Source organism: Arthrobacter sp. P1_B9 (assembly GCF_056406495.1).
In genome coordinates, this window is the sequence record NZ_JBFUAA010000003.1 from 342748 (window position 1) to 399556 (window position 56809).

At 66.9% G+C, this 56809-nt stretch carries 50 protein-coding genes and 1 pseudogene (2 of these 51 running past the window's edge); 16 read left to right on the top strand and 35 right to left on the bottom strand.

Going from position 1 to position 56809, the window contains the following annotated elements:
- Positions 1 to 69, top strand: the end of a protein-coding gene (locus tag AC1D1A_RS06525) for a heavy metal translocating P-type ATPase (RefSeq protein ID WP_476947420.1). It extends 2232 nt beyond the left edge of the window; 69 of the gene's 2301 nt are visible here — the last part of the coding sequence; its start codon lies beyond the left edge, outside the window; its stop codon occupies positions 67 to 69.
- A gap of 26 nt (positions 70 to 95) precedes the next feature.
- On the opposite strand, the gene AC1D1A_RS06530 is transcribed toward AC1D1A_RS06525, so the two are convergent.
- Positions 96 to 368, bottom strand: coding sequence for a DUF2277 domain-containing protein (locus AC1D1A_RS06530; RefSeq protein ID WP_028277626.1), 273 nt, complete (start codon positions 366 to 368; stop codon positions 96 to 98).
- Between the two features lie 118 nt (positions 369 to 486).
- Entirely contained in the window at positions 487 to 1440 is a 954-nt protein-coding gene (locus AC1D1A_RS06535) for an EamA family transporter (protein WP_476947421.1), read from the bottom strand.
- Positions 1441 to 1680: 240 nt separating this feature from the next.
- Between AC1D1A_RS06535 and AC1D1A_RS06540 the strand changes: the two genes are divergently transcribed.
- A complete protein-coding gene (locus tag AC1D1A_RS06540) occupies positions 1681 to 2223 on the top strand; it encodes a CGNR zinc finger domain-containing protein (RefSeq protein WP_230007185.1) in 543 nt (180 codons plus the stop codon).
- Between the two features lie 98 nt (positions 2224 to 2321).
- Here AC1D1A_RS06540 and AC1D1A_RS06545 read toward each other — a convergent pair whose 3' ends face one another.
- The 3 genes from AC1D1A_RS06545 to AC1D1A_RS06555 form a co-directional block, all read right to left on the bottom strand.
- Entirely contained in the window at positions 2322 to 2684 is a 363-nt protein-coding gene (locus tag AC1D1A_RS06545) for a hypothetical protein (protein ID WP_476870326.1), read from the bottom strand.
- 83 nt (positions 2685 to 2767) lie between these two features.
- Entirely contained in the window at positions 2768 to 3361 is a 594-nt protein-coding gene (locus AC1D1A_RS06550) for a hypothetical protein (protein ID WP_028277630.1), read from the bottom strand.
- Positions 3362 to 3399: 38 nt separating this feature from the next.
- Positions 3400 to 4755, bottom strand: a complete 1356-nt coding sequence (locus tag AC1D1A_RS06555) for an MATE family efflux transporter (RefSeq protein WP_476947366.1) — start codon at positions 4753 to 4755, stop codon at positions 3400 to 3402.
- Between the two features lie 149 nt (positions 4756 to 4904).
- Here AC1D1A_RS06555 and AC1D1A_RS06560 point away from each other — a divergent pair, with 149 nt between their 5' ends.
- On the top strand, positions 4905 to 5339 hold the full coding sequence (locus AC1D1A_RS06560; RefSeq protein ID WP_028277632.1) for a DoxX family protein: 435 nt from the start codon (positions 4905 to 4907) through the stop codon (positions 5337 to 5339).
- Between the two features lie 177 nt (positions 5340 to 5516).
- Positions 5517 to 6491 (top strand): acyl-CoA thioesterase, encoded by a 975-nt coding sequence (locus tag AC1D1A_RS06565; protein WP_476947367.1) that lies wholly within the window; start codon positions 5517 to 5519, stop codon positions 6489 to 6491.
- A gap of 10 nt (positions 6492 to 6501) precedes the next feature.
- Here the strand turns inward: AC1D1A_RS06565 and dnaB are convergent, their stop codons facing one another.
- Entirely contained in the window at positions 6502 to 7887 is a 1386-nt protein-coding gene (dnaB, locus tag AC1D1A_RS06570) for a replicative DNA helicase (protein WP_018775337.1), read from the bottom strand.
- 813 nt (positions 7888 to 8700) lie between these two features.
- Between dnaB and AC1D1A_RS06575 the strand changes: the two genes are divergently transcribed.
- Together AC1D1A_RS06575 and AC1D1A_RS06580 are read left to right on the top strand one after the other, a co-directional pair.
- The gene (locus AC1D1A_RS06575) at positions 8701 to 9147 is read left to right on the top strand and encodes a hypothetical protein (protein WP_476850679.1); all 447 of its coding nucleotides are present in this window, start codon (positions 8701 to 8703) and stop codon (positions 9145 to 9147) included.
- Positions 9148 to 9150: 3 nt separating this feature from the next.
- Complete coding sequence (locus tag AC1D1A_RS06580; RefSeq protein WP_476859629.1) at positions 9151 to 9723, top strand: hypothetical protein; 573 nt, start codon at positions 9151 to 9153, stop codon at positions 9721 to 9723.
- A 56-nt stretch (positions 9724 to 9779) separates the two neighbouring features.
- Here the strand turns inward: AC1D1A_RS06580 and AC1D1A_RS06585 are convergent, their stop codons facing one another.
- Positions 9780 to 10232, bottom strand: coding sequence for a TFIIB-type zinc ribbon-containing protein (locus tag AC1D1A_RS06585; protein ID WP_476947368.1), 453 nt, complete (start codon positions 10230 to 10232; stop codon positions 9780 to 9782).
- A gap of 74 nt (positions 10233 to 10306) precedes the next feature.
- The gene (locus tag AC1D1A_RS06590; RefSeq protein ID WP_476947369.1) at positions 10307 to 10933 is read right to left on the bottom strand and encodes an FMN reductase; all 627 of its coding nucleotides are present in this window, start codon (positions 10931 to 10933) and stop codon (positions 10307 to 10309) included.
- Positions 10934 to 11073: 140 nt separating this feature from the next.
- Here AC1D1A_RS06590 and AC1D1A_RS06595 point away from each other — a divergent pair, with 140 nt between their 5' ends.
- Positions 11074 to 11496, top strand: a complete 423-nt coding sequence (locus AC1D1A_RS06595) for a DUF1801 domain-containing protein (RefSeq protein WP_230009171.1) — start codon at positions 11074 to 11076, stop codon at positions 11494 to 11496.
- A 171-nt stretch (positions 11497 to 11667) separates the two neighbouring features.
- On the opposite strand, the gene rplI is transcribed toward AC1D1A_RS06595, so the two are convergent.
- The 4 genes from rplI to rpsF all read right to left on the bottom strand — a co-directional run bounded on the left by rplI (position 11668) and on the right by rpsF (position 13439).
- Positions 11668 to 12120, bottom strand: a complete 453-nt coding sequence (gene rplI / locus AC1D1A_RS06600) for a 50S ribosomal protein L9 (protein WP_018775331.1) — start codon at positions 12118 to 12120, stop codon at positions 11668 to 11670.
- A gap of 17 nt (positions 12121 to 12137) precedes the next feature.
- The gene (rpsR, locus tag AC1D1A_RS06605) at positions 12138 to 12377 is read right to left on the bottom strand and encodes a 30S ribosomal protein S18 (RefSeq protein WP_003800144.1); all 240 of its coding nucleotides are present in this window, start codon (positions 12375 to 12377) and stop codon (positions 12138 to 12140) included.
- 125 nt (positions 12378 to 12502) lie between these two features.
- The gene (locus tag AC1D1A_RS06610) at positions 12503 to 13078 is read right to left on the bottom strand and encodes a single-stranded DNA-binding protein (RefSeq protein WP_018775330.1); all 576 of its coding nucleotides are present in this window, start codon (positions 13076 to 13078) and stop codon (positions 12503 to 12505) included.
- 55 nt (positions 13079 to 13133) lie between these two features.
- Positions 13134 to 13439 (bottom strand): 30S ribosomal protein S6, encoded by a 306-nt coding sequence (gene rpsF / locus AC1D1A_RS06615; protein WP_026266755.1) that lies wholly within the window; start codon positions 13437 to 13439, stop codon positions 13134 to 13136.
- A gap of 271 nt (positions 13440 to 13710) precedes the next feature.
- Here rpsF and AC1D1A_RS06620 point away from each other — a divergent pair, with 271 nt between their 5' ends.
- Positions 13711 to 14394, top strand: a complete 684-nt coding sequence (locus tag AC1D1A_RS06620; protein ID WP_223914898.1) for a DUF1345 domain-containing protein — start codon at positions 13711 to 13713, stop codon at positions 14392 to 14394.
- 11 nt (positions 14395 to 14405) lie between these two features.
- Here the strand turns inward: AC1D1A_RS06620 and AC1D1A_RS06625 are convergent, their stop codons facing one another.
- From AC1D1A_RS06625 to AC1D1A_RS06690, 14 genes are all read right to left on the bottom strand, one after another.
- A complete protein-coding gene (locus tag AC1D1A_RS06625; RefSeq protein ID WP_223914897.1) occupies positions 14406 to 15719 on the bottom strand; it encodes a M18 family aminopeptidase in 1314 nt (437 codons plus the stop codon).
- A gap of 62 nt (positions 15720 to 15781) precedes the next feature.
- Positions 15782 to 16678 carry an intradiol ring-cleavage dioxygenase gene (locus AC1D1A_RS06630; RefSeq protein ID WP_476859686.1) on the bottom strand — a complete coding sequence of 299 codons (897 nt, stop codon included), beginning with the start codon at positions 16676 to 16678 and terminating at the stop codon, positions 15782 to 15784.
- A gap of 244 nt (positions 16679 to 16922) precedes the next feature.
- Entirely contained in the window at positions 16923 to 18386 is a 1464-nt protein-coding gene (locus tag AC1D1A_RS06635; RefSeq protein WP_476947370.1) for an amino acid permease, read from the bottom strand.
- Positions 18387 to 18671: 285 nt separating this feature from the next.
- A complete protein-coding gene (locus tag AC1D1A_RS06640; protein ID WP_476947371.1) occupies positions 18672 to 19406 on the bottom strand; it encodes a response regulator in 735 nt (244 codons plus the stop codon).
- Positions 19366 to 20745 (bottom strand): sensor histidine kinase, encoded by a 1380-nt coding sequence (locus AC1D1A_RS06645; protein WP_476947372.1) that lies wholly within the window; start codon positions 20743 to 20745, stop codon positions 19366 to 19368. Before AC1D1A_RS06645 ends, AC1D1A_RS06640 begins: the two co-directional genes overlap by 41 nt.
- Before the next feature lie 49 nt (positions 20746 to 20794).
- The gene (locus AC1D1A_RS06650; RefSeq protein ID WP_476947373.1) at positions 20795 to 21679 is read right to left on the bottom strand and encodes an ABC transporter permease; all 885 of its coding nucleotides are present in this window, start codon (positions 21677 to 21679) and stop codon (positions 20795 to 20797) included.
- 3 nt (positions 21680 to 21682) lie between these two features.
- Positions 21683 to 22624, bottom strand: a complete 942-nt coding sequence (locus tag AC1D1A_RS06655) for an ABC transporter ATP-binding protein (RefSeq protein ID WP_476947374.1) — start codon at positions 22622 to 22624, stop codon at positions 21683 to 21685.
- 177 nt (positions 22625 to 22801) lie between these two features.
- Complete coding sequence (locus AC1D1A_RS06660) at positions 22802 to 24298, bottom strand: phosphatase PAP2 family protein (protein WP_476947375.1); 1497 nt, start codon at positions 24296 to 24298, stop codon at positions 22802 to 22804.
- A 15-nt stretch (positions 24299 to 24313) separates the two neighbouring features.
- A complete protein-coding gene (locus tag AC1D1A_RS06665) occupies positions 24314 to 25501 on the bottom strand; it encodes an MFS transporter (RefSeq protein WP_476947376.1) in 1188 nt (395 codons plus the stop codon).
- Positions 25498 to 26271, bottom strand: a complete 774-nt coding sequence (locus AC1D1A_RS06670) for a DeoR/GlpR family DNA-binding transcription regulator (RefSeq protein ID WP_476947377.1) — start codon at positions 26269 to 26271, stop codon at positions 25498 to 25500. The genes AC1D1A_RS06665 and AC1D1A_RS06670 overlap by 4 nt, the downstream gene beginning before the upstream one ends.
- 140 nt (positions 26272 to 26411) lie before the next feature.
- Positions 26412 to 28094, bottom strand: coding sequence for an ABC-F family ATP-binding cassette domain-containing protein (locus AC1D1A_RS06675; RefSeq protein WP_476850693.1), 1683 nt, complete (start codon positions 28092 to 28094; stop codon positions 26412 to 26414).
- Between the two features lie 35 nt (positions 28095 to 28129).
- Positions 28130 to 30148, bottom strand: coding sequence for a penicillin-binding transpeptidase domain-containing protein (locus AC1D1A_RS06680; RefSeq protein WP_476947378.1), 2019 nt, complete (start codon positions 30146 to 30148; stop codon positions 28130 to 28132).
- A 72-nt stretch (positions 30149 to 30220) separates the two neighbouring features.
- Complete coding sequence (locus AC1D1A_RS06685; RefSeq protein WP_476947379.1) at positions 30221 to 30877, bottom strand: response regulator; 657 nt, start codon at positions 30875 to 30877, stop codon at positions 30221 to 30223.
- Complete coding sequence (locus AC1D1A_RS06690) at positions 30874 to 32271, bottom strand: sensor histidine kinase (protein WP_476947380.1); 1398 nt, start codon at positions 32269 to 32271, stop codon at positions 30874 to 30876. Before AC1D1A_RS06690 ends, AC1D1A_RS06685 begins: the two co-directional genes overlap by 4 nt.
- A gap of 196 nt (positions 32272 to 32467) precedes the next feature.
- Here AC1D1A_RS06690 and AC1D1A_RS06695 point away from each other — a divergent pair, with 196 nt between their 5' ends.
- On the top strand, positions 32468 to 33568 hold the full coding sequence (locus AC1D1A_RS06695; protein WP_476947381.1) for an FtsX-like permease family protein: 1101 nt from the start codon (positions 32468 to 32470) through the stop codon (positions 33566 to 33568).
- Positions 33569 to 33611: 43 nt separating this feature from the next.
- Positions 33612 to 34340: an ABC transporter ATP-binding protein gene (locus AC1D1A_RS06700; protein ID WP_476947382.1), complete on the top strand. Its 729-nt coding sequence runs from the start codon at positions 33612 to 33614 to the stop codon at positions 34338 to 34340.
- A gap of 3 nt (positions 34341 to 34343) precedes the next feature.
- Here AC1D1A_RS06700 and AC1D1A_RS06705 read toward each other — a convergent pair whose 3' ends face one another.
- From AC1D1A_RS06705 to AC1D1A_RS06725, 5 genes are all read right to left on the bottom strand, one after another.
- Positions 34344 to 35792, bottom strand: coding sequence for a phytoene desaturase family protein (locus AC1D1A_RS06705; protein ID WP_476947383.1), 1449 nt, complete (start codon positions 35790 to 35792; stop codon positions 34344 to 34346).
- The gene (locus AC1D1A_RS06710; protein ID WP_476850699.1) at positions 35789 to 37267 is read right to left on the bottom strand and encodes a glycosyltransferase family 87 protein; all 1479 of its coding nucleotides are present in this window, start codon (positions 37265 to 37267) and stop codon (positions 35789 to 35791) included. Before AC1D1A_RS06710 ends, AC1D1A_RS06705 begins: the two co-directional genes overlap by 4 nt.
- A 270-nt stretch (positions 37268 to 37537) precedes the next feature.
- A complete protein-coding gene (locus AC1D1A_RS06715; RefSeq protein ID WP_263407439.1) occupies positions 37538 to 37672 on the bottom strand; it encodes a hypothetical protein in 135 nt (44 codons plus the stop codon).
- 753 nt (positions 37673 to 38425) lie between these two features.
- Positions 38426 to 39010 (bottom strand): histidine phosphatase family protein, encoded by a 585-nt coding sequence (locus AC1D1A_RS06720; protein ID WP_028277661.1) that lies wholly within the window; start codon positions 39008 to 39010, stop codon positions 38426 to 38428.
- Positions 39011 to 40489 carry a CCA tRNA nucleotidyltransferase gene (locus AC1D1A_RS06725; protein WP_223914879.1) on the bottom strand — a complete coding sequence of 493 codons (1479 nt, stop codon included), beginning with the start codon at positions 40487 to 40489 and terminating at the stop codon, positions 39011 to 39013. It lies immediately after the preceding gene.
- 171 nt (positions 40490 to 40660) lie between these two features.
- Here AC1D1A_RS06725 and AC1D1A_RS06730 point away from each other — a divergent pair, with 171 nt between their 5' ends.
- The 5 genes from AC1D1A_RS06730 to trxA all read left to right on the top strand — a co-directional run bounded on the left by AC1D1A_RS06730 (position 40661) and on the right by trxA (position 46660).
- On the top strand, positions 40661 to 41209 hold the full coding sequence (locus AC1D1A_RS06730) for an NUDIX hydrolase (RefSeq protein WP_223914878.1): 549 nt from the start codon (positions 40661 to 40663) through the stop codon (positions 41207 to 41209).
- A 62-nt stretch (positions 41210 to 41271) separates the two neighbouring features.
- Positions 41272 to 43335 (top strand): murein biosynthesis integral membrane protein MurJ, encoded by a 2064-nt coding sequence (gene murJ / locus AC1D1A_RS06735; protein WP_476947384.1) that lies wholly within the window; start codon positions 41272 to 41274, stop codon positions 43333 to 43335.
- Between the two features lie 171 nt (positions 43336 to 43506).
- Positions 43507 to 45042: an ABC transporter substrate-binding protein gene (locus tag AC1D1A_RS06740; RefSeq protein WP_476850702.1), complete on the top strand. Its 1536-nt coding sequence runs from the start codon at positions 43507 to 43509 to the stop codon at positions 45040 to 45042.
- Between the two features lie 297 nt (positions 45043 to 45339).
- On the top strand, positions 45340 to 46296 hold the full coding sequence (trxB, locus tag AC1D1A_RS06745; RefSeq protein WP_028277980.1) for a thioredoxin-disulfide reductase: 957 nt from the start codon (positions 45340 to 45342) through the stop codon (positions 46294 to 46296).
- A gap of 37 nt (positions 46297 to 46333) precedes the next feature.
- Positions 46334 to 46660, top strand: a complete 327-nt coding sequence (gene trxA / locus AC1D1A_RS06750) for a thioredoxin (RefSeq protein ID WP_223914875.1) — start codon at positions 46334 to 46336, stop codon at positions 46658 to 46660.
- 4725 nt (positions 46661 to 51385) lie between these two features.
- Here trxA and AC1D1A_RS06755 read toward each other — a convergent pair.
- Positions 51386 to 51628 (bottom strand): hypothetical protein, encoded by a 243-nt coding sequence (locus AC1D1A_RS06755; protein WP_230008313.1) that lies wholly within the window; start codon positions 51626 to 51628, stop codon positions 51386 to 51388.
- A gap of 1461 nt (positions 51629 to 53089) precedes the next feature.
- Here AC1D1A_RS06755 and AC1D1A_RS06760 point away from each other — a divergent pair.
- Positions 53090 to 53997: pseudogene (locus tag AC1D1A_RS06760) on the top strand (IS110 family transposase); the annotation flags it as partial.
- A gap of 219 nt (positions 53998 to 54216) precedes the next feature.
- Here AC1D1A_RS06760 and AC1D1A_RS06765 read toward each other — a convergent pair.
- From AC1D1A_RS06765 to rsmG, 3 genes are all read right to left on the bottom strand, one after another.
- Positions 54217 to 55491, bottom strand: coding sequence for a ParB/RepB/Spo0J family partition protein (locus AC1D1A_RS06765; protein ID WP_476947385.1), 1275 nt, complete (start codon positions 55489 to 55491; stop codon positions 54217 to 54219).
- Between the two features lie 67 nt (positions 55492 to 55558).
- Positions 55559 to 56626 carry a ParA family protein gene (locus AC1D1A_RS06770; protein WP_275450894.1) on the bottom strand — a complete coding sequence of 356 codons (1068 nt, stop codon included), beginning with the start codon at positions 56624 to 56626 and terminating at the stop codon, positions 55559 to 55561.
- An 87-nt stretch (positions 56627 to 56713) separates the two neighbouring features.
- Positions 56714 to 56809: the 3' portion of a 16S rRNA (guanine(527)-N(7))-methyltransferase RsmG gene (rsmG, locus tag AC1D1A_RS06775; protein ID WP_476947386.1), read on the bottom strand. Its footprint extends 555 nt past the window's final position; the window shows 96 of its 651 coding nt (coding positions 556–651); its start codon lies off the right edge, out of view — the gene reads right to left on this strand; the stop codon is at positions 56714 to 56716.

Sequence of the window (56809 nt, forward strand, 5' to 3'; positions counted from 1 at the left end):
GCCGCCATGGCCGCCAGCTCCGTGCTGGTGGTGGCCAACTCGCTGCGGCTGCGCAGCTTCGGAAAGTAGTCAGGCCTTAGGCCGGGCGCCCCGCCTCAGGCCGCGCCATAGCGGATGGCAGCCCTGGCTTTGGCTTTGGCCGCTTCCTCCCCGCGGTCCTTTGCCGGGGCGTGGGTCACCAGGGAGTCGAGGAGGTGTTGCGTCGCATGGGCAATCTCATGCACAGCCCGGTTGAAGGCCTCCTCGTTGGCCTTGGACGGCTTGGTGCTGCCGCTGATCTTGCGCACGTATTGCAACGCGGCGGCCTCCACCTCCGCGGTGGTGGCGTGGGGTTCAAAATTGTGGAGGGTCCGGATATTTCGGCACATATCTCCATGCTAAGGGCCTTGTGGTGATTGAGGCACGGTTAGGCGCGTTGTAGGCTGTCGCCCGATTGAGATTCCTTCGGGCCCGGGAACGAGGTGCCCGGGCCGAACGGACAACCGACTACGGCACGGGCTCGCAGTCGTTCGCGTGGTCCAGCGCTGCCGCGCCGGTGCCGGACGGGGCCCGGAGCTCGTCCAGCCGGACCAGCACCACCCCGCCGACGATCAGCAGGCCGCCCAGGAGCTGGATGGGTCCGGGCAGTTCGCCGAGCAGCAGCCACGCCCAGATGACGGCGAACAGCACCTCGGTGAGCGAGACAAAGGACGCGACTTTCGAGCCGAGTGCCCGGGCGGCGACAATTCCGGACACGTACGCCACCACCGTGGCCAGGACCACGAGGCCGCCCAGCGCCACCCACCACGGGGTGACCCAGGCCCCCAGGCGGGTGTCGGCCGTGCTGAAGGCCATCGGCAGCAGCCCGGTTGCCGCGGCAAGCCACATGACGATGGCGCCCACCATGAGCCCGCCGGAAGCCAGCAGGATGGGCGGCAGGGTGTCGTTTTCCTTGGCCGTGATGAAGAAATAGATGGCCAGGCACACCGCGGCCGCGATCCCCCACAGCACCCCGATGAGGTCGACTTTGACGGCCCCGGTGAGGTCCAGGACCAGGATCAGCCCGCCGAGGGACAGGAGAGTGCCGGCAATGGTCAGTGGCCGCGGCCGTTTCCGGCTGGCGGCCCACAGCCAGAGGACGATCAGCACCGGCGCCAGGTACTCCAGCAGCAGGGCGACGCCGACCGAGAGCCGGGATACGGCGTTGAAATAGAACAGCTGGCAGGCGGCGACGCCGATGAATCCGAACAGCAGCACGGTCAGCCAGTTGTCCCGGAGCTGGTGCCAACGCCCGCGCAAGGAGGGAATGGCGAAGACGGCCAGAATCAGGGCCGCACCGGTAAGCCGGGCCGTGACGGCCGCCCCGGGAGTCCAGCCCGTTTCCAGGAGCGCCTTGGCGAATGATCCGGAGAGCCCGAATACCGCGGACGAAAACAGGGCGACGCCCAGGCCCGATGCCATGAACCCGGATGGTGCGGCGGCCCGCGTGGTGCTCTGCCTGGCGGCCTGCTTGCCTCCCCGTTTGCCTTCGAGTTTGCTTCCCTGCGGGGTGCCGCCCGGTTCGGAGGCAGACCGCTGGGCGGCTAGGTCTCGGACCGGTGTGGCGACGGGGCGCTGGGGGGCAGACACGGGCATTCTCCTGTCAGGAGTAAAGTAGGGTTATGCTCATGACATTACGCCCCGGCAAGGTAAGGAGTCAAGATGGTTTTTGCCCCTGACACGGAAGTTGCCCTGCGTTCTGTGGTCAACCTCATCAACACCGCGGCCAACGGTGAGGAACATTTGGCCACAGTCAGGGATCTGGATGCCTTCCTGGAGGCCGAGGGCTTCACCGGTTCCCGCACCCGGGACGGGGCCGAGCTGGCCAGCGTGCGGCGGCTCCGCGGCGAGCTCGCCGAGCTCTGGCAGGCCGAGGAGTCGGCAGCCGCGGGAACTGTGAACCGGCTGCTCCGGGAGGCCCGGGCGCTGCCCCAGCTGGTCAAGCACGAACCCTGGGACTGGCACCTGCACGCCACCACCCCGGAGGCGCCGCTGGCCGACCGGATGAGCACGGAGGCGGCCATGGCGATCGTGGACGTGATCCGCAGCAAGGAAATGGACCGCCTGCTGGTGTGCGCCGCGGACGACTGCGACGCCGTCGTGCTGGACCTGAGCCGCAACCGTTCGAAGCGCTACTGCGACACGGGAAACTGTGCCAACCGCGCGCACGTGGCCGCGTACCGGGCCCGGAAAGCCGCGTCCTGACGCCGAAGGTGCCGGCGGGAGGGGCCCGCGGTGTCGGGCCCCGCTGTCAGGCCGGCCTGTCGGGCCTCACCGTGGGGCCACGCTGCCAGGCCTCGTTGCTAGGCCTGCGGGCCGCTGTCACGGGAATCGCCGGGGCCGGCCTCGGGCCGGGGCTGCGCTGACGGGCCGCCATGGCCGGAGGGCGTGCGTTTGGAACTGAGGTTGACGCCGGAACCCTTCCCCAGGTCAGCGGGATTCTCCTTGTGGCTCATGGCCAGCATGGCGGCCACCACCAGGATCACAATAAAGGCGATGCCGGCGCCGATGAGCGCCAGATCGAACCGGGGCGAGCGGGCGCTGCCGCCCGAAGCGAAGATCAGGACGCCGAAGAAAACCACCACGGCCCAGAACGCGGAGAACATGAGCGGTCCCTTGACCGAGGTCCGCAGGCTGCGGGGCGCTCCGGGTTTCTGCTGTGCCAAGGTGTTTTCCTCCTGCAGCCCGCGCAAATAGCGTGGCTGTCTTGTTACCGCGATTGTTCTACGCCGGGTAGAACCTGTCGGTACTAGTTTACGGCCTCCGCGGAATCGCCCGGAGCATCATGGCGCAGGGTCAGTCCGGACAACATCCACAGGACGCCGCTGATGATGGCCCCGCCGCCGGCAACCCCGAGGAGGGCATGCGGGCCGAGGCCGATGAAGAACGGCAGCGCGATCGCAGTGCCCAGTCCGATCACGCCGGAGGCGATCCAGTCACGGGCCAGCACGGACCGGCCGCGGCCACGAATGCCCGCGAACAGCTCCGCGGCGCCGGCCACGCCCAGGCCCAGGGCCGCGATGGTTCCGAAGACGAGCGGGGCGGGGATCAGGGCCACGGCCGCGCCGGCTCCGGCCAGGGCTGCCCCGCCGGCGGAAAGGACTCTGCCAGCGCCTTCCCGCGGGGGGAATCCGGTCTTGGGTACGGTCCAGATCATCACCACACCGGTGGCCAGCAGGTAGAGGCCGCCGGCCCAGCCCATGCCCGATTCTGGCGGCGCCGCCCAGAACACGGTGACCGCGCCAAACACGAGCGCGACGGCCGCCCTGACAAGCACGGGCTTGAAGAGGTCGGCCGCGGCGCGGATGGCAGGGGTCGCGTCAGGCGCTGCGGGAAGAGTCACCCGTCCAGTTTAGTGCTTGGCACGTACCCAGCCCGAACTCACCGCGCGCCGAGCACCATCCACCGGTCCGTCCTGGCCCGGAGGCCCAGCGTCAGCGCCCGCGCCGCCATGTAGCCGAGTGAGAACGCGGCCCACAGCCAGAGCAATCCCGCGCCGGCACCGGCGCCGGAATACAGCACGGCCAGCAGCAGCGGCAGGTAGGCAGCGAGGTTGACGACGCCGGCGATCGCCAGGTAGCGGGCGTCGCCCGCGCCGATGAGGACGCCGTCAAGGACGAAGACGTACCCGGCCAGCGGCTGCCCGGCGGCGAGCACCCAGAGGGCGAGGGTGAGTGCCGCCCGGACTTCGGCGTCGGGTGTGAAGAGGGCGCCCGCCCACGGTGCCGCGGCTGCCAGAAGGATTCCGGTCAGGACGCCGAAGCCGACCCCCCACCGGGTCATGGTGCGCGTCAGCGCTCGTGCCGCCACCGGCCGGGCCGCGCCGAGTTCCTTGCCGATCAAGGCCTGGGCCGCGATCGCGAGGGCGTCGAGGGCGAAAGCGAAGAACGTGAAGACGGTCATGGCCAGCTGATGCGCGGCGAGATTGACCGGCCCCTGGGCGGTGACCACCACCACCGTGGCGAGAATCGCGATCCGCAGGCTGAGTGTGCGCAGCATCAGCCAGGAACCCACCCCGGTCAGGGCCCGGATGCCACGCCAGTCCGGCCGCAGGGACACCCCGTGGTTGCGGGCGTTGCGCCGGACGATCAGCACATAGACGGCCGCCATGGCCCACTGCGCGATGCTCGTGCCCACGGCCGAGCCGGTCACGGACCAGCCCAACCCGTAGACGAGGACCAGGTTCAGCGCGATGTTCAGCGTGAAACCCGCAGCGGCGACGATCAGCGGGGTCCGGGTGTCCTGGAGTCCGCGCAGCACCCCGGTGCCCGCGAAGATGAGCAGCATCGCCACGAGGCCGGGCATGGACCCGCGCACATAGTCCACGGCAAAGGCATGCACCTCGCCGTCGGCGCCCATCAGGTCCAGGAGCGGGCCCGCGGCCAGGAACCCGGCGACCGCAAGGACGAGTCCGAGCAGCAAAGCCAACCAGATGCCGTCGCGCCCGGCGGCGAGGGCTTTGGCCAGCTGGCCGTTGCCGATGGCCCGCGCCACTGCCGGGGTGGTGGAGTACGCGAGGAACACCATCAGTCCGACTGCCGTGTGCAGGACCGCCGATGCCAGCCCGACGCCGGCCAGTTCGGCCACGCCGAGATGGCCCACAATGGCCGAATCCGCGAGCAGGAACAGCGGCTCGGCGATCAGGGCGCCGAAAGCCGGCACTGCCAGGCGCAGGATTTCCCGGCGCTGCCCGGTAGTCGGCGGCGGGGCGGTGGACAGCTGCGGGGAAGGTTGCACGCGTTAACCCTAGCCGGGCCGTTGAATCGACCCAGCGCGTCATTTAGTTGACATTTCAACTAAATATCCGGAAGACTGGATCTTGAACGCAACCGAAGCCGCGGCGGCTGAGAGCCGCGCCGCCCCCTACTTACGAAACGGTATTTCCCATGAACCAGCCCGCCCTGACCACCTCCGCCCGAACCATCCTGCGCGTCATCGCCGGCTTCCTTTTCGCCGCCCACGGCTGGCAGAAGTTCAACGAATTCACGATCGCAGGCACCCAGGCCGCCTTCACCCAGATGGGTGTTCCGGCAGCCCAGGCGGTGGCTCCCGTCGTCGCGACCCTCGAGCTCGTCGGCGGTGTCGCGCTGATCCTGGGCGTGCTCACCCGCGTGTTTGCGGTCCTCCTCGCACTGGACATGCTCGGCGCCCTGTTCATGGTCCACGCCTCCGCCGGCGTCTTCGTCGCAACCGGCGGCTATGAACTCGTCCTGATCCTGGCGGCCGCCGCCGCAGCCGTGGCCCTCGTCGGTGCCGGCAAGTTCTCCGCCGACCGCGCCCTCTTCGGCCGCGCCGACTCGAAGCTCCGCGTCCTGGCCTAAGGCATCCACGGCATGGCTCACGGCCTGGAGCGCGACGGCGGGCGGTCACCTTTTGGTGGCCGCCCGCCGTCGTGTGTCTCCGGGTTATGGCGTGGTTATGGCGTGGTTGTGGCCTGCAGGAGAGCGATTGTGTCGCTGGCCGGCCGCGCCTGCCGGGCCAATCAGTAAACTCGCATTATGAGCGAGAACGCGCCCAATTCCGTGACCCTGCGCTTCCTGGCGGCCCCCACCGATGTCGGCCACAGCGGCTCGGTCGACGCCGGCACCGTGCTCGAGTGGGTGGACAAGGCGGCCTATGCCGCCGCCGTCGGCTGGGCAAAGTCCTACTGCGTGACGGCCTACGTGGGGAACATCCACTTCGCGGACCCGGTCAACAGTGGCGACATGGTGGAGGTCGAGGCCACGATCGTGTACACCGGGCGGTCCTCGATGCATATCCGCACCGTGGTGTCCTCGGGCGATCCGAAGGGCGGCCCCGCCACCATGCGCAGCCAGTGCATCGTGATCTTCGTTGCCGTGGGCGCGGACGGCAAGCCCATACCGGTGCCGCAGTTCGTCCCTGAGACGCCGGACGAAATCGAACAGCGGGACCACGCGCTGGCCCGAATCAAGGTCCGCGAGGACATCGTGGAGGCCATGAGCGGACAGGAATATACCGACGCCGGCACGGCCGAGCGCGTGGTGCTGCGGTTCATGGCCGCGCCCACGGACGTGAACTGGGGCGGCAAGGTGCACGGCGGCATCGTCATGAAGTGGATCGACGAGGCTGCCTATGTCTGCGCCTCCCGCTACTGCGGCAAGGACACCGTGGCCGTATTCTCCGGCGGTGTGCGGTTCTACCGGCCGCTGCTGATCGGCCACGTCGTAGAGGTGGAGGCCCGTCTGGTCTACACCGGCACCAAGGGCATGCACATCGCCGTCCACGTCCGCTCCGGAGACCCCAAGGGGCGCGAGCTGAACCTGACCACGTACTGCCTGACGGTCATGGTCGCCCGCGACGAGACCGGCACCTCGGTCCCGATTCCGCAGTGGGTGCCGGTGTCAGCGGAAGATATCCGGCTGCACGCCCACGCCCGCGAACTGCTGGAAATCCGCGGCCGGGCCCCGGGGAACCGGCTGCCCAACCACCTGCTCGCGGCCCGCGACCACTAGCGGGGCGGGGCTAGAAGCCGCCGCCACCGCCGGCGTCGGCGGCCATGTTGGCAAACCGCGAGTAGTGGCCCTGAAAAGCCACCACAATGTCTTTTGTGGGGCCGTTACGGTGCTTGGCGATCAGGATGTCCGCCTCGCCCGCGCGCGGGGACTCCTTGTCATAGACGTCTTCGCGGTGCAGCAGGATCACCATGTCGGCATCCTGCTCGATGGAGCCGGATTCGCGCAGGTCCGAGACCATGGGGCGCTTGTCCTGGCGCTGCTCGGAGCCACGGTTCAGCTGCGACAGCGCGATCACCGGCACCTGGAGTTCCTTGGCCAGGAGCTTCAGGGCACGGGAGAACTCGGAGACTTCCTGCTGGCGGGATTCCACTTTCTTGCCCGAGCTCATGAGCTGCAGGTAGTCCAGGATCACCAGCTTGAGGTCATGCTGCTGCTTCAGGCGCCGGCACTTGGCCCGGATCTCCATCAGCGACATGTTGGGGCTGTCATCGATGAACAGCGGCGCATCGTTCATCCGGCCCATGGTGGTGGCAATCTTGGACCACTGTTCGTCCTTGATGGTGCCCTTGCGGAGGTCCTGGAGACCGATCGTGGCCTCGGCGGACAGCAGGCGCATGGCGATCTCGTTGCGGCCCATTTCGAGGGAAAACATGACGGTCGCAAGGTTGTTCTTGATGGCGGCCGAGCGGGCGAAGTCCAGCGCGAACGTGGACTTGCCGACGGCCGGGCGGGCGGCGATGACGATCATCTGGCCGGGATGCAGGCCGTGGGTGAGTTCATCGAGCTCGTAGAAGCCGGTGGGTACACCCACCATGCCCTCGCCGCGGTGGCCGGAGGCCTCGATCTCGTCCACGGTGGATTCCATGACGTCCTTGAGGACCACATAGTCCTCGGCGGTCCGGCGTTCGGCGACGGCGTAGACCTCGGCCTGGGCCTGGTTGACCAGGTCTTCGACCTCGCCGTCCTGTCCGTAGCCGAGCTGGACGATCTTGGTGCCGGCGTTGACCAGGCGGCGCAGCACCGCGCGTTCGCCCACGATTTCAGCGTAGTAACCGGCGTTGGCCGCCGTGGGGACGGTCTGGATGAGTTCGTGCAGGTAGGCGGGTCCGCCGATCCTGTTGATTTCGCCGCGCTTGGTCAGCTCGTCCGAGACGGTCACGGCGTCCGCGGGCTCGCCGCGGCCATAGAGGTCGATGATGGCCTCGTAGATGGTTTCGTGCGCCGGACGGTAGAAGTCCTGGCCACGCAGGATCTCGACGACGTCGGCGATGGCGTCCTTGGACAGCATCATGCCGCCCAGGACTGACTGCTCCGCGGGGATGTCCTGCGGAGGCTTGCGGCTGCCCTCGGCTCCCCGCGTACCCTCGACTGAGTCCAGATGCGTAACTGACAAAACTGCCGTCCTTCATTGTGTGCCGTGGCGGATGTCCGTTCGCCGCGGCGCGTAAGCACTGCGCCTTATGCCCAATGCCCTCGTACCCAGTGCTTTACAGCCAAGCGCCGTATCCCGGCGGGTCAACGCCCAGCCGCTGCGGTGCTCAACGGCCGTGATGCCGAACTGTTGTCATTGCGGAGCTGTGATGCGTACCTGCTGTGTTGCCGAACTGCTGTGATTCCGAACTGCTGTGATGCGGGCGGCAAAACCCGGCACATGCCGGCCGCTCTATTCTTACCAGTCAGCTCCGACAGTTCGCGCCGGAGCAGCAACCGCCGTTATCCACAGTGCTGGTGCGGCCGCAGGGCGCCGGATCCCGGAGCCGGTGTCCTGGTGGGCACCATCCGGCGACCGCAGGTTTTTCCGCTTCCCACGCCCGATATCCTGCTACGTTATCCGCCGCCGGGGCAGGCACCAACCCGGCCGCTCCGCTGCCCTGTGGATAACCTGTGCACTAGTGCCTGATGCTTGTGCACAGTCTGTGGGTAGAGCTGTGGATAGAAAAAAAGTTAAGCCTGTAATCAGCGCTTGACCTGCGGAAATGTTGCATTCATCTTGTGGACACAAAACAATTTCCGCCAAGCTTCATCCACAGCCTGCACCTTGGAGCTGGGGATACGATGCGGCACAGGAGGCCACATTTGCCGCCCGATACGCACATTTTGTGACCGGATTCATTCCCGCCGAGCCGAATTGACGCCAGCAGCGGCGCACTGTAAGCGAGGTGCGGAACATGCTGTGGATAACCGCAATCTGGCATAAGCTCTAATCATGGGCGATGTACTGATAGTCATGTTGCCTGCCCTCATCCTCGCGGCGGTGCTCTGGGCGGCGGTCACGGCGTTGAAGCCGCGGAACCACGGCATCTCAGATGCCGAGCGTTACCAGCAGGAACTGGCGCTCAAGTCCCAGGCCCACTACGCGGCACAGGTCCGGGCTGCCGAGGCCTCCCGCGCCCGGATTGAAGCTACCACGCGCCCCAGCCAGAACTCCCAGCAGCAATCGCAGCAGGCCGACCACGCCCGCTCCGCCCTTTTGGGCCGGGACAGCTCCGGCCACCAGGATGCGTTGTCCGCCATTGGACACCTGAGCCCACAGCTCCTCTTGCAGCTACAGTCGCTGGCCCACGACGGCCACAAGACGAAGGCCGTCCGGCTGCTGCGGCAATCGACGCGCTCGGACCTGAAGACCGCAAAGAATTACGTAGATCGGCTCTAGCACATGGACTCCCTGCTCATTCCCGTACTGATCCTGGTGCTCGTGGCCGCCGCCGTACTGCTGGCGATACGGGCGTGGAGCCGCCGCGGCGAACGCACCATGCCGGCACCAGCGCCGCAGCCGGACCCCAACTCCGCGGAGCTGGCCCGGACGGCGGCCGCCAGGCTCACCGAGGACCAGCACCGGCAGCTCTACGCGCTGATCGCGCAGGGGCAGGCCATGACCGCCATCAAGGTCTACCTCGAGGCCACAGGCGAGGGCCTCCGGGCCTCCCGCGATGCCGTCGCGGCGCTGGCAGCTCACCCCCAGCCCTTCCGCGCCCCTGAGCCGGCGCCGGCGGCCGTTCCGGACGACGACGACGTGCCCCAGCGGTTCTCGTACCGCTACCGCGCGATCGCCAGCAAGGGCGATGTCACCCGCGAGGTGAGCAGCAACATGCTCAATGATGAGATCTACGGGAGGATCCGCACCCTGGCCAAGAGCGGCGACACCGAGGCCGCAGCGACCGCCCTGACCCGCCACTCGGATATTTCCATGAAACAGGCCCGGGAATTCATCGCACTGCTTGGCGACTGAGCCCCGCGGGGCCCGCGCCGGCTCCGGGCCACCGGCACGGCCGGGGCCCGGCAGGGCTAGAAGTCGAACAAGTCCCCCAGCCAGCCTTCCTTCTTCTTCGGACGACGGCGGTCATCGTAACGCGGCTGCTCATACCTGGACTGGTCGGGACGCGGACGGTCGCGGCGGTCATCGTACCGGCGCTCGTCATAGCTGCCGTCATCCGGACGCCGGTCGTCCCGGCGCGGGTCGAGGTTGTACAGCGGCGGCGGAATGTGGCCGCCCGCCGCAGGTGAAAACGACGCAGGTGAAAACTCAGCAGGTGAAAACGCCGCAGGTGGCATCGCTGCCGGCGGCAGTGGTTTAGCGGGGACGCCGGCTGCCGGGCCCAACGACTCCGCCGCACGGTCAATGATCTTGTCCAGCTCTCCCCGGTCCAGCCACACTCCGCGGCATTGGGGGCAATAGTCAATCTCCACGCCGCTGCGTTCACTCATGATCAGGTCAATAGAATCCACGGGACACTTCATGTCCCGGACAACGAGCGGGCGGCCGAAAAGGTTCGGACGGCGCTGCAGGCCCGGAAGCCCTGCGCCGGGCAGACCTACCGCTGGGCAGCGATCCCGGCCAGCAGCTGCTCAAACGGCAGGGACTCCAGCGCGACCGGCTTCTGCTGCGGCCCTGAGTCCTGCAGCAGGGCGACAAACTCCCCCGCCGCCCGGTCCACGCGCACCGACAGTGGCGAGCCGCCGTCGTCGTTGTTTCCCCAGTCCTGCGGCCCGGCGAAAACCGCGGTGGCGGCGATCCGGGTGCGCAGGTAGGTGAACAGCGGCCGCATCGCGAAGTCCAGCACCATCTGGTGCCGGTCCGTGCCGGCGGTGGCCCCGATCAGCACAGCCTTGCCTTCGAACGCCTTAGGATCGAGCACGTCGATGAAGGACTTGAAAAGCCCGCTGTAGGACGCGCTGAACACGGGGCTGACGGCGATCAGGCCATCAGAGGCCTCGACGCCGGCAATCACTTCGGCGAGCCGCGGAGCCGCATACCCGGTTACAAAGTTGTTGGCGATGTCCACGGCGAGGTCCCGCAACTCCAGGACCTCGATGTCCACGGCGTAGCCGGCCGCGGCAAGCTGCCGCTCGGCCGAGGCCGCCAGCTGGTCCGCGAGCAGGCGGCTTGAGGAGGGGACGCCGAGTCCGGCGGAGATAACGGTGATACGGCGGGTTTCCACGGAGTGCTCCTAAGTTGAATCCTGGTCAGCAACGCGACTACATGCGTTTGCATCTACCTTTAGAAGCGGCGGGATAGGGGATTTATTCCCGGCCACCCTCCCCGCCTGACAGGAATGTCGCGCTCTGCAAGACTGCCCTCATGGCAGAAAACAAAACGCAGGCAACCGGCGCGTCGGTTCAGGAGTTCCTGGCCGCCGTCGAGCATCCGGTCCGGCGCGCCGACGGGTTCCGCCTGCTGGCACTGATGTCCGAAATAACGGGCGAACCGGCGCAAATGTGGGGTCCGACGATTGTGGGCTTCGGCCGCTACCACTACAAGTACGCGAGCGGCAGGGAGGGCGATGCCGCGGCGGTGGGCTTCTCCCCCAGGAAATCCAGCCTGTCGCTCTACGGCCTGACATATGGACCGGAGGCCGCCGAACTCCTCGGCAGGCTGGGCAGGCACAAGCTCGGCGCCGGCTGCCTGTACGTCAACAAGCTCGACGACGTCGACGAGGCCGTGCTCACCGAACTCGTCCGGCTCGGCTACCGGCATGTCACCACGGCGCTGCACCACGCCTAAGGGGATCCGCCCCGCCAAAGCAACGCGGGGTCACCTACGGCCCATGACGCCGTCCAACATGGACCGCAAGTGACCTCGTGTTGGGGTTAAAGCAGAAGGCCCCCGCCTTCGGTCCTCAGAGAGGTCCGGAGGCGGGGGCCTTCCAGCAGTTCAGACTGCAGCCGGTGAGGGCTACTTGCCTGCGACTACGTCGAGTTCGATCACAGCGGAAACGTCGTCGTGCAGACGGACGTTTGCCTGGTAGGAACCGGTCGACTTGATGTGTGCCGGCAGTTCAACCTTGCGCTTGTCGATGCGGCCCAGGCCTGCGGCCTCAACAGCGTCGGCCACGTCGCCCTGCTTGACAGTGCCGAACAGGCGTCCGGTTGCGCCAGCCTTGACGACCAGCTTGACCGGCTTGGCGGAGAGTGCAGCAGCCTGCTTCTGAGCGTCTTCCAGGGAAGCGTGCTCGCGGGCAACGCGGGCAGCCTTGATGGACTCAACCTGCTTCTCGCCACCCTTGGACCAGGTCAGGGCGAAGTTGCGGGGCAGCAGGTAGTTACGTGCGTAACCGTCCTTGACCTCGACAACGTCGCCAGCAGCACCGAGACCGGTTACTTCGTGGGTCAGAATGAGCTTTGCCATTTTAGTTAATCCCTTCCTTAGCCGCGGCCAGCGCCGGAGTAAGGCAGCAGAGCAACTTCGCGGGCGTTCTTGATTGCCTGGGCGATCTTGCGCTGTTCCTGCACCGTGACGCCAGTGACGCGACGGGCGCGGATCTTTCCGCGGTCGGAGATGAACTTGCGCAGCAATGCTACGTCCTTGTAGTCGATGACAGTGATGTCAGCGGCCTTCAAGGGGTTGGACTTTGGTTTGGGCTTACGGAGTTCAGCCTTAGCCATCGTGGAGCTCCTATTCGATGGAGCCCGTGGATATTGATCCACGGGATGGTGGTGATCCGGCGCAGTCTGCACCAGACCGCCTTGCGGCGGCCAGTCGGTTTTCGTTGCCGGACCTTAGATGTTGTTTAGAAGGGAGGTTCGGAATCCGGGCCGTTGCCCCAGCCGCCGCCCGCATTGCTGACCCCGGGCGTGGCCCACGGGTCTTCCTGCGCGGCGGGCTGGTTGCCGCCCCATGTCCCACCGGTGTTGCCGCCCTGGTTTGCACCCTGGCCGCCACCGAATCCACCGCCGCTGTTGCCGCCGCCGAAGCCACCCTGACCACCCTGACCGCCGGAGCGCTGGGTGCGGTTGACCTTGGCGTTGGCGTAGCGCAGGCTCGGGCCGATTTCATCGACCTCAAGCTCGATAACGGTGCGCTTCTCGCCTTCTTTTGTTTCGTAGGAACGGCTCTTCAAGCGGCCGGAGACGATAACGCGCATGCCCTTGGTCAGGGACTCGGCGACGTTTTCGGCTGCTTCGCGCCAGACCGAAGCGCGGAGGAACAGGGTTTCCCCGTCCTTCCACTCATTGGACTGCCGGTCGAAGGTGCGGGGAGTAGAAGCGATGGTGAAATTCGCTACGGCCGAACCGGACGGTGTGAACCTGAGTTCGGGGTCATTGGTGAGGTTACCGATAACCGTGATAGTGGTTTCGCCTGCCATCTACTGCCTCCTTGTGCGTTCCTGCGGGGATGAAGATTGAAGGTTGGCCGCTGAATTACTCAGCAACAACTTTCTGCTCTTCGGGGCGGGTGATCTTGGTGCGCATGATGGTCTCGTTGAGACTCAGCTGGCGGTCAAGTTCCTTGGCGGTAGCCGGCTCAGCGGTGAAGTTCACCACGGCGTAGATACCTTCGGACTTCTTCTGGATTTCGTAAGCCAGGCGACGACGGCCCCAGATGTCAACCTTTTCGATGGTTCCACCATCGTTGGTGATGACGTTCAGGAACTTCTGAAGCGACGGCTCAACGGCACGCTCTTCGACCTCGGGGTCGATGATTACCATCAATTCGTAAGGACGCATATGTGAACCCACCTCCTTTGGGCTAAGCGGTTACGGCATTTCCGTAACAGGAGGTTCATTTGCGGTGTCGTGCAATGCCCGGCCGCCGGAACGGAGGCAGGGCGCAGCACAGACTTCAATAGCTTAGTGCATGCGGGCCGGAATCCGCGATTCCGTGCCTCCACCGTACGGCCCCGCGGCGTGGCCGGGAAGAGCGTCGGCGGCCATGTGGATAATCGCCACACGGCCAGCGTTCAGTCGGGGGGCGCATCGGCTGTGCCATGATCTGAAAATGCACACCAACCCCTCGTCAGCCGTGCCGCCACCGCTCCGCCGCAGCCGTCTCCGCTTCGCCGCCATGGTGCTGTTGGGGCTACTCGCCGCCGGGGCGGCCGGAATGTCAGGGCACTGGGTGCAGGCTCCCACGATTGGCTGGTGCGCCGCCGCCTTGACCTACGTCGTCTGGGTCTGGCTGGTTATCGGCCGCCTCGACCCCGCGGACACCCGGTTGCACGCCACAACGGAAGACCCGGCCCGGAGCACGACGGACCTGCTTATCCTGGCCGCCAACGCCGCCAGCCTGGCGGCGGCGGCAGCGGTCATCGTGGATTCGCACAACAACACTGACACCCTCTCCAGGATTGCCGGTGGGCTGCTCGCGGTAGTCTCGGTGGCGCTGTCCTGGACCCTGGTCCAGACGCTGTTCACACTGCGGTACGCGGAGCTGTACTACGGCACGGGCACGAGGGCAGGCTCCCGGGTGGGCGGCATCGACTTCAACCAGAGCCGGCCGCCGCAGTACACCGATTTCGCCTACTTAGCCACAAGTCTGGGCATGACGTACCAGGTATCGGACACCGCGCTGCAGAACCATGGCATCCGGGCCGAGGCCCTCAAGCACAGCCTGCTCTCCTACCTCTTTGGGACCATCATTCTGGCAACCACCATCAACCTCGTAGTCGGCGTCGCCGCGTAGGGCGCCAGGCGTCAGGCCGCCGTCCGGAAGAACGTCCGGGTCACCGCGGCCAGCCGGTGCGGGTCCTCGACGCCGCAGAGCTCGCGCGCCGAATGCATCGACAGCAGGGCGACCCCGACGTCGACCGTCCGGATTCCCAGCCGCGTGGCGGTCAGCGGGCCGATCGTCGAGCCGCACGGCATCACATTATTGGAGACGAATTCCTGGTACGGAATACCGGCGTCGGTGCACAGCCGGGCCCAGAGGGCGGCGCCGGCGGCGTCGGTGGCATAGCGCTGGTTGGCATTGATCTTCAGCAGCGGACCACCGTTGAGGACCGGCCGGTTGGCGGGATCGTGCCGCTCGGGATAGTTCGGGTGCACGGCGTGGCCGGCGTCCGCGGAGACGCAGAACGACGCCGCGAAGGCCTGCCGCCGCTGGCTTGCAGAGGCGCCGAGTCCGTCCGAGATCCGCACGAGGACATCTTCGAGGATGGGCCCGCACGCCCCGGACCGGGACGCCGAGCCGATTTCCTCGTGGTCGAAGGCGGCCAGCACGGCAATCGGCGCACCGTCCGGGACGGGCGTGGCGGCGTGCGCCACCAGCGCCGTGAGCCCGGCGTGCGTCGCGGAGAGGTTGTCGAGCCGGCCGGAGGCGAAGAATTCGCCCCTGGCGCCGAACACCGCCGGGGCCTGGGTGTCTGCGATGACGACGTCGTACCCGCCGATCTGCGCCGGATCCACCTCGGCATCGGCAACGCGGTCCGCAAGGAGTCCGAGCAGGTCCTCGCCGGCGGGATCGCCCAGGCCAAAGACCGGATTCATGTGCTGCTGCTTGTCCAGGGCCAGGCCCTCATTGACGGCCCGGTCCAGGTGGATGGCGAGCTGCGGGAAGCGCAGCAGCGGGCCGGTGGCCGTGAGGTGCTGCGTGCCGTCGCGCATGACGAGCCGGCCGGCGAGCTGGAGTTCGCGGTCCAGCCAGGAGTTCAGGAGGGGTCCGCCGTAGACCTCGACGCCGGCCTGCAGCCAGCCGAACTTGCCGGTAGTGGGCTTCGGCTTGAGTTTGAAGGAGGGCGAGTCCGTGTGCGCGCCGAGGATGTTGAAACCCGTGGTCGGTCCGGCGCCTGCCGGCACCACCCAGGCGATGAGGGCGCCGTCGCGGATCACGTAGAACTTGCCGGCGGCGGCCGCGGGCTCCGGCCAGGGCTGCAGTTCGTCCAGGCCGGTGAAGCCCGCCGCGTCCAGCCGGCGCGCGGCCTCGTGGACGGCGTGGAAGCTCGACGGCGACGCGCTGACGTACGCGCCGAGGTCCTGGATGTGCTCTGCGGCAGTGCTCGGTGTGGGCATGGCTCCGAGTCTAGCCCGGCACGCACGGGCCCCGGGGGCCGCGGTGCCGGGCGACGCCGCGCCTAGACGGTGACGTTGAGACCGGCGGCGTAGCCCGCGGCCACCGAGCCGGTGATGGTGGCCAGCTGGTAGATGCCGCCGTCGTTGCCGAACACGTTGTCGGACTTCAGCGTGGTGCGGGGGAAGTTCTGCGCGCTGGATTCGTACCCGGCCGACGCGTAGACCTCCTTGCACGCGGCCTCGGTCAGCGCGATCTGTGACACCGCCAGGACCTGGCCGGCCGCCGTCGCATTGTTCATGGACTCGAACACTTCGAAGTGGATGTGCGGCCAGCGGCCGTTGTAGGCGCCGGGGTAGATGGTCTTGAACGTGACCTGGCCGTTGGCGTCGGCCTCCTGGACGCCGCGGAGGTAGTTCTCGTTCTGAAGCCCCGAATCGTACATGGAGTATTTGCCCTCGCGGTCACAGTGCCAGGCGTACACCGCGGCACCGGCCAGCGGGGTGCAGCCGTTGGCGTTGTCTAGAAGGGTCAGCGTGACGGTCAGCGGTACGCCCTCGGCTGTGCTGGTGGAGGTCCCGAAGCTGGATGTGATGTCCTGACGGACCACGCCGGATGCCTCGAGGACGTTGGGTCCGTTGGAACCGTCACCGGGGTACGGGCCGGCGGTTTCCTGCGGGATTTCGACCCCGCACTCGGCGATCGCCCGGGTGAGCGTCGGAGTGGCCGAGGCCGAGGCCGAGGCGGCCGAGGGCGCCGGGGCTGTTGCCGCCGAGGTCCCCGCGGCCGACGTCGAACTGCCGCTGGTGCCGCTGGTGCCGCCCGGGCTGCAGGCCGCAAGGGCTGCGGCCGTTCCCGCGCCGAGGAACATGCCCAGCGATCGGCGGCTGACGAGGGTGGAGAGATCGAATTCCAGGCCGCGGTCGTGGTTGGGGTGCGGCTCGTGCGGGGGCTGCGGCATTTTTGTCATGACCCCATCGAACCCGGCAGCGCTATGGGCTGGCTAGTCCCTTCCTGTGACGCGGCTGTGCCCCGGCACACGTGGACATGCCCTCCCCTCGGCCCGGGGCGCGGCTGTGCCCCGGCACGCATGGACATGCCCTCCCCTCGCGCCGGGCAGTGGACATGATGGCGCTATGTCCAGTGGTGGGCGCAGGGGGAGGGCATGTCCGGTGGTGCGGGACGGCCGCGGGAGCCTTCCGGGGCTACGACACCGGGCGGGCGCCCACTGTGGCGTCTTCAGCGCCAGGCTCGGCGTCAACCGGGGTGGCGTCACCGGCAGGAGCCTCGCCGGCACCTGTTGCGGGAACAGCGGCCTTGGCACCGTTCCTGCGGTAGCGGATGACGCCGATCCCCACGACGACGGCGGCGAGAGCCAGCGAGAGCAGCAGCGATTCCCGCGTGGTTTCCAGGATCACCATGCCGATCAGCAGGGCCACGATGCTCACGATCGACACCCAGGTCAGGTACGGGAAGAGCCACATTTTCAGCTGGAGGTCCTTGGCGGCGGCGCCCATGCGGCGGCGCAGGATCAGCTGGGAGGTCGCGATGACGAGCCACACGAACAGCGCGATGGCGCCGGAGGTGTTGACCAGGAACAGGAAGACCGTGTCCGGGGCGACGTAGTTCAGTCCGACGGTGACGAAGCCGACCACGGTGGAGGCCAGTACCGCGGCGGCGGGCACGCCGCGCTTGGAAATCCGCATCCACGACTTGGGGGCGTCGCCGCGGCGGGACAGCGAGAACAGCATGCGGCTGGCGGTGTAGAGCCCGGAGTTCAGGCAGGAGAGCACCGAGGTCAGCACCACAATGTCCATGATGGTTCCGGCGCCGGGGATGCCGAACAGCTCAATGACCGCGACGTAGGGGCTCTTGGCGACGGAAGCGGAGTTCCAGGGCAGCAGGGTGACCACAATGGCGATGGAGCCGATGTAGAACACGAGGATGCGCCAGACAGTGGACTTCACGGCCTTCTTGACGGCATCGACCGGGTTCTCGGATTCGCCGGCGGCAATGGTGGCAATTTCCGCGCCGAAGAACGAGAACACCACCACGAGGATGCCGGCCAGGACGGCGCCGGGGCCGTTGGGCATGAACCCGCCGTTGCCGATCAGGTTGTCCAGGCCGGGCGCCGGAACGCCGGGGATGAGGCCCAGGATCGCGGCGACGCCGAAGAGCAGGAAGAGCACGATTGCCGCGACCTTGATGGAAGCGAACCAGAACTCGAACTCGCCGAACGACTTAACGGACCCGAGGTTGGTCAGCGTCAGCAGCACCATCAGGGCAAGCGCCCACACCCACTGGTCAATGCCGGGGACCCAGCGGTGCATGATCGCTGCCCCAGCCGTTGCCTCGATGCCGAGGACAATGATCCAGAACCATGCGTAGAGCCAGCCGATGCTGAACCCGGCCCAGCGGCCCAGCGCCTTGTCCGCGTAGGTGGAAAATGAGCCGGTTTCCGGGTTGGCCGCGGCCATCTCGCCCAGCATCCGCATGACGAGGATGACGACGAGTCCCGCCGCGGCGTACGCAACCAGGATGCCGGGGCCGGCCTGCTGGATCGCCGCACCCGAACCGACAAACAGTCCGGCGCCGATCACTCCGGCGATGGCAATCATGGACAGATGCCTGGGTTTCAGGGATTTTGAAAGCTGCTGGTCAGCGGGCATGGAAGCGCCGTCCTTCGTGGGGGGTTCAGGCCCGCTCGATGCCGGCACGGAATCGAATCCATGCTGTGCGGCGGACCACAATGTCGTTTCACACTAGACCGCGCGGCGGACCGTCCGTCTTGTGCAGTCCCACAAATGACGGCGGGTCAGACCGGGCCATCACCCAACGCGAGGGCCATAGGGTCAACCAAAGTTGCCTCACGGGCAATTCGGCAATGTGCCTGAAACCACTGCTTCAGGTACTACCTGCCGGTAACCTGCCTTGCGGCGGCAGGGCGGCGGCGGTCAGTAGTCCGCGTTGCTTGGCACCACGAGGCCGGTCTCATATGCGTACACCACGGCCTGGACGCGGTCGCGGAGGTGGAGCTTGGTCAGGATCCGGCGCACATGCGTCTTGACGGTGGCCTCGGACAGGAAGTATCGGTGCGCGATTTCGGCATTGGAGAGTCCCTCCGCCATCGCCCCGAGCATCTCGTTTTCGCGGGGCGTCAGGTCTTCCAGCAACGGATCCCGCGCCGGGCGTGCGGGGCCGCCGGCCTGCTGACCGCCGGCGCCGCCTGTCCCTGCAGGATCCAGGCCGCCGGCACCACGGACATAGGTCTCCAGCAGTCGCTGCGTAACACGGGGTGCCACCACGGCGTCGCCGCTGGCCACCACCCGCACCGCGCTGACCAGTTCTGCCGGCGCCACGTCCTTGAGCAGGAACGCAGAGGCCCCTGCCCGCAGTGCTGCAAAGGCGTATTCATCGAGGTCAAAGGTGGTCAGGATAATGATTTTGGCGTCGGAGCCCGAGGCGGCGATCGCCCGGGTGGCCTCGATCCCGTCCAGCACCGGCATCCGCACATCCATCAGGACGACGTCGGGCGCGAGCTCCCGGACGTGGCGGACCGCTTCGGCGCCGTTGGACGCCTCGCCCACGATGCACAAATCGTCTTCACCCTCCAGGATGAGGCGGAAACCCATCCGAAGCAGCGGCTGGTCATCCACCAGCAGGACGCGTACCGGCGTGTTGTCGGACATTGTTCCCCCTTGATTCCATGGCATTCTCGCCGTTGCAGTTCAGTTCCGCGTGCACGCGCCAGCCGCGGTCACCGGCGCGCCCGGCGTACACGGTGCCAGCGTAGATCCTGGCCCGCTCCCGCATCCCGGCGATTCCATGCCCGGTGCCGAAGGAGTCCAGTGTGTCAGGCTTCGCCTGCGCGCCGGTCCCGGGAGCCCCCGGGTCAACGGTGCCCCTGCCGTCGTCGAGCACTTCAATGGTGACGCGGGAGCCGTTCCGGACAATGCTGACCTCCACCCGGCTGAGCGCGCGGCCGTAGCGCAGCACGTTGGTCAGCGACTCCTGCACAATTCTGTAGACGGTCAGCTGGAACGCCGCATCGTCGGGCAGGGACGGGCCGGTGTGCGTGTAGTGCAGCGGCAGTCCCGCGGTGCGGAAGCCCTCGAGCAGTTTGGCCAGGCTGCCCCCGGCCACCAGCGGCTCGCGCGGGGCATGTCCCGTGGCGGCGTCCTCGCGCAGCACGCCAAGGACGCGCCGCATGTCGGCCAGCGCGGTGCGTCCGGTCCGGGAGAGTTCGGCCAGGACGCCGGCGGCGCGCTCCGGATCCTTCTTGACCACGACGGCGGCGCCGTCCGACAGGCTGATCATGACCGTCAGCGAGTGCGCCACGACGTCGTGCATTTCGCGCGCGATCCGGTTCCGTTCCGTGACCGAGCCCAGCTGCTGGGCCCGGGCGGCCCAGGCCGCGATCTCGTGCTCGTGCTCGCGCCGCTGCCGCACCGAGATCCCGATCCCCGTGGCGATCACATTCGAGAGCGCGATGCCGATGCCCGCCGCGATGCCCGTCAGCAGCTGGAAATTCTCCGGTGTGCGGACGGCCATGTCCGGGAGCCGGCCGTCCAGCGGGCCGACGGCCAGCAGGAAGTACAGGAGCAGCAGCGGGACGGTGGTCAGGGCCAGGGCGGCTAGGGCGAACCGCCGGGTGCGGACGACGGCGACGGCGTACAGCGAAAACCAGAGCCCGGCGGAGACATTGGACCCCCAGGGATGCAGGAAGGTGACCGCCAGTTCCAGGGCCCCCACAACAGCCGCCACCCGCACCGGATACGCCCGCCGGAAGAGCAGGACCGGCGCGGCCGCGGCGAGCAACACGGCCACCGGCCAGTCGCCGTGGATGACCGATTCGACCGCCGTGGGCGTGACCAGGACCAGGTAGCAGAGCACCACCAGGACGTCCATGACCCGAGGATTGGCCAGCAGGTAGCGCCGGAGCCGGCCGCGGCGGCGGGCCGTGAGTTCAGCAAGGGACGCGTCGGCCGGTCCGGCCGGCGCGTCCCTGACAGGTACCGCATCGATCATGCTCTGAGCCTAGATGCTGAAGGGCTTGGACGCTGCCCGTGGCGCCGGCCTAGACGTCCCGCCTCTTGAGCAGGACGGCGGCCAGGAGCACCGGGATGACAACCCAGGCGCCCAGCACCAGGGCCGCCTGCCAGGCTTCGAGGGTGTCCGGGATGTGCTCCACCGCGGTCAGCGGATCCACGGTGTTGCCGGGCAGGTATTTGCGGGCCTCCACGAAGAAGTCGCCCGGAATGAGCTGGAACGCGATGGGTGCCACGAAGAACAGTCCCACCAGGCTCATGATGCCGCCCGCCGAGTTGCGGATCAGCGTGCCCAGCGCCATGCCGATGGCCGCGGCCGCCGCCACGTAAATGCTGTTGACAAGGAGCAGCTTGACCGACTGCGGGCTGCCCAGGTCCAGGCCCAGGCCGTAGTTGTCCAGGATCGGCACGGATACAAATCCGGCGGCCAGGGTGGATGCGGCGGTGACGACGAAGGAGGTCACCACCACCACCACGAGCTTGGCCGCGAAGGCGGGGATGCGTTTGGGCACCGCCGCGAACGTGGACCGGGCCATGCCCGTGGTGAACTCGGAGCTCATCAGCAGCACGCCGAGGGAGCCCAGGATCAGCTGGGCGAACGCGATGCCGGAGGTGGGCACGCTGACGGCGATGTCGCCGCCCTGGGCCGCGAGCCTGGCGCCGACCTCCGGGTCCCGGGCCGCGGCCTCGGAGAACTGGCCCGTCCCCCAGGCCGAAAGCGCCCCGAACCCCACCATGACCACCACTGTGGAGCCAAGCAGGATCAGAGTGGAGAGCAGGGTGCGGAACTTGATGAATTCGGAGTTGAGGACCCGCAGGAAGCTGGGGCCGGGACCGGAACTGCTGCCGTTTCCGGACCTCTGTGCGTCGGCGCCGCGGCGCGAGGGCGTGGATTCAACGGTTGTGGAGCTCATGGCTTAGTTGCCTCCGGCTTCGACGGGAACGGCGCCCGTGGTGATCAGCGAGTGGTATTCGACCTCATCCTTGGTCAGTTCCATGTAGGCCTCCTCGAGGCTGGCCTGCAGCGGGGTGAGTTCGTAGATCATGACGTGGTTCTCCAGCGCCGCAGTGGCGATCTGGCGCGGGTCCAGGCCTGTGACTTCGAGGAGTTCGCGCTCCTGGACCTCCACCGAGACCCCGGTCCCGGCCAGCAGCTGCATGAGCCGGTCCGGCTGGTCGGTGCGGACCCGCGTCCGGCCCTGGCCCTTGCCGGTGATGATCTCCTGGATCGGGGCGTCCGCAATGATCCTCCCGCGGCCGATCACGATCAGGTGGTCCGCCGTGACGGCCATCTCGCTCATGAGGTGGCTGGAAAGGAAGACCGTGCGGCCCTCGGAGGCCAGGTACTTCACCAGGTTGCGGACCCACACCACCCCCTCCGGGTCAAGGCCGTTGACGGGCTCGTCCAGGATGACGGTCTGCGGGTCGCCCAGGAGGGCGGCGGCGATGCCCAGCCGCTGGCCCATGCCGAGCGAGAAGCCGCCGACCTTCTTCCTGGCCACCTCGGCCAGTCCCGTCATCTCAATGACTTCGTGGACCCGTTTCTTCGGGATGCTGTGGGTCGCCGCCATGGCCAGCAGGTGGTTGTAGGCGGAGCGGCTCGTGTGGACTGCCTTGGCATCGAGCAGCGCGCCGACGTCGCGCAGCGGGGCGGCGTGCCCGGTCAGCGGGAACCCGTTGACGGTCACCGAGCCCGACGTCGGCCGGTCCAGCCCCATGATCATGCGCATGGTGGTGGATTTTCCGGCCCCGTTCGGACCCAGGAAGCCGGTGACCCGGCCGGCTTCGACGGTGAAGTTGACGCCGGCGACGGCGGTCTTGTCGCCGTAAACCTTGGTCAGGCCTCGTGCTTCGATCATGGAAGCGTTCCTTTGCGTAGCGGGAGATGATCCGGGGCACCGCAGTCACGGGCCCGTCTGCACACCACGCTACCGAGGCAAGCTGCGTATTTCGCCGGTCTCAGGGATGATTCAGGGGCTAATCAGGGTAGTCCGGGAGGATGACAGGGGTTGGATGACGGGTTTGGATGACGGGGTTCAGCCGAGGGGCGAGTAGTAGGTCAGCGCGCCGGGGCGGACCGTGAATTCCACCCGCCGCACCCCGGGCATGACCTCTCCGTCGACGGCGAGGACCATGGGCCCGTTCCCGGGTTCCACCGTGATCCGGTCCGTTTCGCTCAGATGGGTGATCCCGGACGTGGCCACGGTGCCCGTGAGCACGGCCCAGAGCAGGCGCAACCGGGCGAACGGCTCATCGGCAGTGATCATCCGCAGGTCCAGGACACCGTCCGCGAGTACCGGACGCACCAGCGGCGCGTGGTCGCGGGGGTAATAGCGGCCGCGGCCGATGTACAGGATCCACAGCCGGTGCCGCACCCCGTTGACGATCAGCGTGGTGGGGGTGCCGGCTGCGAAGGTCCGGAACATGGCCACCACTCCGGCCAGGGGTTTGCCCAGTGCCGGCTGGAGCTGCTCCCGCCGGCGGACCAGGTTCGGGTAGAGGCCGATGCTGGCCGTGTTGAGCATGATCAGCTCGAGCTGCTCCGGGCTGTCGGGGAGCCCGCGCTCGACACTCACGTGGCCGACGTCGGCCACGGCGGCCTCGCCGCGCGACGCCGCCTGCACGGCGTCCGCCAGGGTGGGGGTGCCGGCGTCGCGGGCGAAATGGTTCAGCGTTCCGCCGGGGAGCACCACCAGCGGGAGGGTACGTTCGACGGCGGCGGCCGCCGCGGCGCCCACGGTTCCGTCGCCGCCCCAGACGCCCAGGGCCGCAATGCCCGGCCGGGTCGCGACCTGGGCGATGCCCGCGTCGACGGACTCACCCGGCCCGATTTCCTTTATATACGCTTTAGGGAATACTTTTTGCAGGGCGTCGACAGTCTCGTCAGCATAGGACCCGCCAAGGGTGTTGACCGCGATGCCGAGCCCCTGGCCGTCCGGGAGTTCCGCGGCCGGGGCGGCGCCGCGGCGGGTTTCCGGGAACGGCGGTCGGACAGGCCACCACTTCCGCGTCACCATGGCCGCGCCGGCGCCGATCGCGGACCCGAACAGCACATCCGAGGGCCAGTGGGCCCCGGTGTGGACCCGGGAGTAGGCCACTCCGGCCGCGACGGGGGCCAGCGCCGCACCGAGGACCGGGCGGACCATGCCGACCCCGAGAGCGAAAGCCACCGCGGAGGCGGAGTGTCCCGACGGCATCGACGAACTCGTCGGCTGCGGGTTCACGAAGCGGAAGACCGGAAGGTGTTCGGGCAGGGGGCGGGCCCGGGGCAGGAGGGTCTTGAACACGACGTTGGTGACTGCCGAGGCAGCGCCTTGCGCAATGAGTCCGTGCACCGCTGCCCTGCGCGTCTTACCGGGCACCAGGGCCAGGGCTCCGGCAACGCCGAACCAAAGTTTGCCCTTGTTGGCGGCGGCGGACAGACGGCGGAAGAAGTCATCATGGCCTCCTCCCGGCAGATTGGAGACGGCGCGCACCAGTTTGCGGTCGAATTTCGACAGGCGGCCCGGGGCCTTCCTCAGCATGGTTCGCATTGGACCACCATACTGCTACCTCGCGGGCAGCGGCTTCGCGGCTCCGGCGAGGACCAGGGCCACCACAATCGGAATCCCGATCGCCAGCAGGGCGGTCCTGACACCGGTGACATCCCCCAGGTAGCCCAACAGGGGCGGCCCGGCGAGGAAGGCAATGTAGCCCAGCGTGGACACCACGGACACCCGGGCCGCCGCCTTCCTGGGGTCGTCCGCGGCGGCGGACATCCCGATCGGGAACGCGAGTGCTGCCCCCACGCCCCAGAGCACGGCACCGGCGGCGGCCAGCCAGATGTTGCCGGCGAACACGAAGAGGCAGAGGCCCGCAGTTGCCGCCGCCATGCTGGCCCGCAGCACGGCAACACGGCCGTAGACGTCGATCGCACGGCCACCAAAGAAGCGCATGGCGGTCATGGCCAGCACGAACGCGGCGAACAGCAGCGCCCCCGTGGACTGTTCGGCGCCCAGGCCGTCAACCGCGGCCTTGGCAATCCAGTCGTTGCCGGCGCCTTCGGTCAGGGTGGCGCCGAGGACGACGACGCCGATCAGCAGCGTGCGCCCGTCCCGCCAGGCCGAACCGGAGTTGCCCCGGTCCGCGTCCCCCGCGGCGGGCGCTTCGGCAGGCCGATGGGGCAGGAAATACCGGGGGGCCACAGTGGTCAGGACGGCGACAACGGCGGCTATGACCAGCAGGTGCTCCGGGAGCCCGACCCCCAGGGTGGATAATCCGGCGCCGATCAGGGCACCGACGAACGCGCCGCCGCTGAAGGCCGCGTGGAACTGCGGCATGATGGTGCGCCCGAGCCGGTGTTCGACGTCGGCACCTTCAATGTTCTGCGAAACATCCCACAGCCCGACGCCTATCCCGAAGAAGAACAAGGCGATGGCAGTCCCCGGGATGGAGGCCGCCATCAGTGAGAGCGCGACGCCGACACCGGCCGCCGCGGCCACGAGTCCGGCGCTGCGGACGGTGTTGGCGGTGCCGATCCGGCCGACGACGAACCCGGCCGTCGGCAGGGCGATCAGCGAACCGACCGCGACGCACAGCAGCAGGGTTCCCATCTGGCCCGCGGTGATCTGCAGGATCTCCGTCACGGCCGGGATGCGGGCTGCCCAGCTGGCGAAAACTAATCCGTTGATCCCGAAGACAAGGAAAGTCGCCCCGGTGGCAGCCTTGAGTTGCGGGACGGTTGCGGTACTGGTCATACGATCACTGCTTCCACCGAGTGCTGGGCGAGTTGGTCAAGTTCTTCAGGGCTGAGCTGCCGGTCGGTCACGATGGCATCCACGGCGTCCAGGGATGCGACGAGGGCGACGGCGGTGGCGTTCCATTTGGCGGCGGCACAGGCGACGATCACCCGGGCGGCGGATTCGAGGCCGGCGCGTTTGACTGCTGCGTCGTCGAGGTCGTGGGCCAACAGCCCGTCCTTGAGGTTCAGGGCGCAGGGCGTGACGACGGCGGTGTCGAAGCGCAGCGAGCGGATGTTGGATTCCGTCATCGGTCCTCGGAAGGAAAGTTCGCCGGGGACGAGGCTGCCGCCGGGCATCAGGAGTTCGGGGCGGCGCCCGGCCGGACCGTCGTCCGCGGACAGCGCGGTGACGGACCGCAGCGACATCGGCATGATCGTCATCTCACGCTGGCGCAACTGGCGGGCGATCTCCGTGGCGGTGGTGCCGCTGTCCAGCCAGACGTGTCCACGGTCCGCGAGCATGGCCGCCACCCCGGCGGCGATCCGCATCTTGGCGGTGTGGTCCTCGAGTTCGCGCTGCCCGTAGTGCGGGTTTTCGCCGCCGAAAACCAGGCTTCTGGCTCCGCCGTGGACCCTCCGCAACACGCCGTGCAGGGCCAGGATGTCGAGGTCACGGCGGATGGTGGCGCCGGAGGCGCCGCAGGCGGCCGTCAGATCGTCCACCGTCACGTGCTCCCGGTCGCGCAGCAGTCCGCCGATCAGGCGGTGCCGCTCATCAGTGTTCATGCTCAAATGCTAGCGGTTGGTGATCATTTAATCATTTGTTGCGCGTTTCAAATAGCAACGCGGGGTCACTTAGCGCCCATAACCGCCCCCGGAATGGGCTGTATCTGACCCCGCGTTGCTTAGTGGACCCCGCGATGGCTCTAGCGGGCGCGCTCGACGCGCTTTTCGTCCCAGACCGGTTCGGCGGACTCGTAGACCCTGCCGTCGGAGCCGAAAACCAGGAAGCGGTCGAAGGTTCGGGCGAACCAGCGGTCGTGGGTGACGGCCAGGACGGTGCCCTCGAAGTGGTCGATCGCCCGTTCCAGGGCCTCGGCCGAGTGCAGGTCCAGGTTGTCCGTGGGCTCGTCGAGCAGCAGCAGCGTAGCGCCGGAGAGCTGCAGCAGCAGGATCTGGAACCGCGCCTGCTGGCCGCCGGAAAGGGATTCGTACTTCTGCTCGGACTGCGCCGCCAGCCCGTAGCCGTCGAGGGCCCCGGCGGCGGCTTCGCGGCCCATGCCCGAGCGGTGCTCGTCGCCCCGGTGCAGGATTTCGAGCAGGGTCTTACCCAGCAGGTCGGGCCGGACGTGGGTCTGGGCGAAGAATCCGGGCCGGATCCGGGCGCCGAGTTTCACGGTGCCCTCGTGCGGCACCTCGGCGATCTCGACGTCGGACACCGGCAGGTGCTCCCGCTCGGGATCCGTGCCGCCGGTGGCGAGCAGGCGCAGGAAGTGGCTCTTGCCCGACCCGTTGGAACCCAGGACGCCCACCCGGTCGCCGAACCAGATTTCGGTGGAGAACGGCTTCATCAGGCCGGTCAGTTCCAGCTTCTCGGCCACGACGGCGCGCTTGGCGGTGCGCCCGCCCTTGAGCCGCATCTGCACGTTCTGTTCGATGGGAAGGGCCTCGGGCGGGCCGGCCTCGAGGAACTTCGCGAGCCGGGTCTGCGCCGCGTGATAGCGGTTGGCCATGTCGGAACGGAACGCGGCCTTGTTCTTGTACATGTTGACGAGTTCCTTGAGCTTGACGTGCTCCTCGTCCCAGCGCTTGCGCAGTTCCTCGAAGCGCGCGTTCCGGTCGGCCCGGGCGTCCACGTAGGACCCGAAGCCGCCGCCGTGGATCCAGGCGCCGGCGCCGTTGATGCCCGGTTCCAGGGTGACGATTCGGCCTGCGGCGTTGTTGAGCAGTTCACGGTCGTGGCTGATGAAGAACACGGTCTTCTTCGAATCATTCAGTTTGGCCTCGAGCCAGCGCTTGCCCGGAACATCGAGGTAGTTGTCCGGCTCGTCCAGGAGCAGCAGTTCGTCGGGGCCGGCGAAGAGGGCCTCGAGGACCAGCCGCTTCTGCTCGCCGCCGGAGAGGCTCGACGCCGGGCGGTGCTGTGCCCGGTCGAAGGGCAGGCCGAGGGCGGCCATGCAGACCTCGTCCCAGACGGTTTCGACGTCGTAGCCGCCGGCATCCCCCCAGTCCACGATCGCCTGGGCATAGGCCATTTGGGTGGGCTCGTCGTCATGCTCCAGCATGGCGAGCTCTGCCTCGTCGACGGCCCGCGCGGCGGCGGCCAGGGCAGGCGGGGCGGCGGAGACCAGCAGGTCGCGGACCGTGGACTCGTCCCGGACCTGGCCCACGAACTGGCGCATGATGCCCATGTTGCCGGACCGGCCGATCACGCCTTCGTCCGGGACGAGATCGCCGGAAATGATCCGGAACAGCGTGGTCTTGCCGGTCCCGTTGGGCCCGATCAGCGCTGTCTTGGTGCCGTCCGGGACCTTGAAGGTCACCCCGTTGAGCAGCTGGGTGCCGTCGGAGAGGAAGTAGTCGATGCCGGATACGTCAATATGAGCCACGCGTTCAATCTTCCCACGGCCGGGAAAGCGTCCGCTCAGCCGGCCCGGGTCAGGAACTCCTTGAGCAGCGGCCCGGACGTGGTGGCCCCGAGTCCGCCGTCCTCGACGAACACGGCGACGGCGAGGTCACCGTGCACGGCCACGATCCAGGCGTGCGTCTTGGGCGGGGTGTCGTTGCCGAACTCGGCCGTTCCGGTCTTGGCCCCGACGGGCTCGCCCGGGACGGAGGCCAGGAACCCGGCATGACCGCTGGTGACGACGGCCCGCATCATGTCAGCCAGTGCCGCGGCTTCCGCTGCAGTTACCGGCTTTTCGACGGCCGTGGCCGGTGCGGGGGCCGACGGCGTCGCGTCACCGGAGGCCGGGGCAGCCGGCGACGTGCCGGCTGTAGCCGTTCCTGTGGGGGCGGCGCCCTGGGCATCTGGGGGACTGTCGCCCTCGTTCGGATTCAATACCAGCTGGGCGGCCACCGGGGCTCCCTTGGCAACCGAGCCGGCCATGACGGCGGCGGCCAGGGGGGACAGGAGCACTTTGCCCTGGCCGATCATGGAGGCGGCATGTTCGGTTCCTTCGGCATCCCCGGGGACGGAGCCGAGGAATGCGGCCGCGCCGAGCGCAGGTGCTTCAACTGCCACGCCCAGGGAGGTCGCGGCGGATTCGAGCTGTGCCTGGGTGACGGTGTCGCGGGCGTTGATGAACGCGGTGTTGCAGGAGTGCGCAAACGCGTCGCGCAGCGTCACGGACCCCAGGGAGGACTCAGGGTATCCCTCGGCGTTCTTGAAGGTGCGGCCGTCCACCGTGAGGGTGGGCGGGCAGTCCACCTTGGAGTCGGGCGTCATGCCGTTGCGGAACATGGCCAGGGAATCGACCATCTTGAAGATCGATCCAGGGGCATACTGTCCCAGCATCGCGGTGTCGTAGCCGTTGCTGCCCGGCCCGGAGGCGGCCGCCAGGACGGCGCCGCTGGAGGGCCGGATCGCCACAATCGCCGACGCCGGGCCCACCTTGCCGAGGACGTCTTCCGCAAGCTGCTGCAGCTTCGGGTCCAGGGTGGTTTTCAGCGGGGTGCCTTCCTTTATCTCAGTCTGAAAAAGTACGCGGCGTCCCGCGTTGGGCAGAGCCTGCTTCTCTGCGGCGGTGAGGCCTGCCTTCTCGGCGAAGACCTGAATGCCGTCGCTGCCGCGAAGCTGCGCGTCGTATTGCTGTTGCAGGCCACCGGTGCCCGTGGTGTCCCCTGCTTTGAGTGCGCCGTTCGATTTTTCGATCTGTTCTGCATTCGCCTCCGCTGCCGTGCCCAGCAGGGCGCGGGCGAAGGTGCGGTTTGGTGCCAGCGGAAGGGAGTCGCGGATGGCACGGGCGCCGGGAATCTCACCGATCTGAGCGTCGGTGATGGTCCGTCCTTCTTCACGCAAAGTGATGGCGGCAACGAACGCCTCGGGGCCGGCCGCCGCGACCTGCTGGCCGTACGCCGCAGGGTCGACCCCCACCAGTTGGGCAAGCTTGGTGGCGGAATCGGCGGCGTCTGCACCGCCGAGCGCCGGCTTGTCGATGCCAACATTGACCACGGGCCGGTACGTGACCAGCGGGACCCCGCCGGCGCCCAGGATGTCGGCGCGCGACGGCGAATGGGTTGCCGAGCCGACGAGCTCGCCTTCGGCCAGTTCGGGGACCAGGGTGGCCGGGTTCCAGACCGTCAGCCATTTGTCGCCGGACTTCTTGAATTCGGCGAAGGTGGTGTACTTCCACTCTTCGGAGCCGATCTTCCAGCGGTAGTTGAGCGGGACCGTGGCCTTATCGGACTCCAGCGTCAGTTGGCCGCTGTCCACTGCAGGCCGGGCCGGGTCAAGCCCCTTGAATATTTCCTTGAGCTGGTCGTTGGCGGCACCGGAGTCCTTGCCCTCAAAGGCGACGGATCCGACGTCGAGCGCGGACACCGCGGAGGCGAGCTGTTTGGCAGCGCTTTCGGCGCCCTCACGGCCGTCGCCGCAGGCGACCAGCGAGCCGCCAAGAACAAGGCCCACAAGGGCCAGTGCAAGTTTTGATGAGTTCCCCATGGCGCCCATTATGCCCCGGGCCACCGACAATTCTGTTGTCACATAACACCGTCACCTGCCCGCCGGGAACGCCTAGGGCCGCCGGATGATCCTGCGCTGCGCTGCCACGGCGATCGCGGCGGTGCGGTTGTCCACGCCGAGTTTGCCGTAGATGTGCACCAGGTGCGTCTTGACCGTGGCCTCGGAAATGAACAGCTGCTTCGCGATCGCCCGGTTTCCCATCCCGGTGGCCAGCAATCCGAGCAGCTGGACCTCGCGGGCTGACAGGGCGGGCTCCGGATTCCTGATCCGGCCCATCAGCCGGGCCGCGACCTCGGGGGCCAGCGCGGTGCCGCCCGCCGCGGCAGAGAGCACCGCCTGGCGGATCTGCTCGGGCGGGGCATCCTTGAGCATGTAGCCGCTGGCGCCGGCCTCGACGGCGGCCAGGATGTCGGCGTCGGAGTCATAGGTGGTCAGGATGAGCACCGGCGGCGCCGGCTCGCCGGCCTCTCCTGCCTTGATCCGGCCGGTGGCGGTGACGCCGTCCATGCCGGCGCCCATCTGCAGGTCCATGAGCACCACGTCCGCGGGCTCGCCCTGGGTGTGGAGCCTGGCCAGCCCGGCCAGCGCGGCGGCGCCGTCGGCGGCCTCGGCCACCACTGTGATGCCCTCCAGATCACCCAGCATTGCCCGCAGACCGGCCCGGACCACCGGGTGGTCGTCCACCAGGAACACCCGGATGTTGTTCATTTCCGGTCCCCGCGGGCCGGCGCCGGCGCGGCGTTGGAACCGGGCGCTTGGCCCAGTGGCAGCCGGATGGCCACCACGGTTCCCTCACCCGGGGCAGACTCGATGTCCAGCTGCCCGTGGAGGGCGGCCACGCGGTCCCGCAGCGACGTCAGACCATAGCCGGACCCGTCCGGACGGGCCGGCAAGGCCAACGGGTCGAATCCGGCGCCGTCGTCGTAGATGTCCATGGCCACGTCCGGGCCCAGGAAGGAAAGGGTGACGACGGCGGTGCCCGCCTGCGCATGTGCCCGCACGTTGGCCAGGCTCGCCTGCGCGGCCCGGAGCAGGACCGTCTGGTGGGCGCCGGGGAGTTCCACCGGCACGCCTTCGACGTCGAGGCGGCACCGCAGCCCGGCACCCCGCGCCGCGGTCTCCGCTTCGGTCGTTTCGCACAGCCGGAGAAGTCCGGCCACGAGGGAGCCGTCCTCAAGATCGGGGGACTGCAGGGCCCGGACGAAGTTGCGGGCCTCTGCCAGGTTGGCGGCGGCCGTGTCCCGGACAATGCGGAGCCTGTCCCGTGCCACGGCGGGTTCGCCGTCGTCCAGGGCCTTCTCGGCCGCGCGCCCCATCAGCACAATGCTGGACAAGCCCTGGGCGAGGGTGTCATGGATTTCCCGGGCCAGCCGGGTCCGCTCGGCCAGGGTGCCGGCATTGTGCTGGGTCCGGGCGAGTTCGGCACGGGTGCGGCGGAGCTCTTCGGCCGCCAGCCGCTGGTTTTCCGCCTCCAGGAACAGTGCCCGGTAGGCCAGCCCGGTGACCACAGCGAAGGCTGCGCCGAAAACGGGCCCGAGCACCATGGGCAGCTGCAGCCCCACGCTGGCCGGATCCGCACTGGCCAGATCGGGAGACGCGGTACCGCCGTTGTGGAACCAGAGCGCCGCAATGACAAACACTGTGCTCAGTGCGATCGCCGGCAGCGCCAGCCGGCGCCGGAGCACGTGCAACTGCAGGAAGAACAGCGGGAAGGCCAGCCAGACGAAGTCGGCACTGGCCCAGACCAGCAGCAGCCAGAGGAGGCAGACGCCGCCCAGCCACCAGGCCGAGTAGGGCCGCGGATCGAACCGGGTCCGGCGGGCGGCGTGCCGTTTCTCCAGCACGGTGCCCGCGAGGTAGAACGCGGCGAGCAGCACGGCCAGCAGCAGGGTGATCCACTCCTGGCCCGTGATGCCGCCGGCCAGGAGCCGGAGCAGCGCCACCAGGAGCAGCACCGCAAAGCCGACGTGCAGGCTCACGCGAAGGACGCGCAGAATGACGGCCGCCCCGGTGGGCTCCGTGCCCGGCGCCGGTGCGCCGGCATGCCCAGCGCCCTTGGGTCCTGTGCCGTTGTGGACCGTGTTGCCGGCGTCGCCCTCCATGCTTCCAGCGTAGTGCCGGTGCGGCGGGGCTCCTGCGGAAAACGGCCCGCCCCCGGCGGAATCAACCTTTTGGTTGATCGCAGGGCCGTCCGACCGGTGCCGGCGGTCCAACCGGGCGGCCGATGCCCTGGAGCCCGGCGGAAGGAAGGCTGGAAGCAACGCCACAAGCGCCTCAAACGACACCACGAAGGACACCATGTATCTCGCCATCCGCGATATCCGCTTTGCCAAGGGACGGTTCGCCCTGATGGGTGCGGTCGTCGCCCTCATTACCCTCCTGCTCGTCATGCTTTCCGGACTGACGGCCGGCCTCGGAAACCAGTCGACGTCGGCCCTCGCCGCCCTCCCGGCCGACCAGCTGGTCTTCGGCGCCCCGGCCGGGAGCGCAGCCAAGGCCTCGTTTACCGAATCCGAGGTCACGCGCGCCCAACAGGGCCTGTGGTCGGCGCGCGACGGCGTCGCCCGCGCCGACGCCGTTGGGATCAGCCAGAGCCGCTTCCAGGCACTCGGCGCCGGAGGCGTGCCGGCACACACGGCAAGCGTTGCGGTCTTCGGCACCGAGCCCGGCGCAGGCCTGGCTCCCGCCCCGCTGGCAGAGGGAACCATCGCCGTCGGAGCCGGACTGGCGGAGGACCTGGAGCTCAGCATCGGCAGCCACGCCTCGGTGGGCGGCGCCGACCTCGTGGTGACGGCAGTCGTGCCGGAGCAGTGGTATTCCCACACCGGCGTCGTGTGGACCACGCTGGCCGACTGGCAGAAGCTGGCCCATATCCAAGACGCGGACGCCGCGACGGTGCTGGCCGTGACATTCGACTCCACGTCCGGTACAGGGGTGGATCTCGGTGCCGCCAATACCGCCGCGGGAACCGTCAGCACCACGATCGACGGGTCTTTCCAGGCCCTCGGCTCCTACAAGAGCGAGAACGGCTCGCTGCTGCTCATGCAGGCCTTTCTCTACGGCATCTCAGCCCTCGTGATTGTTGCCTTCCTGACGGTCTGGACGGTCCAGCGCACCCGGGACATCGCCGTTCTGAAGGCACTGGGCGGGTCCGCCCGCTACATCCTCCGGGACGCCATGGCGCAGGCGGCCCTGGTCCTGCTGGCCGGCGCGGTGGCCGGCGGGCTGGCCGGTGTGGCCGGTGGAGTCCTCGCGTCGCAGGCGGCACCGTTCCTCCTCACGCCCTGGACAACGCTGCTGCCCGTCGCCGGAATCGTGCTCCTGGGCCTGGCCGGGGCAGCCCTCGCGGTCCGCAGCGTGGCCCGCGTCGATCCGCTCATCGCCCTCGGCGGCAACTGAGCAGCCCCGGCCCGCCTCATATATTCCTAGAAAGGCATATCTCGTGAATTCAACCCTGAACAACACCGCCCTGAACCTCGTCAACGTCACCCTGGAGTACCCGGACGGAGACGGCACCCTTAAGGCCCTGGATTCCGTGAGCCTCAAGGTGAACGCAGGCGAATTCGTGTCCCTGATCGGCCCCTCGGGGTCCGGCAAGTCGTCCCTGCTGGCCGTCGCCGCCACCCTGGTCCGGCCCTCCGCCGGCCTGGTGGTGGTCGACGGCGAGGACGCCGGCGGATTGCCCGACTCCGGCCGCACCGCACTGCGGCGGGACAAGATCGGCATCATCTTCCAGCAGCCCAACCTCCTGCCCTCCCTCACCGCGGTGGAGCAGCTCGTGATCACCCAGCGCCTGCGCGGCGGGACGGCGCGGGCGGCCGGGGAACGCGCCGCGGCTCTGCTGGACCTTGTCGGTCTCGGGCATGCCCTGGCGAAGCGGCCGCACCAGCTCTCCGGCGGCCAGCGCCAGCGCGTCAACATTGCCCGGGCACTCATGGGCAACCCTGCCGTGCTGCTGGTGGACGAGCCGACGGCAGCCCTTGACCACCAGCGCAGCGAAGCAATCGTCCGGCTGCTGCGGCAGGTCACCGACGAGTTCAGCGTGGCAACGGTCATGGTCACCCACGACACCGATTTCGTGCCGCTCACCGACGCCGTCGCGAGCATGCGCGACGGCCGGCTGTCCGCCAGGGCGGCGACGGCGGCCGTTGCGGCGCCGCGTCGGGGCTAGCGGCTAGGGGACCCGGTATCCGAGGTCCGGGACGCCGAGACCGAACATGTCCTTGAGGGCATGCCGGGCGGCGTGGAAGCCGGGCATCCCGGTGACGCCGGGACCGGGCGGGGTCGACGACGAGCACAAGTACACCCCTGGCAGCGGCGTCCGCCAGGGCACCGGGCTCAGCACCGGCCGCCGCAACATGCCCCAAAGGTCCATGCGGCCTGCGCCGAAGTCCCCACCGACGAAGTTCTCGTCGTACGCCGCCAGCCCTGCGGCCGTGGTCACCTTGAACTGCACCACCACATCCCGGAACCCGGGCGCGAAGCGCTCCAGTTGCGCCATGACCGCATCGCTCATGTCCACGGTGGAACCGGCCGGAACGTGGCAATAGGTCCACAGGATGTGCCGGCCGGCCGGCGCGCGGCCGGCATCAAAACGCGAGGGCTGGGATACCAGCACGTAGGGCCGGTCCGGATGCCGTCCCGAGGCGACCAGGCGTTCCGCTTCGGCGGTTTCCGCCCGGGTGCCGCCCACGTGCACCGTCCCGGCATCGGCGAGGCCGTCCGCCGCCCACGGCACCGGTCCGGAGAGGATGAAATCGACCTTGCAGGAAGCGTTCCCGAAGCGGAACGACGCCAGGGCGCTCCTATAGCGCGACGGGAGCCGGCCCTCCGCCAGGTGCAGCAGCGCGGGGGGTGCCACATCCAGCAGCGTGGCCCGGGCCGGCGGCAGCTCCGCGAGCGATGTGATCCGCCTGCCGGTCTCGACCACCCCGCCATGGGCCTCGATGTCAGCGGTCAGCGCCCGGGCAATCGCGGCCGATCCGCCGCGCGGAACCGGCCAGCCGCCGGCATGGCCCAGGGCGCCCAGCATCAGCCCGGCGCCGGCGGCGGTGATCGAGGGCAGCGGCGCCACGGCATGCGCGGCGACGCCGCTCAGCAGTGCGGGAGCCAGGTCCTGGCTGAACCTCGCATTCCACAGCGGCGAGCCTTGTTCGAGCGCCCGGAGGCCGAACGCGGCGGCGGCCAGGGGATCTGCCGGAATCCGCAGCAGCTGGTTCAGGGTGAGGTCCGCGACGCCCTCCACCCGCCGCACGAGGGGCGCCATGAGCTGGCGGTAGGCGGCGCCGTCCCTCCCGAGTTCCGCAACGGTGCGGTCCAGGGAACGGTAGGCCAGCGCCGCGCGGCCGCCGTCGAGCGGGGATCCGTACGAGAGCTCGGGCACCTCCAGGGGCACGCGCCTGGACAGCTCGAACCGGCGGAAAAAGGGTGAGGCCAGAACCATGGGGTGCACGGCCGAACAGACGTCGTGGAAGTGGCCCGGTTCCATCAGTTCGGCGGTGCGCAGTCCGCCGCCGGGTGTGGCGGCCGCCTCGAACACGTGGACTTTGAGTCCGGCCCGCGCCATGGTCACCGCCGCGGCCAGCCCGTTGGGGCCGGAACCGACGACGGCGACGTCAGTCATGCGCTGTGGCTTTCCGCCACGGCACGCTTCCGCCACGGCACCAGGGACGCCGCGGGCCGGCGCAGATCAATCCGCAGCCAGTCCGGGGCACCGTCGAAGGGGCCGCCATGCGGATCATCGATGCGGTGGCGGCGGATCACGTCGCTGGACGGATCCCAGATGTCCCAGGCGACACGGGCCATCAGGTACGCGGTGGCGAGCATGTGGGCAACCACGGCCAGGACGTAGTAGGGCATGTCGATGTTGTGCTGGGTCGAGCCGCCGCTGGTTGCCTGCCCGAGGTACATCCAGATGGCGCCCCAGTGCAGCGCTTCGATGGCTTGCCAGATGACGAAGTCACGCCAGCGGGGCCGGGCAAGGGCGATCAGGGGGATCAGCCACAACACGAACTGGGGGGAGTACACCTTGTTGGTCAGGATGAACGCGGCCACGATCAGGAACGCCAGCTGCGCGATCCTCGGCCGGCGGGGTGCCGTCAGTGCCAGGACCGCAATCAGGATGCAGGCCAGGAGAAACAGGTCCAGTGCCAGGGAGTTGATGGCCGCGGCCTCAAGCGGATTCCAGCCCAGCCGGGCGGCCACCAGGTTGTAGGCGAACCAGGGCGAGCTGTAGCCCGCCGGCCGCTCCTGCGTGAACTGGTAGAAGTACTTCCAGCCGTCCGGATTTGCCGCGGCTGCCGGGACGTTGACCGCCAGCCAGGCCGCGGTTGCGGCACCGGCCGTGATCAGCAGCGCCCGGATGCGCCCGCTCCGGAGCGCCAGCAGCAGGACGGCGCCGAGGATCAACAGCGGGTAGAGCTTGGTGGCCGTGCCCAGGCCGATGAAGATCCCGGCGAGGACGAGCTTGTTCCGCGCAAAGAAGTACATGCCAAGAGCCAGCATGCACACGGCCCACATGTCCCAGTTAATGACGCCCGCCAGGACAATGCCGGGGGCGAGGGCAACCATCGCCGCGTCCCAGGACCGCCGGCGGTTCGTCCGTGCCGTGGCCAGCACGGTGATGATCCAGACGGCGGCGATCAGGGTGGCGTTGACGTCGAAGTAGCCAAGGACGCGGGGATCGTCGGTGCCGGCGCCGGGCACCAGAAGTGCGGTGGCACCCGCAATCAACCCCATCAGCACGGGGTACTCGAAGAGGCTTCCCGGGGTAATGAAGGGGAAGGCGCCATCGCCGAGGCCGCGGTTGCGGAACAGCTCCGGAAAGTCCGAGTAGCACGTGGCGTAGAACTGCCCGGGTGTTTCCCAGCCGTTGGTGCGGCAGAAGTTCTTGAGCAGAATCCCGGCCAGGGCGGCGAGGACAGTGAGGATGACCAGAACACGATCCACCGTAAAGAATCCCGGCGAAACGATCCCGGGCGCCGAGCGGTGGCCCAAGGGACCGCCTACCAGTTCCGTGAAGTTTCGGAGAAAAGGGTCGCTGCGGCTCGGGATGACCAATCGGACCCGTTTGCGCTCCGGCGGCTTTGTCTCCTGCATGACCTTGAGCTTACCGGGGGACATTGACCCGTGCCGCGCCGCGGTCTTCGCTGGCACGTCGTATCGGAGCCGCCACAACGGCTGGCCACGAAGGGATGCTTAAAAGGGGGAGCCCGTGCGGCGACGCACGGGCTCCCTGGGATCGGTTCCAATGTCAGTCATCAGGTCCTCCTTCGCTGCGGACAGTCCTGCCGGCAACGGGCTCCGCCCCTGCACGGGACTAGTCCATGCGCCGGTGGCGGAAATGTCCGGCCGTCAGCAGATCGGGCGTCAGCGAATCAGGCCGGCCTGATGCATGGCGAGGAACGTGTCGTCCCGCCTTTGGTCCAGGAGTTGGCCGTTGAAGCGTGTCGACTCCCTGCGGCTCAGCTTTCGGAACAGGACCGTATAGAGCTTGTTCATCATGGTTCTTACCTCCCCTCGGGGACTCGATCGGCGCGCCCTGGTGGCGGGCAGGGCTGTGCGGTGGGCAGGAGCGGTGGTTGCGGTAGTCACAGGGACCTTTCGTTGGTGGGGATTGAGCCGCCTTGGTTCAATGGGGCGAACAGGAGGCAGCAGGAATGGGCGGATGAAACGGGCCGCCGTATTTTGGGCGCGACAAATAGAGCGCTGGATGCAGGGAATTCGAATAACCGGTTCCGGGCGTGGCAATTAGCCCGAAAATCCCTGGCCTTAATTAGGCCGGAATTCCGGATAGGAAAAAGTTATTCGATGGAGAATGGCCCCTGGACGCGGTAGCGCCGAAACCCCAACAAGAAGCTGGGTTCCGAACTATGGGGAGGCTGCGCAACCGCGTGGTTCCGCCTGTTCAGGCTGCCGTCATTGGGCTTTCCGCCATGGAAGGCCAACTGCCGCGGGCCCCAGGCTGCATTGCCTGGGACGGGAAAGCGGTCAGGAAACAGTCAGTCCGACATTTGGGCGCGGGTCAGCGAACGAGGCCGGGTTGGCGGTGGTGGAGTACATCCATCCGCTAGTCAAAGTAATCATCATTTTCCCAACCTCCTTTTCTGTTCTGCCGTGGCTCCGGCTGACAGGCCGGGCGACGCGCGCCGTGACCCCGGCAAGTCGCCTTGGGGTCAGAAATAAAAATACACTACGAATGCGGCAGTTGCCTACCGAATTCATAAACTTTTTTTAACTTTGTTTTAAAAACCGGTTTTAGAGTCCCCAGCGCACGATTGCCGGTGTCTTCTTATCCCATCCCAGTGTGCAGACTTTGGCGGTCCCCAACACGAAATGCCGGCCCTCGCGGGGGTCCAATCCGAGCCACCGGGCGGTCAGGATGCGGGAGAAATGCCCGTGCGCGACGATCAGCACATTGTCCAGGCCCGATTCGAGCACCCGGGCCACGATCTTGTCCGCGCGGGCGGCGACGTCGTCGAGCGCTTCACCATTGGGCACGCCGTGCGTCCAGATCAGGTATTCGGGGTTGTCCTTGCGGATGAGGTCCGAGCTGATGCCCTCGTAGTCGCCGTAGTCCCACTCCACCGCCAGCGGCTCCAACTGGGCGTCGGGGTAGCCGGCGAGTTCGGCGGTCCGGCGGGCGCGGCGCAGGGGTGAGGTCAGTACGAGGTCGAAGTCGACGGTCTCGAGCACCCTGCGCGCCTCCACGGCCTGCTGCTCGCCTTCCACCGTGAGGGGCATGTCCGTGAGACCGGTGTATTGCCCGCTCTTGGACCACTCTGTTTCACCGTGCCGCAGGATCCACAGTTGGGGGCGGGGGCCGTTGGATGGTGCAATCACTTAGGACTCCTCAGTGGTGGAGAGTTCGGCGCCGGCGGGCGCCGCCTCGGGCTGTGCCGCCCACCAGTCCCGCAGGCGGGATTCGGCGACGGCGGGATCGAGCGGGCCGTGCTCCATGCGTTCTTCCAGCAGGAATTTGTAGGCGCGGCCCACCACGGGACCGGGCTTGAGACCAAGCAGCGCCATAATCCGGCCGCCGTCCAGGTCCGGGCGGACGGCGTCGAGGGACTCCTGCTCCCGCAGCGCCGCGATCCTGTCCTCGAGGTCGTCGTAGGCGAAGGACAGCCGGTCCGCCTTGCGCTGGTTCCGGGTGGTGACGTCGGAGCGGGTGAGCCGGTGCAGGCGCTCCAGGAGGGGACCGGCGTCGGTGATGTAGCGGCGGACCGCGGAATCGCTCCAGCCGGCCTCACCGTAGCCGTAAAAGCGCATGTGCAGCTCCACAAGCCTGGCCACGGCCTTGATGGTGTCGTTGTCGAAGCGCAGCGCCTTCATGCGCTTGGCGGTCAGCTTGGCGCCCACCATGTCGTGGTGGCGGAAGCTCACTGCGCCGCCCGGTTCAAAGCGGCGCGTGGCCGGCTTGCCGACGTCGTGCATGAGGGCGGCGAACCGCAACACGAAGTCCGGGCCGGGAACCGGGCCGTCCGCCTTCGACTCCAGCGCTGCTGCCTGTTCCAGGACCTGCAGCGAGTGCTGGTAGACGTCCTTGTGGCGGTGGTGTTCATCGGATTCCAGGCGCAGGGCCGAGACTTCCGGCAGCACCAGGTCCGCGAGTCCGGTATCGACCAGCAGGTCCACGCCGGCCCGCGGCTGCGCGGCGCAGATGAGCTTGATCAGTTCATCGCGCACGCGTTCGGCCGAGATGATGCTGATCCGTTCAGCCATCCGGACCATGGCCTCGCGGACGTCTGCGTGCAGCGACACCCCCAGTTGGGCCGCGAACCTCGCGGCGCGCATCATGCGCAGGGGGTCGTCGGAGAAGGACGTTTCCGGCGGCCCGGGCGTATTGAGGATCGAGGCGTGCAGGTCGCGGACGCCGCCGAAAGGATCGACGAGCTCCAGCATGGGCAGCCGCAGGGCCATGGCATTGATGGTGAAGTCCCGCCGCAACAGGTCATCCGTCAGGGATGTTCCGAAGGCCACTATCGGCTTGCGGGACTCCGGATCGTAGGCGTCGGCCCGGTAGGTGGTGATTTCGATCTGGAAGTCGTCCTTGCGCATCCCGATGGTGCCGAAGGCGCGCCCGATCTCCCAGTAGTTGTCCGCCCATTTCTTGATCAGGGCAACCGTCTGGTCCGGAGTGGCGTCAGTGGTGAAGTCCAGGTCGGGCGAGACCCGGCCAAGAAAAAGGTCACGGACCGGCCCGCCCACGAGGGACAGCTCGTGGCCGGCGTCGACGAAGCGCTGCCCGAGCTCCAGAACCACCGGATCCACCTGGAAAGAAACGGTGTGGGAGTCAGTCTTGTGATGTGCGTGCGCCATAGTTACTTAAGCTTGTCAGAAAACCGCGCCAGCACCACACCGGAACCCGCAAGGATCCGGCGGGTTCGTCACGATTGCGCACGAACCGGCGCGGGCCGACTTTCCCGGCCGTCTACTTTCCGGCCATGTTTAGGTCATCAACAGCGGGCAAGAGTCGTTAGAGTGGACCTCATGGCCCATCCCGTACCGAGCGCTCCCGGCAGGAGGACAAACGCACCGTTGCCGTCGGCAATAGGTGCCAACGTCGCGCCTGTCCAGCACACGGGCCAGGCCTCCCTGCCCACCGTGGAGGAAATCTCCGCCGGCGGCGTCGTGGTGGACATGTCCGACGCCGACCTGCGGGTAGCGATCATCGCGCGCCTTAACCGCGGCGGACGTCTCGAATGGTGCCTGCCGAAGGGCCACCCGGAAGGCAAGGAAAGCAACGAGGAAGCCGCGGTCCGCGAGATCGCCGAGGAAACCGGGATCGAAGGCAGGATCCTGGCACCGCTGGGAAGCATCGACTACTGGTTCACCGTGAGCGGGCACCGCGTCCACAAGACCGTGCACCACTACCTGTTGCGGGCCACCGGCGGGGAACTCACCATCGAAAACGATCCGGACAAAGAAGCCGTGGACGTCGCGTGGGTTCCGATCCAGGAGCTGGCGCGCAAGCTGTCCTTCCCCAACGAACGCCGCATCGCGGATCTGGCCAAAGAAGTCCTGCCGGAAGACCGCTGAAGGCCGCCGGTGCGACCGGTCACGTCCACGGATAGCGACTAATGCCCCGCGCGGGTGAGACGATGAAGACGATGTCATCAGCCAAACCCGCCCCCGTACCCTCCGGCCCCGCCGATTCCAAAGCTGCCCAATCCGGAGAAGCCCGTTCCAGCGCCGTCATGGCCGCCGGAACCCTCGTTTCGCGTTTCCTGGGCTTCGCCAAGACCTGGATGCTGGCCGCCGCCCTGGGCCTGGGCTCGACGGTCAACGACACTTTCATCAACGCCAACAACCTTCCCAACCTGATCTTCCTGCTCGTGGCCGGCGGGGTGTTCAATGCTGTTCTGGTGCCGCAGATCATCAAAGCCAGCAAGGCGCCGGACAAGGGAGCGGACTACATCAGCCGGCTGCTGACGCTGGCGGTGCTGGTGCTGCTCGTTCTCACGCTGCTGGTCACGCTGCTGGCGCCGTCAGTCATTCAACTGACCACCCAGGGCTACTCGCCGCAGCAGAAGGCCCTCGCGGTGTCGTTCGCGTTCTGGTGCCTTCCGCAGATCTTCTTCTACGGCCTGTACGCCCTGCTGACCCAGGTCCTCAACGCCCACGGGGCCTTTGGACCCGCGATGTGGGCGCCAATCATCAACAACGTCGTGGCGATCGCCGGGCTGGGCATGTTCATCGGCATCATGGGGGCCAACGCCACCAACCCGCACACGATCGACAACTGGGGCCCGTTCCAGACCATCCTCGTCGCCGGGTTCTCCACAATCGGCGTCGTCACCCAGACCGCCGTGCTGCTCATCCCCGTGTTCAGGCTCCGGCTGGGGCTGCGGCCGCGCTTCGGCTGGCGCGGGGTCGGTCTGGGCCATGCCGCGAAGCTGAGCGTCTGGACCCTGGCGACAGCCGCCGTCGGGCAGTTCGCCTTCCTTTACGTCATGCGCATCGCGACGATCCCGGGCGCGGAACGGCTCCGCCTCCAGCAGGCCGGGGATCCCGCGGCAGCCTTCATTCCGGGCAACGCGGTGCTGGAGGTGGCCAGCCAGCTGTACCTGCTGCCGCACTCCATCATTGCCCTGTCCCTGGCCACCGTGCTGTTCAACCGGATGACCCGGGCGTCCCAGGACGGTGACCGGGCCGCCCTGCGAAACGCGCTCTCCCACGGGCTGCGGACCATGGCCGTGGCAACCGTCTTCGGCGCGCTGGCGCTCTTCGCGCTGGCCGGACCGCTGGGCATGTTCTTCTCCGGCAACAATCGCCTGGACGGCGTCATGCTGGCCCAAACCCTCACGATCCTGGCCCTCAGCACCCCGTTCATGAGCGCCAACTTCATGATGTCGCGGGTGTTCTACGCCAATGAGGACGCACGGACGCCGTTCTTCATCCAGCTGGTCCTGGCGCTGGTCAACCTGTCGGCCGCGTTCGCGATCCAGTTCCTGCCGTTCGATCAGATCATCTTCGCCATCGCGATCCTCTACACGGCCGGCAACATCCTTTCCGTGATCGTCAGCGCGACCTTCCTGCGCCGGCTCCTGGGCCACCTCGACGGGCCCCGCATCGCCAGCTCCTACATCCGCATGGGGTATGCGGCCCTGGGTTCCGCCCTCGCCGGAGCTGTGGCGTTGTGGCTGCTGGGCAGCTACAACCCGGACGGCTACGCCTGGAGCGACCGGACCGCCGCCCTGGTGACAATCGTCGTCGTCGGTCCCGTCATGCTGGCCGCCTATTTCCTGCTGCTGAAGCTCTTCCGGGTCACCGAGCTGCAGGACCTCCTGCAGCCGCTGCTTGGGCGGCTCCGGCGCAGCACCGCCGCAGGGCCCGGCACGGGGGCGCAGGCAGGCGGCGCGGCGGAGGTCCGGAGGGCACCGGAGCGGGCCACCGTCTCGGTGGATACGGGCCTGATTCCGCGAATTTCCGGCGAGTTCGACGCCGAGTCGTTCCGTGCCGGTCCCGACATCAGGGAAGAGGACTCGTTCCCTTACGGCCGTCCCGCGGGCCCGGAGGGCGGTTACCTGCCGGCAGAAGACCTCCCCAGCACCGCGCAGGGCGGCTTGGGCAAGGGCGATGTTCCCCTGCCGGGCCGCCGCACCTACCAGGGGCCGGCCGGCCACAACCCCTACTTCCCGTTTGGCGGGAAAAAGAAAAAATGATCCCGGCTCCGTTTCGAACTGCCGTGCTCACGCGGCCTGGACAGAGCATCGGCTAGGATCGAAGACTAACAAGGGAAGTTGCGGACCAGCGGTCAACCGGCTTACCGGAGGGCACACGGTCGCTCTCGGAGTGACCACGTCGGCAGGTCCCGGACAGTCTAGGAGGAGCCCGTGTCCCACCCGATCGATGTCGGATCAGTACTCGGTGGCCGCTACAAGGTCACTGCCACCGTACTGACCTCACATGACCAGGATCTGGTGCTGGACGGTGTGGACCAGGTGCTCAACCGCCCCGTGAGCATCCTCGTCGCAGGCCCGGGCAACGCCGACCAGGTGGCCCAGAGCGCCCGTGAAGTGGCCACGGGCGAACGTCCCGGCAACGTGCAGATCCTCGATCTTGGCGTCAGCGACGCCACCACGTACCTGATCACCAACCACACCTCGGCGGCGGATCTGCTGGATCTTGTGGTCTCTTCCAACCCGCCGTACGTCGAACCCTTCTTCACGGACACGCTGGGCAGCGAGATCTTTGGGCAGGCCCGCTCCCACGAACCCGAAACCTACGACGGACTTTACGACGACGAGGAAGTCGACGCCGGGTACATCAACTATGGCCAGGCCCAGGGCACAAACGCACAGCCGCCGGCTTCTCCGGCACCGCCCCCCGCGGGAGTACCGTCGCGGCCCGCTTCCGCTCCTGCTGCCGCGGCAGCAGCCGCGGCGGCCGCCAGGGCACCCACAACCGCACCGCAGGAGACGGCGGCGCATTCAACGGCGCCGCAGCCCGTCCAGAACGGCTCGCCCCGCCAGGCCGAACCGGCAGCGCAGCAGCCGGCAACCGCCGCGGCACCAAAAGTTTCCTTGTGGTCCGACGACGACTACACCGGTGACGATCACCGCGGCGGAGAGCACCACGGCGGCGCAGCCGCGGCTGCCGGAGTGGCTGCTGCCGGCTTCGACTCGGCGGATCGGGCTCCGGGCAACTTCCCCGCCTCCGCCCGTGCCGCCGTCGACCAGGATGAGGACGAGTACGAGTACGAAGACGAGGACGAGCCCAACCGGGAGCCGCGTTCCATGCGCTGGCTGGTGGGCGGGCTCCTGGCTGCCGTGCTGGTGGTCGGCCTGATCTTCGCGGTCACCAACCTTGGCAGCCTCTTCAAGAGCAGCCCGCAGACCAACGCCGCAACCTCCGCCTCCTCCAGCGCACCGGAACCGTCCACCGCGCAGCCGTCGTCGACCGCCACCGAGGCGCCGGCGGCCGGACCGCCCGTCATCGAAGACGTGACGCGACTCGGCAACTTCGATTTCGCCGGAAATTACGACTCCGACCTCGTCAAGACTTTTGACGGCAACGGCGCGAGCTTCTGGTCAGACATGGAATTCGCGACGGACGACTGGGGCGGACTCGCCTCCGAAGTTCCGCTCGTGGTCAAGCTGAAGGACCCTTCCAAGGTCTCTTCCGTCACTCTGAGCCAGTTGGGGGCCTCCGGTGGCAACATCAGCGTCTTCACCAATGACAAGCCGACCCTGGACGGTGCAAAGCAGATTGGCAGCAACAGCTTTACGTCACCGGACCTGACCATGCCGCTGTCTGAACCCGTCACGGCGCAGTACGTGATCGTGTCCATCAAGAAGCTTCCGAAGCTGGCCGCACCCAAGACCCGCTATGGGTACGGCCTGCGCCTGGCCGAAATCAAAGTCCAGTAGCGGCCCTGCGCGGCTGCCGCTGCGCCCCAAGGCGGCGGCTGCGCTGTAAGGCTGCGGCTGCGCTCTAAGGCTGCCGCTGCGCCCTCAGGCGGCTGTCGTGCAGCGGAGGCCGTGCCCGCCGGATGGCCGGTAATCCTGGGCCGTCTCCGGCCCCGGCCCCGGCAAACCGGTACCCTGAGTAGTGGTGTTGCTCCGTGACGCCCATTTCGGCCGGAATATTCAATGCCCGGCAATAGTTGTGCCATGTGGCCGGCCATCGAGGCGGGCGCATCGACAAAGGAAGAGGTTCACCGTTCAGTGAGCAACGCAGAAAACACTGCCTCCGAAGTACGTGATGTCATCATCGTCGGCTCCGGCCCGGCGGGCTACACCGCAGCGGTGTACACGGCGCGCGCGAACCTGAAGCCGCTGCTCCTGGCAGGCTCGGTTACGGCCGGCGGCGAACTGATGAACACTACGGACGTGGAGAACTACCCAGGATTCCCCGACGGCATCATGGGCCCGGACCTGATGGAGAACTTCGAGAAGCAGGCTGCCCGTTTCGGCACGGAGATCCAGTTTGAGGACGTCACCGATTTGGACCTCGACGGCGACGTCAAGACCGTCACCATCGGCACGGGGGAGACCTTCAAGGCCCGTTCCATCATTCTTTCCACCGGTTCGGCCTACCGCGAGCTCGGCTTGCCGAACGAGAAGAGGCTTTCGGGCCACGGTGTGAGCTGGTGTGCAACCTGCGACGGTTTCTTCTTCAAGGATCAAGACATTGCCGTCATTGGCGGCGGCGACTCCGCCATGGAAGAGGCCCTGTTCCTCACCAAGTTCGCCAAGTCCGTCACGGTGGTCCACCGCCGCGATGCCCTCCGCGCTTCAAAGATCATGGCTGACCGCGCCTTGGCCCACGAGAAGATCAACTTTGTGTGGAACACCGGTGTGGAAGACGTGTTGGGACAGGACAAAGTCACCGCATTGCGGTTGAAGAACCTGGTGGACGGCACGGAATCCGAACTGGCCGTAACCGGAGTATTCGTGGCAATCGGCAACGATCCCCGCACCGATCTGGTCAAGGGCAAACTCGAGCTGACCGCAGAGGGAACCATCGCCGTGGACGGCCGCACCTCGAAGACCAGCGTCCAGGGCGTCTTCGCTGCCGGCGACGTCATTGATCCGACCTACCGCCAGGCCATCACGGCCTCCGGTTCCGGGTGCGTGGCCGCCCTCGACGTCGAGCACTACCTCGCAGATTTCCACGCCTAACCGGCGCGCAGCAACCAACGGAAGAGAGACAAAGGTTATGAGCAACGCAAAAGACGTAACGGACGCCAGCTTCAGCACTGATGTACTGGCCTCCGAGAAGCCCGTCATTGTCGATTTCTGGGCCGAATGGTGCGGCCCCTGCCGCAAGCTCGGTCCGATTCTTGACGAGATTTCGGTCGAGTACGGCGAGAAGGTTGATGTGGTCAAGGTGAACGTTGACGACAACCCGGCCATCGCTGCCGAGTACGGCATCACCTCCATCCCTGCCGTGTACCTGTTCCAGGGCGGCGAGGTCAAGGGCACCGTGATCGGCGCCCGGCCCAAGCAGTTCTTCGAGAAGGAATTTGCGGACGTCTTGTCCTAGGCTGACCGAAAGTGGCCCCCGCTTCTGGCGGGGGCCACTTTTTTGTTGTGCTTCACGGCCCACGATCGGGGAGTAGGACTAGGCGGACAGCCCCTAAATCTGCCATAACCGGTATTGCAACCTTGGGTGGCTGTCTATCGGAGTGGTTTTTTGTTCTGCTGGCTGAGAATTCCCCTGGCCGCCGCCGGCTTGTGAAATGGGCCATCCCTCGGCCGGCGAACTGCTATTCGTGCTGACAGTCACGGAAGGTGTTTGGCCGTTGCTTAGGGGACGCCACCCTCTTGTTTCACGTGAAACATGATGATCGCTGCACCCCCACTTATCAGTTCGGTGCGCGATGTGAACCTGTGCGTAGACACAGCGGTTTCCTACTAGAACATCACGGTCGATTTGCGTTGCCTGCGTGTAGGCCGAGGGCTGGTTGCCCAAATTTCGCCGAAGCACAATGCGCCATGTCGCGTAATGGACGTGTTTCACGTGAAACATCCAACTTCCTGAGGGTCATGAAGTTTGGGACGGCTTTCGGATGAGTCCGGACTCGAAATGCACTCCGTACACCCGTGGCCCGCCGCGGGGGAGTCGACGGTGGAGGTCCCACATATACCAGGGTCGTGGTTTTCTGACGGGAAGGCTTCCGCCGATACTGCCGTTAGGGCGGTGCCGCACTCCGCTGCCGCCCCGAGTTCGGGCAGGGGCAGCGCCCTCCTGCCAGCGCAACACGCCATGACTGCTCCTGCACGTCCGCCACGGGTCCGGGGAGGGTTGGGGGCCACCCGGGTCCGCGGCGAAATAGTAGACCAGTCGGCGGGTGGCCAGGACTGCGATCGACTGTCTCTAACACACACATTCGCCCCGTTTCCCAAGAACGGCGATCAATGCCGGCCAGTCACGACCGGCCGTAGCCACCGGCCGCCCGCTTCGGACCCTGTTTCACGTGAAACAGGCGTGTACGTCGCAGCTGCCGAATTGCCCGGCCCACCTCCAGGCTCCCCATGTTTCACGTGAAACGGGTGTGCACGGCGCGAGAGTGCCGACTCCTTCCGCCCACCTCCGCCGCGCCGATGTTTCACGTGAAACACCCCTAGTCGCAATCCATAAATCGCAACTTGGTGCGAAGTGATAGTGGACTCTTCGATAAGCCACTGCGGTTACCGACTCAGCGTGCCCATTTCCGCAGGAAAAGAGGTCGGTGGGACGCAAAGATGCGCTTGATGGTCTGCGCCTCCCTGCTGGAAAGGCCCGGCCCAACCTTGGCTGAGCGGCCCCAGGGACGTTGGCCTGCGCCCGTGAACGCCATCGTTCCTCGCCCTAACGCTCGCACCAGCACCGCCGGCTCCGACCCAAATTCCGCACAACAGACCGGATTTCGCACGGTTCACCGGATCCGATCCCGTCCCAACATCTCCAGACCGCCTGGTTTCACGTGAAACATGTCGGCGGACCAGAAACAGTCTGCGGCGAAGCAGACCCGAGATTCCCGTCCGTAGCCACCGACGGGGGAACGCCCGCCAGCCTTCAGGCCTCTGTGACCCGCCGAGTGTGGGGACAGGCGAACGTGGGTGCCTTTGAAGCGGCGTGCAGTGCGCCCCGGAACCGGCGAGGGGACTTGCCTGTGCTCAGCCGCCGGAGCTTGGGGCAGAGTGTTCATGGGCGTTCTCGGCCGCCCGCTTACGACCATGGGCCTATGTTGTCTGATTTGAAAGCGAACCGATGATCAATTTCGGATCGCTGCGGCAGTCAGTCATCGAATGAACACGTCCGCCGCCGTTACGGCCGCCGCAGTTCCCGCACCCTGCGCGGCGTGGGACGCACGGAACCGGTCCTGCATTCCATAGGGCACCCGACCAAACACAGGGCCCGGCTCTGAGGCGATTCTGGCGGTCAGGTCCGACACTTTGTCCAATTCATGGCTAGTCCCGACAATTGGACCGTCGCAGCCTCGGGTCCGCGTCCTACGCCCCTGTACGAGACGCTGCTCCGCTTCACCAGGGTTCCTGTCCAGGGTCACTCCGGCGGCGGTCAAGGTCAATCGTGCAGTGCCTGTTCAGAGTTCGTGGGCTGATCGGTTCATCAATCACCATCACCGTTCAGCCCGCGACATGATCTTGTCCCCGCTGATCAATGCCCACTGTCTCCGCCCAGGCCCGGTTCGGTCTCAGGCTCCACTCAAGCTGCATTGGGCTTGCCCAAACTCCTGTGCCGTTAGCGGCTGGTCTCCCCATTTTGCTCTAGAGGGGACCGGATTGGGCCGGCTCTTGTGTCCCCGGGTAGGGTCCATTCGGCATTCGCGGGACAAGAAGATCGCACGCCTGCTCTCATGAAGTCTTGTTCTCATGAAGGTTGGTGTCTGTGCCCTGACAGTCGCGGCGCAGGAGGTTCGATTCCATGGCGGCAAGACCAAGGACACGCAGGTCCAGCCGCGAACCTGCCCCCGCCCCGGCAGGCGCCGCAACCGCCGCTGCCCGCTATGGATGTCCTTCGAGCCCTCGGCGTCTGTCCGCAATTCCCCACTCTCGTAGTGACCGGTGCAGGCCTTACGACGGTCAATCCACGAGCCATCACGACCGCCGACCTGGGTACCAGGCGGAGGTCGGCGGTGACCGAAACCCAAGCATTTCCCGTCTGTCCAGCGGCTATAGGATCCGGAGCTCACTCGATATCCACCAGTTTCTCCACAGAAGTTATTCACACCGTTATCCACAGGTGCTGAGAGATTATTCACATGCCCTTCCTGGTAAGCGGCCGAGCGCCGTCGCCCCTCCGGCACTGGTCCTCTGACCAGCCACCCGCCGTGCCGGGGATAGGTCCTGGACCCCAGTGAGGAACTCCGGCCCGCAATCAGGTCTTCGAGCGTATATCCCTGAAAAATTAACCGTAGAACGGCGATTTAGTACATCTTCGCGAATGTTTCGACCATCGTCGCTGCACCATAGTCATGTTTCACGTGAAACGGACAGTGGGCCCTTCAAAGGAGGTTCGGGGCAGTTGTCACGGCAGCAGCTCGTACAAGGATCTGGCGTCCCGAGCGGGCTGCCGTCAGTCACTAATCCACAAAGTTATCCACAGCAATATCCACCGCCCTATCCACCGCGCCATCGACCGGCCGCTGGCTAAAACTCGGGCCGGGAGCGGCCCCGCGAACCTCGCCTGGATGCAGCTTTGACCTGCGATGAAGTACCCTCCGGACGTGTCATCCCACGGCGGCCGGGAGCTGCAAATCCAGGTGGGTCGAACCAAAACCCGTCGAACGCCGGGACCGCCGACGTGTCATTGCATCGCCCGCCGCGCCGGCCGAAGCCAGCTTGTTCCACAGCGCAAGGCGGACTTCAAGAAGACCAGGGGAGCGGAGTCACTGTCCCAAGGAACTCTCCCGTCCCACGTCCAGGGGATCGTTTTGCCGGGCCAAGATGCGACGACGGCACCCGCTGAATCGATGGGCTTTGCCGGGCAGCTCACATGCTCTGAGCTCGGAGACCTTGGCGGGCCTCACGCCCTCGCTGGGTCTGTCCGGTCGATCATCTTTCCACTCCGGTCCTCGCGGACCCGCCGTGTCCGTTGGCCGATGCCAACACGAAGAGGCTCGTCGACAGTGTGTTTGCCATGCGTTGTTTGCATTGAGACGGCCCTGGACTTGTCCTGACTGATGCATTGCCTGTCGACCCGGGGATTCGGATGAGGGAGGCACCGGACTGCAAAAGCGGTCGGGTCGGTCGAGCCCGCACAGTTGACACGCGCAAGCACGAGTCCCGAACCCAATCAGATTGGTCCGGATGCAGACCTTCCTTCTTTGCGGTTTGAATCCCTCCGGTTGCCGCACCAACTTACGGGTCCGGTGCAATCAGCGGATTGGATCCTGCAGGCAACTGCGCCCTGGTGCCCGGGGCGACGAACCTTACCGCCCGAAACACACTGGTCCGGGGGAGCGGACCCGGCGCTGGTAGCCGTGTAGTTGGAACATGCAGCAGCTCGGCTGCTTCCCTATAATGGCGGCTGGATGCCCACACAAGAGCCATCCCGACAGTTCCAGCCAGGCCGAATCCACAGGAAGGCGTGGTCGGCGTCTGGGATCAATCGGCACGACCCCGGCCCTACTTCACATGGCCTCCGCTTCCCTTCTCGCGGGTGCGTCGCGCGGCCTGAGCTCCTGCCGGAAGACTCCTTCCAACACTCTGCAGCAGGATCAGCCGGTGTGCAGCAGTACAGGATCTGCACTGCACTCTCATCAAGCGGGTACTGGCAAGCCGGCAGGTGCGTCAGCAGCGGCACAGTGTGGGGGGCCCGCGAGGCGTCCGGTGTGCTGTTCCGGATGAGGGGAGCCGTGTCCGGAGTGCCGGAATAGACCCCCAGAGTGCCATCTCGGCTATTGGATAAGGCGTCGGGCTCACCGGAGGAAGCTGAAAAATGCGGCAGGAACAGCACGCCCGCCGGGGCCCCAAGGAGATCAGGCATGCCTGGCACGCCGGCATGCCCCATGGCGCATGGTTACAGCTGGATGCGGCGATGGGACTGCAGCAGAACGTTGGCGGTCATGGCACCCGGCTACCTGGGTGGGGAGGATGCGTGTCAGGGTCCCGGTTCCCTTTGCCCGGGTCCCGGCAAACTGACAGGCACAATCATGTACCGAATGCGGAATCGGGGACGTGGGTGCAAGCCGGCGAAGGGGTGAGCGGCAAGTTAGCGGGGGAGTCGAAGGACGCAGACATCCGCAAAGCGAGGCAGTTCCGGTCAGCTTTCGCGATCAGACTCCCACAAGAGGTCTTCAACAATGCGATCGAGACTACATGCTTCCTGTGGCGCCGACGCCAGATCACCGTCCGCATCACGGCCCGCGTCCGTTCCCGCGCCAAGGTCGGCGTCCAGGTCTGCGCCGTCGACTTTGTCCCGATCTTCGTCCACGCCCACATCGAGACCTCTGTTGAGGTTCGCTTTTCGAGGCGCGTGTCCGGCGCCAATTTCTACCGTAACCACCGGAACGTTCCTACAAAGCCATGGCCCGAACCCGACGAAGCAGCAAGCAGACCAACCTGCCGGCCCGCGCGCGAACCCACGGTTCAACCCACTTCAATTTTCGTTCACGGAAGCTGCCCCCACGACCCGTGATCGTAAGCAGCGAGAGAGTGCCGCCGGCCTCCGCCAGGACCGGACAGTGCCGTATTAGAGCATCCCGAGGCGTGCAAGGCTTCAGATGCCCTGCAGCTTGCTTAGCCTTCGTTCAGCCAACCACGCGGGCATACAACGCAGTAGCGGCGCCATATGACGCTTTCAGAGGCGCCCAGGAGCAGGTGATCCCGCAGAGACTGGGAACGGTACAACAGTCGCTCCGAGGTTCGTCTGTGGCTGCGGCGAGCTTGCTCCGCCGCCAAGCAGCAGCCACGCCGTAGTGAGCCGCTTCTCCTGCTTCGCACCGGCATGGACCAATGTGGTCGCATGGCGCACCCGCGGCCGGCCCGGCCGACAGGCAAAAGTGGGCCATAGCTGTGGGTCGATTCCTTGCAAGGGGAAGCCGAACCATCATGACGCAGACGGTGGACCCTTGGTCAAACGACTGGTCGGCACCCCAGTCCACCGGCATTGCGCTGACCACCTACGGTGCAATGGCCGAGCCGGATCGCCAATCCGCAGGCGGACTCGCATGGGCAGGGATGTGGTCCGGCTGCCGGATTGACGACTGCGCAGCGGTCTCCAACCGCTGGCCGGATTCATCTGCCCTTATGTCTCCTCACATAGGTGCCCAGCCTGCCTGGCGTTCGATGGGGCAAGGCGCAGATTCGCGGCCCCGTTTCACGTGAAACATTGACGGACCACTCCAGCCCAGATGGTCAGTGAGCTCTGGAAGGCGGCGAAGATGGCTGTTGCTGACTAGCGCGATCGCAGCGGCACCGGCAGAGAGGGGGCCCTTCCGCAACAACGAGAACTGTGCAGCTGCCATTTATGAACGGTGTGGCCGTTCCATGCGATCAGAAGCTCCACCCACGGAACGCAACAGAGTGGACGGTACGGCCACCGGAAACGCATCGGACTCCACGCTCAGGAAGCTCCGCCCCAGTCAGGGACACCCGCCTGCCCAGCACCAGCCCGTCGTTCCGCACGTGTCCCTCGGTCTCGCCCAAGCAGGGCCGGCGATGCTGACGATTTCCACAGAAAGACCACGGCACTGCGTCGGCCCCCCACCCACGGCCGCAACCCGCGAGAGCCCGGGCCAGGACGGAAGCGAGAGAGCCGCCGGAACTAGTCGGCGCCACCGGTGCCGCCCCGTTACCTTTTTCGTAGCCCGTTCCTGTTGCAGGATGAGGGTATGCTGGCCTGCCGGCCCCGGCATGATTGCCGCCCCCAGTCGTCAATGATCCGGGGGGTGTTGTCACCGGGGTCCGGTAGGTGCCGGAGAGACCGCTAATAGAGGCAGGACAGTTTGGGATCGTCGTGCGTAGCGTGGATGCGGGCTCTGACACCGCGGACAGTCCAGCACAGGTATCAGCTGCTGTGACGGCGAGGTACAGGTGATCGGAAACCACGAAAGCATTGATGTCTTCATCGGCCTGGACGTCGGCAAGGGCGAGCACCACGCCGTTGCAGTGGACCGGACGGGGATGAAGCTCTTCGACAAGGCTTTGCCCAACGACGAGGCCCGGCTGCGCGAAATACTGACTTCTCTGGGCAAACACGGCCGCATTCTGCTGGTCGTTGACCAGCCCGCGACGATCGGTGCACTCCCCGTCGCGGTTGCCCAGGCCGCCCGTGTCACCGTCGGATACCTGCCCGGGCTGGCGATGCGCCGGATCGCGGACCTGCACCCGGGCGAAGCGAAAACCGACGCCCGGGACGCGTTCATCATCGCCGAAGCGGCCCGGACCATGCCCCACACACTGCGCTCCATCCAGATCGCCGATGAACAGCTCGCCGAACTGACCATGCTCTGCGGCTTCGACGACGACTTGGCAAAACAGGCCACGCAACATCGAACAGGATCCGAGGCCTGCTGACCCAGATCCACCCCTGCCCTGGAGCGTGTCCTTGGCCCGCGCCTGGACCACCCGGCAGTGTTGGACCTGCTGCGGGCCTGGCCAACCCCAGAAGCCTTGCGCCATGCAGGTCGGCGCAGGATCGGAAACCGGCTAAAAAAGCGTGCACCCCGGATGGGCGAACGCCTTGCCGGCGAAATCATCGACGCACTCGGCCAGCAAACAGTCACTGTCGTGGGGACGAACGCGGCCACGATCGTGCTGCCCCAACTGGCCCGGATGCTCGCCGACATCCGCGAGTCCCGGGACACCGTCTTCACCCGGGTCGAGGCCCTCGTGGAGGCCTCGCCCGCCGCCGTTGCGACACCCTCTACGCCATGTTGCGCGACGGCACTCTCTACGAACCACGGCTAAACCCCAGCGGCTTGACGAAAACCATAGAGGCACCCCCCGCAACTCTCCGGCAGTGGGCGAACACGGCAGCGCCGAACTCGGCTCCACCGAATCCGCCGGCACCGGCAGCATCGGTAGAGACAAAGAAGGGAGGGCCTGTTTCACGTGAAACAGACCCTCCCGGAGAACTCAGCGAGTCGCGACCTAGCTAGGCGCTCCCGGCGTGAGGACGTCCATGATGCGGTTCAGGTCCTCGACGCTGGCGAACTCAATGCTGACACGCCCCTTGCGGGCACCAAGCGAAATCTTGACGTTAGTATCAAGGCGGTCAGACAGCGATGACGCCAGGTAATCCAGTCGTTCGTGGCGGGCTCCGGCCCGCGGGATGTTGTTCTTGGCCGGCGAGGCGGGGCTCTGATACAGGGTCACAGCTTCTTCGGTCGCCCGGACCGACATGCCTTCTGAAACAATCTTCTGCGCCAGGCGTTCCATGGCCGCGGCGTCAGGAAGTGCCAGGAGTGCGCGGGCGTGCCCTGCGGAGATGACATTTGCCGCAACCCGGCGCTGCACCAGCGGGGGCAGCTTCAGCAGGCGCAGGGTGTTGGAAACCTGGGGACGCGAACGTCCGATCCGGTCCGCCAGCTGCTCGTGCGTGGTGCCGAAGTCCTCGAGTAGCTGCTGGTAGGCCGCCGCCTCTTCGAGCGGATTCAGCTGGCTGCGATGCAGGTTCTCCAGCAGCGCGTCGCGAAGGAGGTCGTCATCGGTGGTGTCACGGACAATCGCGGGGATAGTTTCCAGGCCTGCGGCCTGTACTGCACGCCACCGTCGCTCACCCATGACGAGCTCATAGGGTTCGCCACCCTCTTCGGTTGAGGTACGGACCACAATTGGCTGGAGGACGCCAATTTCCCGCACAGAGTGCACCAGCTCCGCCATGTCATCCTCATCGAAGACCGAGCGGGGCTGCTTGCGGTTGGGATGGATGTCCGTGACCGGGATTTCGGCAAATCTGACGCCGGGCACCTCTACGAGGTCAACAGTTCCCTCGTCACCGTGCTCGGGCGTGGAGTCAAACGTCAGCTGTTCGCCGGCGTCGGATGCGGCCGCCTTGGCAGCAGCGGTCGCCGGCTTGGAGGCAGCCGACTTTCGGGCGGGGGTTTTCTTGGTCACGGCGGCGGCAGCTGCGTCGGCTTTGTCGGCAGCAACGTCGGCTCCGGCAGCAGCGCTGGTTGCTTCAGTGGTGTCAACCGTGAGATCAGCGGAATCGTCGGCCTTGACAGGTGTGGACTCCGGCTCCTTGGCCAGCGCGGCCTTGGTGTCCGCGAGCGTCTCGGCGTCGGAGGTCTTTTTTCGGGCTTCAGGGAAGAAGAGGTCCACGGGCCGGGACGGGGCAGCACCGTTTCCGGAGGCGTTAGCCGCGGCGGAACTTGGAATGAGTGCGCCAAGTCCACGGCCGAGGCCGCGTCGCTTATCGCTCATGGATAAATCCCTCCAGTGGAAGAGCCGGGATTCACCTGGCTCTGGTTAGTGCAATTCTTGAAAGATTCTAACGTTCCGCGATTTCCGCGGCAGCTTCCAGGTAGGACAGGGCACCGCTGGAAGAAGGATCATACGTCATGACAGTTTGCTGGTAGCTCGGCGCCTCGGAAATACGGACCGACCTCGGCACCACAGCGCCGAGCACCTGCTTCGGGAAGTGTTCCCGGACCTCGGCTGCCACCTGGGCGGCGAGGTTGGTGCGGCCGTCATACATGGTCAGCAGAATAGTGGAAACAACCAGATCAGCGTTCAGGTGCTTCTGGATCATCTCGATGTTCTTCAGGAGCTGGCTGAGCCCTTCGAGGGCGTAGTACTCGCACTGGATCGGGATGAGGACTTCGCCGGCCGCACAGAACGCATTGACCGTCAGGAGCCCGAGGCTCGGCGGGCAGTCGATGAAGATGTAGTCCAGCCGCTCCTCGCCATTCTTGGCGCGCTCCTTGGAGTACACATCGATTGCGCGGCGCAGCCGCTGCTCGCGGGCCACCAGGCTGACGAGTTCAATTTCGGCACCGGCAAGGTGGATGGTGGCGGGCGCACAGATCAGGTTGTCGATGTCGGGACACGGGGCCACGACGTCCTTCAGCGGGACATCATTGATCAGCACGTCGTAGATGCTGTCGACATCGGCGTGGTGCTCGATTCCCAGGGCGGTGGAGGCGTTGCCCTGCGGATCGATGTCGATGACGAGCACGTTCAGGCCAGCGGCCGCCAGCGCGGCGGCGATGTTCACGGTCGTCGTGGTCTTGCCGACGCCGCCCTTCTGGTTGGAAACGGTGAAGATCCGGGTTTTCTCCGGTTTGGGGAGCTGCCGGCCGAGCAACCGCTCACGGCGCTTGTTTTCGTGTGCGAGTTCGCGGGCGATGGGACTGGAATCGTCGATGGAATCCAGCACGTTCCCCGTGTGCGGAAGGGATGTTTCACGTGAAACACCGGCCATCCCGGTCGTCTTCGCAACCGAAGCCGTGTGATTTCCGGAGTAGTCAAAAGCTACTGCAGGAGCCGTAAACGCCCGTGCGGACCCCAGGGACACAAACGGCGGGATCCGTTGTGTGGAGGCTTCGCTACTGCTCACTATGACACGCTCACTCTCATTCGGCTCTTACTGCCGGTTACTAGCCTAACCTCTTCCCCTCAGACTCCCCGGGCACCGGGGCCGGTGCTAGGTAATCTTTTGAGGCTTGTTCACTACGATTCGCACAACGGTGGTGGGTTCCTCAAGCAGGTCTTCGCCCACCACCACCACGGACGTCTGAAT

What these genes read in the sequence shown, in the direction of transcription:
- AC1D1A_RS06530 (WP_028277626.1), bottom strand. Translation starts at nt 368, where the DNA reads ATGTGCCGAAATATCCGGACCCTCCACAATTTTGAACCCCACGCCACC.
- AC1D1A_RS06535 (WP_476947421.1), bottom strand. Translation starts at nt 1,440, where the DNA reads ATGGCATCGGGCCTGGGCGTCGCCCTGTTTTCGTCCGCGGTATTCGGG.
- AC1D1A_RS06540 (WP_230007185.1), top strand. Translation starts at nt 1,681, where the DNA reads ATGGTTTTTGCCCCTGACACGGAAGTTGCCCTGCGTTCTGTGGTCAAC.
- AC1D1A_RS06560 (WP_028277632.1), top strand. Translation starts at nt 4,905, where the DNA reads ATGAACCAGCCCGCCCTGACCACCTCCGCCCGAACCATCCTGCGCGTC.
- AC1D1A_RS06565 (WP_476947367.1), top strand. Translation starts at nt 5,517, where the DNA reads ATGAGCGAGAACGCGCCCAATTCCGTGACCCTGCGCTTCCTGGCGGCC.
- AC1D1A_RS06575 (WP_476850679.1), top strand. Translation starts at nt 8,701, where the DNA reads ATGGGCGATGTACTGATAGTCATGTTGCCTGCCCTCATCCTCGCGGCG.
- AC1D1A_RS06580 (WP_476859629.1), top strand. Translation starts at nt 9,151, where the DNA reads ATGGACTCCCTGCTCATTCCCGTACTGATCCTGGTGCTCGTGGCCGCC.
- AC1D1A_RS06585 (WP_476947368.1), bottom strand. Translation starts at nt 10,232, where the DNA reads ATGAAGTGTCCCGTGGATTCTATTGACCTGATCATGAGTGAACGCAGC.
- AC1D1A_RS06595 (WP_230009171.1), top strand. Translation starts at nt 11,074, where the DNA reads ATGGCAGAAAACAAAACGCAGGCAACCGGCGCGTCGGTTCAGGAGTTC.
- rplI (WP_018775331.1), bottom strand. Translation starts at nt 12,120, where the DNA reads ATGGCAAAGCTCATTCTGACCCACGAAGTAACCGGTCTCGGTGCTGCT.
- rpsR (WP_003800144.1), bottom strand. Translation starts at nt 12,377, where the DNA reads ATGGCTAAGGCTGAACTCCGTAAGCCCAAACCAAAGTCCAACCCCTTG.
- AC1D1A_RS06610 (WP_018775330.1), bottom strand. Translation starts at nt 13,078, where the DNA reads ATGGCAGGCGAAACCACTATCACGGTTATCGGTAACCTCACCAATGAC.
- rpsF (WP_026266755.1), bottom strand. Translation starts at nt 13,439, where the DNA reads ATGCGTCCTTACGAATTGATGGTAATCATCGACCCCGAGGTCGAAGAG.
- AC1D1A_RS06620 (WP_223914898.1), top strand. Translation starts at nt 13,711, where the DNA reads ATGCACACCAACCCCTCGTCAGCCGTGCCGCCACCGCTCCGCCGCAGC.
- AC1D1A_RS06625 (WP_223914897.1), bottom strand. Translation starts at nt 15,719, where the DNA reads ATGCCCACACCGAGCACTGCCGCAGAGCACATCCAGGACCTCGGCGCG.
- AC1D1A_RS06630 (WP_476859686.1), bottom strand. Translation starts at nt 16,678, where the DNA reads ATGCCGCAGCCCCCGCACGAGCCGCACCCCAACCACGACCGCGGCCTG.
- AC1D1A_RS06635 (WP_476947370.1), bottom strand. Translation starts at nt 18,386, where the DNA reads ATGCCCGCTGACCAGCAGCTTTCAAAATCCCTGAAACCCAGGCATCTG.
- AC1D1A_RS06640 (WP_476947371.1), bottom strand. Translation starts at nt 19,406, where the DNA reads ATGTCCGACAACACGCCGGTACGCGTCCTGCTGGTGGATGACCAGCCG.
- AC1D1A_RS06645 (WP_476947372.1), bottom strand. Translation starts at nt 20,745, where the DNA reads ATGATCGATGCGGTACCTGTCAGGGACGCGCCGGCCGGACCGGCCGAC.
- AC1D1A_RS06650 (WP_476947373.1), bottom strand. Translation starts at nt 21,679, where the DNA reads ATGAGCTCCACAACCGTTGAATCCACGCCCTCGCGCCGCGGCGCCGAC.
- AC1D1A_RS06655 (WP_476947374.1), bottom strand. Translation starts at nt 22,624, where the DNA reads ATGATCGAAGCACGAGGCCTGACCAAGGTTTACGGCGACAAGACCGCC.
- AC1D1A_RS06660 (WP_476947375.1), bottom strand. Translation starts at nt 24,298, where the DNA reads ATGCGAACCATGCTGAGGAAGGCCCCGGGCCGCCTGTCGAAATTCGAC.
- AC1D1A_RS06665 (WP_476947376.1), bottom strand. Translation starts at nt 25,501, where the DNA reads ATGACCAGTACCGCAACCGTCCCGCAACTCAAGGCTGCCACCGGGGCG.
- AC1D1A_RS06670 (WP_476947377.1), bottom strand. Translation starts at nt 26,271, where the DNA reads ATGAACACTGATGAGCGGCACCGCCTGATCGGCGGACTGCTGCGCGAC.
- AC1D1A_RS06680 (WP_476947378.1), bottom strand. Translation starts at nt 30,148, where the DNA reads ATGGGGAACTCATCAAAACTTGCACTGGCCCTTGTGGGCCTTGTTCTT.
- AC1D1A_RS06685 (WP_476947379.1), bottom strand. Translation starts at nt 30,877, where the DNA reads ATGAACAACATCCGGGTGTTCCTGGTGGACGACCACCCGGTGGTCCGG.
- AC1D1A_RS06690 (WP_476947380.1), bottom strand. Translation starts at nt 32,271, where the DNA reads ATGGAGGGCGACGCCGGCAACACGGTCCACAACGGCACAGGACCCAAG.
- AC1D1A_RS06695 (WP_476947381.1), top strand. Translation starts at nt 32,468, where the DNA reads ATGTATCTCGCCATCCGCGATATCCGCTTTGCCAAGGGACGGTTCGCC.
- AC1D1A_RS06705 (WP_476947383.1), bottom strand. Translation starts at nt 35,792, where the DNA reads ATGACTGACGTCGCCGTCGTCGGTTCCGGCCCCAACGGGCTGGCCGCG.
- AC1D1A_RS06710 (WP_476850699.1), bottom strand. Translation starts at nt 37,267, where the DNA reads ATGCAGGAGACAAAGCCGCCGGAGCGCAAACGGGTCCGATTGGTCATC.
- AC1D1A_RS06715 (WP_263407439.1), bottom strand. Translation starts at nt 37,672, where the DNA reads ATGATGAACAAGCTCTATACGGTCCTGTTCCGAAAGCTGAGCCGCAGG.
- AC1D1A_RS06725 (WP_223914879.1), bottom strand. Translation starts at nt 40,489, where the DNA reads ATGGCGCACGCACATCACAAGACTGACTCCCACACCGTTTCTTTCCAG.
- AC1D1A_RS06730 (WP_223914878.1), top strand. Translation starts at nt 40,661, where the DNA reads ATGGCCCATCCCGTACCGAGCGCTCCCGGCAGGAGGACAAACGCACCG.
- murJ (WP_476947384.1), top strand. Translation starts at nt 41,272, where the DNA reads ATGAAGACGATGTCATCAGCCAAACCCGCCCCCGTACCCTCCGGCCCC.
- trxA (WP_223914875.1), top strand. Translation starts at nt 46,334, where the DNA reads ATGAGCAACGCAAAAGACGTAACGGACGCCAGCTTCAGCACTGATGTA.
- AC1D1A_RS06765 (WP_476947385.1), bottom strand. Translation starts at nt 55,491, where the DNA reads ATGAGCGATAAGCGACGCGGCCTCGGCCGTGGACTTGGCGCACTCATT.